Annotated in this window: 61 protein-coding genes and 1 tRNA gene (1 of these 62 cut by a window edge); 31 read left to right on the top strand and 31 right to left on the bottom strand. The window is 43.5% G+C overall.

Going from position 1 to position 57,127, the window contains the following annotated elements; translation table 11 throughout:
• The 4 genes in view from DW205_RS16145 to DW205_RS16130 are tightly spaced (at most 30 nt apart) and all read left to right on the top strand, a layout consistent with a single transcriptional unit that may run on beyond the window.
• Positions 1–664, top strand: the final stretch of a protein-coding gene (locus tag DW205_RS16145; protein ID WP_005865740.1) for a TolC family protein. It extends 722 nt beyond the left edge of the window; the window shows 664 of its 1,386 coding nt (coding positions 723–1,386); its start codon lies beyond the left edge, outside the window; its stop codon occupies positions 662–664.
• Positions 665–694: 30 nt separating this feature from the next.
• Positions 695–1,708: an HlyD family secretion protein gene (locus DW205_RS16140; protein ID WP_005865742.1), complete on the top strand. Its 1,014-nt coding sequence runs from the start codon at positions 695–697 to the stop codon at positions 1,706–1,708.
• Entirely contained in the window at positions 1,705–2,883 is a 1,179-nt protein-coding gene (locus DW205_RS16135) for an ABC transporter permease (RefSeq protein ID WP_005865745.1), read from the top strand. The genes DW205_RS16140 and DW205_RS16135 overlap by 4 nt, the downstream gene beginning before the upstream one ends.
• A gap of 12 nt (positions 2,884–2,895) precedes the next feature.
• Complete coding sequence (locus tag DW205_RS16130) at positions 2,896–4,152, top strand: ABC transporter permease (protein ID WP_005865747.1); 1,257 nt, start codon at positions 2,896–2,898, stop codon at positions 4,150–4,152.
• Positions 4,153–4,229: 77 nt separating this feature from the next.
• Here the strand turns inward: DW205_RS16130 and DW205_RS16125 are convergent, their stop codons facing one another.
• The gene (locus DW205_RS16125; protein ID WP_005865749.1) at positions 4,230–5,618 is read right to left on the bottom strand and encodes a DUF1080 domain-containing protein; all 1,389 of its coding nucleotides are present in this window, start codon (positions 5,616–5,618) and stop codon (positions 4,230–4,232) included.
• Positions 5,619–5,773: 155 nt separating this feature from the next.
• Here DW205_RS16125 and DW205_RS16120 point away from each other — a divergent pair, with 155 nt between their 5' ends.
• Positions 5,774–6,676, top strand: coding sequence for a sugar phosphate isomerase/epimerase (locus tag DW205_RS16120; protein WP_005865752.1), 903 nt, complete (start codon positions 5,774–5,776; stop codon positions 6,674–6,676).
• Positions 6,677–6,740: 64 nt separating this feature from the next.
• Here DW205_RS16120 and DW205_RS16115 read toward each other — a convergent pair whose 3' ends face one another.
• The gene (locus DW205_RS16115; RefSeq protein WP_005865754.1) at positions 6,741–7,496 is read right to left on the bottom strand and encodes an HAD family phosphatase; all 756 of its coding nucleotides are present in this window, start codon (positions 7,494–7,496) and stop codon (positions 6,741–6,743) included.
• Between the two features lie 586 nt (positions 7,497–8,082).
• Here DW205_RS16115 and DW205_RS16110 point away from each other — a divergent pair.
• Positions 8,083–8,358 (top strand): HU family DNA-binding protein, encoded by a 276-nt coding sequence (locus DW205_RS16110; RefSeq protein ID WP_005865756.1) that lies wholly within the window; start codon positions 8,083–8,085, stop codon positions 8,356–8,358.
• Between the two features lie 70 nt (positions 8,359–8,428).
• Here the strand turns inward: DW205_RS16110 and DW205_RS16105 are convergent, their stop codons facing one another.
• From DW205_RS16105 to DW205_RS16050, 13 genes are all read right to left on the bottom strand, one after another.
• Positions 8,429–9,772, bottom strand: a complete 1,344-nt coding sequence (locus DW205_RS16105) for a glucose-6-phosphate isomerase (RefSeq protein WP_005865760.1) — start codon at positions 9,770–9,772, stop codon at positions 8,429–8,431.
• Positions 9,773–9,780: 8 nt separating this feature from the next.
• Positions 9,781–10,776, bottom strand: coding sequence for an NAD(P)H-dependent glycerol-3-phosphate dehydrogenase (locus tag DW205_RS16100; protein WP_005861487.1), 996 nt, complete (start codon positions 10,774–10,776; stop codon positions 9,781–9,783).
• A 12-nt stretch (positions 10,777–10,788) separates the two neighbouring features.
• Positions 10,789–12,519 carry a lysine--tRNA ligase gene (lysS, locus tag DW205_RS16095; RefSeq protein ID WP_008778031.1) on the bottom strand — a complete coding sequence of 577 codons (1,731 nt, stop codon included), beginning with the start codon at positions 12,517–12,519 and terminating at the stop codon, positions 10,789–10,791.
• A 209-nt stretch (positions 12,520–12,728) separates the two neighbouring features.
• Positions 12,729–13,073, bottom strand: coding sequence for a galactosyltransferase-related protein (locus DW205_RS22580; protein WP_005865765.1), 345 nt, complete (start codon positions 13,071–13,073; stop codon positions 12,729–12,731).
• Positions 13,070–13,534 carry a hypothetical protein gene (locus DW205_RS22575; RefSeq protein ID WP_005865767.1) on the bottom strand — a complete coding sequence of 155 codons (465 nt, stop codon included), beginning with the start codon at positions 13,532–13,534 and terminating at the stop codon, positions 13,070–13,072. The genes DW205_RS22580 and DW205_RS22575 overlap by 4 nt, the downstream gene beginning before the upstream one ends.
• Positions 13,525–14,568: a hypothetical protein gene (locus DW205_RS16085; protein WP_005865769.1), complete on the bottom strand. Its 1,044-nt coding sequence runs from the start codon at positions 14,566–14,568 to the stop codon at positions 13,525–13,527. Before DW205_RS16085 ends, DW205_RS22575 begins: the two co-directional genes overlap by 10 nt.
• A 5-nt stretch (positions 14,569–14,573) precedes the next feature.
• A complete protein-coding gene (locus DW205_RS16080) occupies positions 14,574–16,121 on the bottom strand; it encodes a thioredoxin domain-containing protein (RefSeq protein ID WP_005865771.1) in 1,548 nt (515 codons plus the stop codon).
• Between the two features lie 19 nt (positions 16,122–16,140).
• Positions 16,141–17,133 (bottom strand): 6-bladed beta-propeller, encoded by a 993-nt coding sequence (locus DW205_RS16075; RefSeq protein WP_232299927.1) that lies wholly within the window; start codon positions 17,131–17,133, stop codon positions 16,141–16,143.
• 203 nt (positions 17,134–17,336) lie between these two features.
• Entirely contained in the window at positions 17,337–17,549 is a 213-nt protein-coding gene (locus DW205_RS16070) for a hypothetical protein (RefSeq protein WP_005865774.1), read from the bottom strand.
• Between the two features lie 632 nt (positions 17,550–18,181).
• Positions 18,182–18,757 (bottom strand): nicotinate (nicotinamide) nucleotide adenylyltransferase, encoded by a 576-nt coding sequence (gene nadD, locus DW205_RS16065; protein WP_005865778.1) that lies wholly within the window; start codon positions 18,755–18,757, stop codon positions 18,182–18,184.
• Positions 18,758–18,768: 11 nt separating this feature from the next.
• Positions 18,769–18,948, bottom strand: coding sequence for a hypothetical protein (locus tag DW205_RS16060; protein WP_005861506.1), 180 nt, complete (start codon positions 18,946–18,948; stop codon positions 18,769–18,771).
• A 3-nt stretch (positions 18,949–18,951) separates the two neighbouring features.
• On the bottom strand, positions 18,952–19,518 hold the full coding sequence (gmk, locus tag DW205_RS16055; protein ID WP_005861508.1) for a guanylate kinase: 567 nt from the start codon (positions 19,516–19,518) through the stop codon (positions 18,952–18,954).
• A 14-nt stretch (positions 19,519–19,532) separates the two neighbouring features.
• Positions 19,533–20,405: a YicC/YloC family endoribonuclease gene (locus DW205_RS16050; RefSeq protein WP_008774137.1), complete on the bottom strand. Its 873-nt coding sequence runs from the start codon at positions 20,403–20,405 to the stop codon at positions 19,533–19,535.
• A gap of 189 nt (positions 20,406–20,594) precedes the next feature.
• Here DW205_RS16050 and tsaB point away from each other — a divergent pair, with 189 nt between their 5' ends.
• Together tsaB and DW205_RS22315 are read left to right on the top strand one after the other, a co-directional pair.
• Positions 20,595–21,311, top strand: coding sequence for a tRNA (adenosine(37)-N6)-threonylcarbamoyltransferase complex dimerization subunit type 1 TsaB (gene tsaB / locus DW205_RS16045; protein ID WP_005865782.1), 717 nt, complete (start codon positions 20,595–20,597; stop codon positions 21,309–21,311).
• Positions 21,312–21,379: 68 nt separating this feature from the next.
• Positions 21,380–21,526 (top strand): hypothetical protein, encoded by a 147-nt coding sequence (locus DW205_RS22315; RefSeq protein ID WP_005865784.1) that lies wholly within the window; start codon positions 21,380–21,382, stop codon positions 21,524–21,526.
• 66 nt (positions 21,527–21,592) lie between these two features.
• Here DW205_RS22315 and DW205_RS16035 read toward each other — a convergent pair whose 3' ends face one another.
• The 6 genes from DW205_RS16035 to DW205_RS16010 all read right to left on the bottom strand — a co-directional run bounded on the left by DW205_RS16035 (position 21,593) and on the right by DW205_RS16010 (position 28,660).
• Complete coding sequence (locus DW205_RS16035) at positions 21,593–22,753, bottom strand: sodium ion-translocating decarboxylase subunit beta (protein WP_005861516.1); 1,161 nt, start codon at positions 22,751–22,753, stop codon at positions 21,593–21,595.
• A 4-nt stretch (positions 22,754–22,757) separates the two neighbouring features.
• A complete protein-coding gene (locus DW205_RS16030) occupies positions 22,758–23,189 on the bottom strand; it encodes a biotin/lipoyl-containing protein (RefSeq protein ID WP_005865787.1) in 432 nt (143 codons plus the stop codon).
• Positions 23,190–23,210: 21 nt separating this feature from the next.
• The gene (locus DW205_RS16025; RefSeq protein WP_005865789.1) at positions 23,211–24,098 is read right to left on the bottom strand and encodes an OadG family transporter subunit; all 888 of its coding nucleotides are present in this window, start codon (positions 24,096–24,098) and stop codon (positions 23,211–23,213) included.
• A 21-nt stretch (positions 24,099–24,119) separates the two neighbouring features.
• On the bottom strand, positions 24,120–25,673 hold the full coding sequence (locus DW205_RS16020) for an acyl-CoA carboxylase subunit beta (RefSeq protein ID WP_005861522.1): 1,554 nt from the start codon (positions 25,671–25,673) through the stop codon (positions 24,120–24,122).
• Between the two features lie 36 nt (positions 25,674–25,709).
• Complete coding sequence (gene mce, locus DW205_RS16015; protein WP_005861524.1) at positions 25,710–26,120, bottom strand: methylmalonyl-CoA epimerase; 411 nt, start codon at positions 26,118–26,120, stop codon at positions 25,710–25,712.
• Positions 26,121–26,248: 128 nt separating this feature from the next.
• Positions 26,249–28,660, bottom strand: a complete 2,412-nt coding sequence (locus DW205_RS16010; RefSeq protein WP_005861526.1) for a TonB-dependent receptor — start codon at positions 28,658–28,660, stop codon at positions 26,249–26,251.
• Between the two features lie 121 nt (positions 28,661–28,781).
• Between DW205_RS16010 and DW205_RS16005 the strand changes: the two genes are divergently transcribed.
• Genes DW205_RS16005 through DW205_RS15990 form a run of 4 tightly spaced genes read left to right on the top strand, consistent with a single transcriptional unit; the run spans position 28,782 to position 31,239 of the window.
• Positions 28,782–29,342: a nitroreductase family protein gene (locus DW205_RS16005; RefSeq protein ID WP_005861528.1), complete on the top strand. Its 561-nt coding sequence runs from the start codon at positions 28,782–28,784 to the stop codon at positions 29,340–29,342.
• Positions 29,339–30,106 carry a Rossmann-like and DUF2520 domain-containing protein gene (locus DW205_RS16000; RefSeq protein ID WP_005865792.1) on the top strand — a complete coding sequence of 256 codons (768 nt, stop codon included), beginning with the start codon at positions 29,339–29,341 and terminating at the stop codon, positions 30,104–30,106. Before DW205_RS16005 ends, DW205_RS16000 begins: the two co-directional genes overlap by 4 nt.
• The gene (locus tag DW205_RS15995) at positions 30,099–30,620 is read left to right on the top strand and encodes an HAD family hydrolase (RefSeq protein ID WP_005865795.1); all 522 of its coding nucleotides are present in this window, start codon (positions 30,099–30,101) and stop codon (positions 30,618–30,620) included. Before DW205_RS16000 ends, DW205_RS15995 begins: the two co-directional genes overlap by 8 nt.
• 37 nt (positions 30,621–30,657) lie before the next feature.
• Entirely contained in the window at positions 30,658–31,239 is a 582-nt protein-coding gene (locus tag DW205_RS15990; protein WP_005865796.1) for a Maf-like protein, read from the top strand.
• Positions 31,240–31,241: 2 nt separating this feature from the next.
• Here the strand turns inward: DW205_RS15990 and DW205_RS15985 are convergent, their stop codons facing one another.
• The 9 genes from DW205_RS15985 to DW205_RS15940 all read right to left on the bottom strand — a co-directional run bounded on the left by DW205_RS15985 (position 31,242) and on the right by DW205_RS15940 (position 38,629).
• Complete coding sequence (locus DW205_RS15985) at positions 31,242–31,619, bottom strand: hypothetical protein (RefSeq protein WP_005865798.1); 378 nt, start codon at positions 31,617–31,619, stop codon at positions 31,242–31,244.
• Positions 31,620–31,627: 8 nt separating this feature from the next.
• Positions 31,628–32,659, bottom strand: coding sequence for an FAD:protein FMN transferase (locus tag DW205_RS15980; RefSeq protein WP_008778034.1), 1,032 nt, complete (start codon positions 32,657–32,659; stop codon positions 31,628–31,630).
• Between the two features lie 22 nt (positions 32,660–32,681).
• On the bottom strand, positions 32,682–34,406 hold the full coding sequence (gene ilvD / locus DW205_RS15975; protein WP_005865802.1) for a dihydroxy-acid dehydratase: 1,725 nt from the start codon (positions 34,404–34,406) through the stop codon (positions 32,682–32,684).
• A gap of 44 nt (positions 34,407–34,450) precedes the next feature.
• Positions 34,451–35,017 carry a manganese efflux pump MntP family protein gene (locus DW205_RS15970; protein ID WP_005865804.1) on the bottom strand — a complete coding sequence of 189 codons (567 nt, stop codon included), beginning with the start codon at positions 35,015–35,017 and terminating at the stop codon, positions 34,451–34,453.
• A gap of 1 nt (position 35,018) precedes the next feature.
• Positions 35,019–35,540, bottom strand: a complete 522-nt coding sequence (locus tag DW205_RS15965; protein WP_005865806.1) for a nitroreductase family protein — start codon at positions 35,538–35,540, stop codon at positions 35,019–35,021.
• Entirely contained in the window at positions 35,537–36,487 is a 951-nt protein-coding gene (locus DW205_RS15960) for a glycosyltransferase family 2 protein (protein ID WP_005865808.1), read from the bottom strand. Before DW205_RS15960 ends, DW205_RS15965 begins: the two co-directional genes overlap by 4 nt.
• A 21-nt stretch (positions 36,488–36,508) precedes the next feature.
• Entirely contained in the window at positions 36,509–37,039 is a 531-nt protein-coding gene (locus tag DW205_RS15955; protein ID WP_005865810.1) for a DUF4199 domain-containing protein, read from the bottom strand.
• A gap of 126 nt (positions 37,040–37,165) precedes the next feature.
• Positions 37,166–37,239, bottom strand: a tRNA-Thr gene (locus DW205_RS15950).
• Between the two features lie 343 nt (positions 37,240–37,582).
• Entirely contained in the window at positions 37,583–38,629 is a 1,047-nt protein-coding gene (locus tag DW205_RS15940; RefSeq protein ID WP_005861552.1) for a DUF2776 domain-containing protein, read from the bottom strand.
• Between the two features lie 36 nt (positions 38,630–38,665).
• Here DW205_RS15940 and DW205_RS15935 point away from each other — a divergent pair, with 36 nt between their 5' ends.
• The 19 genes from DW205_RS15935 (at position 38,666) to DW205_RS15845 (ending at position 56,674) form a co-directional block, all read left to right on the top strand.
• The gene (locus tag DW205_RS15935) at positions 38,666–39,493 is read left to right on the top strand and encodes a type III pantothenate kinase (RefSeq protein ID WP_005865812.1); all 828 of its coding nucleotides are present in this window, start codon (positions 38,666–38,668) and stop codon (positions 39,491–39,493) included.
• Positions 39,480–40,760: a membrane protein gene (locus tag DW205_RS15930; RefSeq protein ID WP_005865814.1), complete on the top strand. Its 1,281-nt coding sequence runs from the start codon at positions 39,480–39,482 to the stop codon at positions 40,758–40,760. The genes DW205_RS15935 and DW205_RS15930 overlap by 14 nt, the downstream gene beginning before the upstream one ends.
• A gap of 85 nt (positions 40,761–40,845) precedes the next feature.
• Entirely contained in the window at positions 40,846–42,210 is a 1,365-nt protein-coding gene (locus DW205_RS15925) for a lipopolysaccharide assembly protein LapB (protein ID WP_005865816.1), read from the top strand.
• 2 nt (positions 42,211–42,212) lie between these two features.
• Positions 42,213–42,878 carry an LPS export ABC transporter periplasmic protein LptC gene (lptC, locus tag DW205_RS15920; RefSeq protein ID WP_008774124.1) on the top strand — a complete coding sequence of 222 codons (666 nt, stop codon included), beginning with the start codon at positions 42,213–42,215 and terminating at the stop codon, positions 42,876–42,878.
• Position 42,879: 1 nt separating this feature from the next.
• Entirely contained in the window at positions 42,880–44,133 is a 1,254-nt protein-coding gene (locus tag DW205_RS15915) for a hemolysin family protein (RefSeq protein ID WP_005865821.1), read from the top strand.
• A gap of 96 nt (positions 44,134–44,229) precedes the next feature.
• Positions 44,230–46,365 (top strand): SurA N-terminal domain-containing protein, encoded by a 2,136-nt coding sequence (locus tag DW205_RS15910; RefSeq protein WP_005861564.1) that lies wholly within the window; start codon positions 44,230–44,232, stop codon positions 46,363–46,365.
• 136 nt (positions 46,366–46,501) lie between these two features.
• A complete protein-coding gene (gene rlmN / locus DW205_RS15905) occupies positions 46,502–47,533 on the top strand; it encodes a 23S rRNA (adenine(2503)-C(2))-methyltransferase RlmN (protein WP_005865823.1) in 1,032 nt (343 codons plus the stop codon).
• A gap of 16 nt (positions 47,534–47,549) precedes the next feature.
• Positions 47,550–48,587 carry a DUF4837 family protein gene (locus DW205_RS15900; protein WP_005865825.1) on the top strand — a complete coding sequence of 346 codons (1,038 nt, stop codon included), beginning with the start codon at positions 47,550–47,552 and terminating at the stop codon, positions 48,585–48,587.
• Positions 48,588–48,603: 16 nt separating this feature from the next.
• Positions 48,604–49,713 carry a 4-hydroxythreonine-4-phosphate dehydrogenase PdxA gene (gene pdxA / locus DW205_RS15895; RefSeq protein WP_005865827.1) on the top strand — a complete coding sequence of 370 codons (1,110 nt, stop codon included), beginning with the start codon at positions 48,604–48,606 and terminating at the stop codon, positions 49,711–49,713.
• 168 nt (positions 49,714–49,881) lie between these two features.
• Entirely contained in the window at positions 49,882–50,349 is a 468-nt protein-coding gene (locus DW205_RS15890; RefSeq protein ID WP_005861572.1) for an adenylyltransferase/cytidyltransferase family protein, read from the top strand.
• An 11-nt stretch (positions 50,350–50,360) separates the two neighbouring features.
• Entirely contained in the window at positions 50,361–51,089 is a 729-nt protein-coding gene (locus tag DW205_RS15885; protein ID WP_005865829.1) for an SDR family NAD(P)-dependent oxidoreductase, read from the top strand.
• Positions 51,090–51,096: 7 nt separating this feature from the next.
• Entirely contained in the window at positions 51,097–51,984 is an 888-nt protein-coding gene (locus tag DW205_RS15880) for a CDP-alcohol phosphatidyltransferase family protein (RefSeq protein ID WP_005861576.1), read from the top strand.
• A 3-nt stretch (positions 51,985–51,987) separates the two neighbouring features.
• Positions 51,988–52,815, top strand: coding sequence for a lysophospholipid acyltransferase family protein (locus DW205_RS15875; protein ID WP_005865831.1), 828 nt, complete (start codon positions 51,988–51,990; stop codon positions 52,813–52,815).
• Between the two features lie 104 nt (positions 52,816–52,919).
• Positions 52,920–54,110, top strand: coding sequence for a sigma-54-dependent Fis family transcriptional regulator (locus tag DW205_RS15870; RefSeq protein WP_005865833.1), 1,191 nt, complete (start codon positions 52,920–52,922; stop codon positions 54,108–54,110).
• Between the two features lie 4 nt (positions 54,111–54,114).
• Positions 54,115–54,651, top strand: coding sequence for an LptE family protein (locus tag DW205_RS15865; RefSeq protein ID WP_005861582.1), 537 nt, complete (start codon positions 54,115–54,117; stop codon positions 54,649–54,651).
• Between the two features lies 1 nt (position 54,652).
• Entirely contained in the window at positions 54,653–55,420 is a 768-nt protein-coding gene (locus DW205_RS15860) for a hypothetical protein (RefSeq protein ID WP_005865835.1), read from the top strand.
• 7 nt (positions 55,421–55,427) lie between these two features.
• Entirely contained in the window at positions 55,428–55,808 is a 381-nt protein-coding gene (secG, locus tag DW205_RS15855) for a preprotein translocase subunit SecG (protein ID WP_005865837.1), read from the top strand.
• 293 nt (positions 55,809–56,101) lie between these two features.
• A complete protein-coding gene (locus DW205_RS15850; RefSeq protein WP_008774116.1) occupies positions 56,102–56,422 on the top strand; it encodes a DUF4491 family protein in 321 nt (106 codons plus the stop codon).
• Positions 56,423–56,473: 51 nt separating this feature from the next.
• On the top strand, positions 56,474–56,674 hold the full coding sequence (locus DW205_RS15845; RefSeq protein ID WP_005861590.1) for a hypothetical protein: 201 nt from the start codon (positions 56,474–56,476) through the stop codon (positions 56,672–56,674).
• 9 nt (positions 56,675–56,683) lie between these two features.
• Here the strand turns inward: DW205_RS15845 and DW205_RS15840 are convergent, their stop codons facing one another.
• On the bottom strand, positions 56,684–57,016 hold the full coding sequence (locus DW205_RS15840; protein WP_005861592.1) for a hypothetical protein: 333 nt from the start codon (positions 57,014–57,016) through the stop codon (positions 56,684–56,686).
• Positions 57,017–57,127: the final 111 nt, after the last annotated feature.

Raw genomic sequence — 57,127 nt, 5'->3', positions numbered from 1 at the left:
AATTTGTGGTCTGTCTTTAGAGGAGGATTTATCGCTTGCAGACGAGAAGCTGGATAATTTTCCGGTAGAGACAACACAAGCCTCGGCCGATCTGAATGAGGCTTTCATGAATCGTAATGAACTGAGAAGTTTGGATCTGACAACGAAAATCTATAAGCGAAAAGAACGTATTGCTTTGGCAGAGATGTTGCCTAATGTCGCTTTAGCGGCGAATTACTTCGTCACGAATCCGAATGTTTTTAATGGTTTTAAAAATGATTTCGCCGGTATGTTTAATGTCGGAGTTATGGTAAAGGTACCCTTGTCCGGTTGGTGGGAAGGCACTTATAGGCGTAACTCGGCGAAAGCGGAAACGCGCATAAAAACACTGGAATGGCAGGATGCTCGTGAAAAGATCGAGTTGCAGGTAAATCAATCCGTTTATAAAGTGAATGAAGCGGGCAAAAAGTTGATCGCTTCTTCCCGTAATATGGAAAATGCGGAAGAGAATTTGCGGCGTGCGAATTTCGGTTTTGAGGAAGGGGTTATCCCGGCTTTGAACTTAATGGAGGCGCAGACAGCATGGGTTTCTGCTCGCTCTAGTTTGATTGATGCTCAAATCGAGGTGAAATTAACAGAAGTTTATCTAAGCAAGGCTTTGGGTAAACTGTCCGCAAATGAATAAGAGTAATAACAAATAAAAATATACACAGAGATGAATGAGAACAAGAAGTTTTCTATCAGTAACATGATGTTAGCTTTTATCACGGTATTGGTCGTGATCGGATTGGTAGCCTTGGCGGGTTTCTTCCTGCTTACACCGCCTGACGATATTATAATGGGGCAGGCCGAGGCCACCCAAGTTCGTATCTCCGGTAAGGTTCCCGGACGTATCGCTTCTTATCGTTTTGGCGAAGGCGATCAGGTAAAAGCCGGAGATACTTTGGTCTTTTTAGATACGCCCGAGGTTATGGCGAAGCTGAAACAAGCGGAGGCGGCTCGTGCGGCAGCGGAGGCGCAGAACGCTAAAGCGATTAAAGGAGCCCGTGAACAGGAAATCACGGCCGCTTATGAGATGTGGCAAAAGGCGCAAGCTGGATTAACTATCGCTAAGAAATCTTTCGATCGTATTCAGAATTTATACGAGAAAGGGGTGATGTCCGCTCAAAAAAGAGACGAGGTGGAGGCTAATTATAACGCTATGGTAGCGACAGAGAAGGCTGCCCGTTCTCAATATGAGATGGCAAAAGAAGGTGCCCGTAAGGAAGATAAGGCTGCCGCTGCCGCTATGGTCCAACGTGCGGAAGGTGCTATCGCCGAAGTGGAGTCGTATGTGGGCGAGAGCGCTTTGGTGGCTCCGATTGACGGGGAGGTTTCAGAACGGTTCCCGGAAGTCGGTGAGTTGGTTGGTACAGGCGCTCCGATCATGAATATCTCTGATTTAAATGATGTATGGGTAACTTTCAGTATTCGTGAGGATCTGTTGAAAGATATCAAGATTGGCTCGGAAGTAAATGCTTTTATACCGGCGTTGGGGGACCTACCGGTGAAGTTGAAAGTCTATTATATGAAGGATATGGGCTCGTATGCCGCATGGAAAGCGACAAAGACGAATGGACAATATGACTCGAAGACTTTCGAAGTGCGTGCCCGTCCGTTGGAGAAAGTCGCTGATCTTCGTCCGGGAATGTCCGTGATCTTAAAGAAAAAAGGGAAAGAGATCGTATGACCTATAAAGAAAGTTTGCATAGAATCTGGCTTATCGCGAAGCGTGAGGTGCATCGGCTGGTGGCTCAACCGATTTACTTCTTTTGTATGCTGATCGCTCCGGCTATCTGTGTCATTTTCTTTGTATCGTTGATGCATGAGGGATTGCCGACCGATCTGCCGATAGCAGTGGTGGATATGGATAACTCTGCTACCTCGCGCAATTTGATTCGCCAGTTGGATGCCTTTGAGCAGACAGAGGTGTATATGAAAACCATGTCGTTTACCGAGGCTCGTCAGGAAATGCAGAAAGGGAATGTATATGGAATTTTTTACATTCCATCCGGTTTCGCCGTGGACGCCACATCTGGAAAGCAGCCCCGGTTGTCTTTCTATACGAATGGTACCTATTTGATCGCCGCTTCCTTGCTGTTTCGGGATATGAAAACGATGTCGGTATTGGCGGGGGCCGCTGTGGGTTTACAGACCGGACAAGCTAAAGGGTATACCGAAGCGCAGATCATGGGACAGCTACAACCGATCGTGATCGATACGCATCCGATCGGCAATCCGTGGTTGAATTATTCGGTATATTTGAATAATACGGTTTTGCCGGGTATCATTCAGTTGATGGTATTTCTAGTGACAGTATTCAGTATCGGTACGGAAATTAAATATTCCACATCCCGTAAATGGTTGGATATGGGAGGGAGTTCTATCGCAGTTAGTTTGTTGGGAAAGTTATTGCCGCAGACGGCTATTTTTACGGTCGTAGGCTTTATGTATTGTGCGGTGTTATATGGATTTAATTCTTTCCCGTTAAATAGCGGTTGGTTTCCGATGCTTTTGGCGATGTTTTTGCTGATTATATCCTCTCAGGCGGTAGGCGTATTTATGATCGGCGTATTACCGACTCCCCGTTTAGGGCTTAGCTTCGCCAGCCTGTTCGGAATGATCTCGTTCTCCATTGTCGGATTCTCGTTTCCGGTACAAGGTATGGACCCTACGTTGCAAGCGTTGGCTCGTTTGTTTCCTCTACGGCATTATTTCTTGATTTATGTCGATCAAGCCTTGAACGGGCGGGCACTATTCTATACGTTGGGCGAGTACGCTTGGTTGTTGGGATTTCTGATCTTGCCGTTCCTTATCGGGCGGAACTTGAAGAGGGCGTTGTTGGATTTCAAATATCTACCGTAAAAACAGTATGTGATGAAAAGAGAACATCGTTTACGATATATCATAAAGGAAGGTCTTCTGGATACGTTTTATATTTGGAAGGATGAATTGAGAAACGTGTTTAAAGATGCGGGGGTCATGATTTTCTTTTTCTTGGTGCCTTTCGTATATCCGCTGCTTTATTCATTTATATATAATAACGAGGTAGTACACGAGGCGAAGATGGTGGTGGTAGACCAAAGTGATTCCTATTTGAGTCGTGAGTTTACCAGACGGGTTAACGCCACGCCGGATGTGGAAGTAGTGGGTGTTTGTCCGGATATGGCGGAAGCCAAGAAGATGTTGGATGAGAAGAAGGCCTATGGAATTTTGCTCTTTCCCCCGGATTATAGTAAGGACCTGCATGAAGGGCGACAGACAACCGTCTCGTTGTATTGCGATATGAGCGCCTTATTGTTTTATAAGGCTTTCCTTTTGGCGACGACAGAGGTGTCATTGGATATGGGTAAGGAACTTCGGATGCATAATAATCCGTCGTCTACGGATAAGATGGACCAGATCACGGTAGACCCGATCCCGTATGAATCGGTAGCGTTGTTTAATTCCCAGAATGGCTTTGCCAGTTTCTTGGTACCGGCTATCTTGATCTTGGTGTTGCAACAGACTTTGATATTGGGTATCGGAATGTTGGGAGGAACGGCCCGGGAAAAGAACCGCTTTCATAGTCTGGTGCCTATTTGCCGGCATTTTAATGGGACTTTGCGTATCGTGTTCGGCAAGTCGCTGACTTATCTTTTGCTGTATGTGGTGGTTTGCATCTGGGTATTGGCTATTGTCCCTAAGTTATTCTCCTTACCTCAGGTTGGTGAGCCACTGACTATTTTGTTGTTTTTACTGCCTTACCTGTTTGCCTGTATTTTTATGTCTATGACGCTATCTGGATTTATGACGAGTCGTGAGTCACCTATGTTGGTATTCGTTTTCACGTCTGTCATCTTGTTATTTATCTCGGGTGTCTCTTGGCCGGAGGCGGCTATTCCTTCGTTTTGGAAAGTGGTGGGTTATTTGTTTCCTTCTACTCCGGGTATCCAGGGATTTATTCGTATCAATACGGCTGGCGCTTCCTTGCATGAGGTGGCGCATGAATATCGGGTATTATGGATTCAAGCGGGCGTATATTTCATCTTGTCTTGTATCATTTACCGTTATCAGATCATACGTAGCCGCAAGATGATTATTAAGCAATATCGGTATATGAAGATGCGACGGATGTTGCGAGAGAGAGAATAATCCCTCGTTTAGGTCTACCCTAATCGCTCATTTAGGGTGTCCCTAAACGGGGGATTAGGGTGAGGGTAAATGTGTGATTAGATTTTAACTTTCGGTTTATACATATCCTCAGCCGTCAGGCCACATTCTTTCATCATGCGGATACTGTAAGACAGATCGCTGACGTTTGGTGTCACGTTGTTACTTCCAAACGTGAATTTAACGCCGGCGGCTTTCGCCTTCATAATGATCGCTTTATTTGGAATGTTGTATAGTTCGTTGATCTCTAAAGCTTTTCCGCTTTTTGCCAATGCCTCGACGAAACGGTTCATGCGGGCCTCCGTCCAGAATTCGTCAAAACGCTTATCCATCGGAGATGGCAAGAAACAAGGATTTACATAGATATCTACCGGCTCTTCCAATACGGAGCAGATACGATCTACGATCATGTCCATATATTGCTCCTCATTCTCGATCCAAGTCTCTTCCGGAATCCATAGGCGGGTACGGCGACCTTTATTGTCCTTGAACGTCAAAGCGTCCGTAAACACATAGTCGAATTCTTTAAGAGTCTCGGGAGAGAATGTGGTTATCCATTCGCGTCCTTCCGCTTGCATACCAAGGATGAAAGGCTGTGAGCGCATCTCATTTAGGTAATCCATGACTTGTTGGTCGTTCGTGATCGGGAAACCGATGCCGCAGTTCGGTGCGATCGTATAATTGATACCGGTCTTGCGGGATTGCTTAGCGGCAACTTCCTTGGTTAATCCTCCTTTTAAATGCACGTGATAATCCAATACAGGGAAATCCGATTGATGTAATTTTATGATCTCGTCATTTTGCTCATCGTTAGCTTCCGCCAATTGTGCGTTGATATCGATCGTGGATTCATCAATTACGTTCACGGTGATGTTCTTGATCTGGATCTCACCGCTACCATCACTCTCTATGCCAAATGTCCCTTCCGATAATAAGGCATAGGTGTTAGCGTCCGTACGATACGGTGCGGTCGGTTGGATATACTCTACAACCGGTTCGCCGTTTATATTTACATCGATCTCTTGTCCGGCTACCCGGATATCCATCTTGAACCATTGATCTTCTTTTACGAAGCTTTTGGTCAAATTCCTCACGGAAACAAGACTTCCTGTCATTTTCCACCAAACCTTATCAGCCCGGTCATTATTGATAGCGATACGATATCCTTTCTTCAAGTTCGGGTCCGTATGGAACCAGACGGCGCCTTTGCCTCCCGGGGTAGTACGTAAATCAAGGGTCAGATCGAAGTTTTTGTATTTGCCGTTTTTCAGTACGACCAGCGCATCCGTACCTTTCAAGGTCATTATGTCGTCTTGAACGGAGACATCGCCTGTCATTTTCCATTTGTTACTATCTTTGCCATCGAATAAGGTGCCACTGCCAGAAACACTACAGGCTGTGGTCAGGACAAAGAGAAGGCCCATCGCTAGAATTGATAATTTTTTCATGATATAAATGATTTAAGTAATAATATATCCTCCAAAGATAACGAAAATTAAAATACAATGTCCTTTTTGAAGATTTTAACTTCCATAAAGATATAAACCTAAGAATATAGTCTTACTTTTGTAAAAATTCTCAATCAAACTTAATTAATAGTACTATGCAGAACAGACGTAATTTTTTGAAGCAAGCCTCTTTGATGCTTGCGGGTGGGTTGGTAGCCCCGCAGTTATTATCTTCTTGTGGCGGTAAATCAGGACAAGCTGCCGCTACAGCATCGGAGTCTTCTAAATATATAGGGCTTCAATTGTATTCTTTAAGAGACCTTGTAAAAGAAGAAGGTATCCAGAAAGTATTGGAAACCGCCGCTAAGATGGGTTATAAGAATCTGGAGACAGCAAGCTATGATAACGGTAAGATTTACGGTTTAGCTCCCGCTGAATTTAAGAAAATGGTGAATGACCTAGGTATGAAGTGCACGAGCGCTCACCTTGGACAGGCCTTTACGAAAGAAAAAGAAGCCGAGGTTATGAGTTGGTGGGATCAAGCGATCGATGCTCATAATGAGTTAGGCGTTAAATATATGGTTCAACCGTGGATGCCGGTTAACGATAAGACTACATTGGATGACTTGAAGATGTACTGTGATTATTTCAACACGGTTGGTTATAAGACCGCTGCCGCTAGTATCGCATTCGGTTATCATAACCATGACTTCGAGTTCCGTAAGATTGACGATCAGTTGATCTATGATTATCTGTTGGATAACGTAAGCCCGAACCACGTATTCTTCGAGATGGATGTATACTGGGTAATGATGGGTGGCGGTGATCCTGTCGCTTACTTGAAGAACCGTCCGAGCCAGTTCAAGGCTATCCATATCAAGGATGAGAAAGAGATCGGCGCAAGCGGTAAGATGGATTTCAAGCCTATCTTCGATCAAATGTACGCTAATAACGTAAAGGATTGGTATGTTGAAGTGGAACAATATACTAACAATGATCCGGTTGCCAGCGTTCAGCAAAGCTATGATTTCTTGAATAAGGCTGATTATGTGAAATAATCCGTTCGATGATAAAAAAGAAGAGGCTACTTCATTATCGGGTAGCCTCTTTTTTTATGTTCGCTTATTTGGAATACTCGTTCAATCGGGTGGATTTCGCAAGCTCGATGATTTGTTTCCAATCTTTAGCTAAGTTTTCCATATCCGGATATAGTAAATCCGCTCCGGCATCTAATAAAACTTGATCGGGGAGAGGTCCGGTGTTTACGGCTATCGTAAAGATATTGGCTGCCACGGCAGCTTCTACTCCCATGGGAGCGTTCTCTACCACAAAAGTTTCATTAGGCTTCGCATGCGCTTTTTGAAGTCCCATTAAATAAGGTTCGGGGTGTGGCTTGCCATATTTCACGTCGAAAGCCGTAACCATTTTCTCTCGGTTGAAATGTCCCGGATAGGTATGGTTTAGCTTATCGATCAAGCTATGTTGGCCGGAACCGGTGACAACCAATCGTTGCAGTCCGGATGCTTCCACTTCTTTTAGAACCTCTGCGGCGCCGGTCATGGGGGCACCGTCATTATAGGTATTGAATAGATCCGCTTTCTCTTTATAGATCGTTTGCTTCTCCTCGGCGGTAGCGTCTCGTTGGAAAGTGCGTTGGTATAGCTCGTTGATCGTGCTTTCCCCAGTACGTCCTTCGAACATATAAAAGTCTTCCGGCCGAGAAGTTAGCTGATGGAGGGTCGCTACCTCATGCCATGCCCGTGCATGAAAACGCATAGAGTCATATAATACACCATCCATATCGAAAAGAACAGCTTTGGGAGAAAGGGATTCCTGCCTGTGTTTACGCAGATATCGGATAATCGCTTCTTGAATCATGTTATTACCTTCTTAAAAACCAATACAAAGGTACGTAATAAATCGGAATTAACAGAAATGGGAGGAAAGCTTCTTGAAATTAAATAAATATGATATATAATGGAATTTCATTTTATGAAACAAAAATGGTTTAAATGGGTGCTCACTTTTGATCCACCTACATGTATACCCTAACCGGATTGATTAATTCTATAATTATCTGGATGAGTTGATAGATGTATTGAAAAATAAGGGATATAAATTTATTTCGTTGAGATAATCAATCAATAAATTATGACGTAGTTCGATGAGAACTCTAGTAAGCGCATTAATAACGAATTTTCAAAGGCTATAACTTGCTATGAATAAGTAATATCATAATACTGTATACTATTTCTTATTAATTATATTTCTACCAAAGTCTCACTAGTCTATCTGAAAGGGGTTCAATTATACCTACATTTAGGTATATGATATTTCTGTATGCATTGATTTTTAATATATGATATTTTGATATTCCCCAAATATTCATATATTTGCAATGATTAAACAACTAAGTTCTCATCGGACTCTTTTCTGGTGAAGAATGGTATATTTATTATCTAGTATGAATAGAGGAGAATTAGTACAATCTCTTGTGGAAGAAACAGGATTGCCGAAAAATGTTGTTAGAACCGTAGTGAATGCGTTACCGACTGTTGTGGCGAAAGGAATGCGGGAAGGAGAATCTATTTCCATGAAAGGATTTGGATCTTTTGTACCTTGGCAACAATCCGAGCGATTGGCACGTAATCCGAAAACAGGGGAGGAAGTAATGATTACTCCACGTGTCTCGGTCAAATTCAAGGCCGGGAGCGATTTACTTAAAGAATTAAATGAGTAATAAAAACTATTCAAACGAAAAAACGGTTTCCTCGTGATGAGAAAACCGTTTTTTTATGGGGTAAATCGTATTATAAACGTGCTTTGATAGCTTCGCTTTCTTTCTCGTATCCCGGCTTATTCAACAGGGCGAACATATTCTTCTTATAAGCCTCGACACCCGGTTGATTGAATGGGTTAACGCCCAACATATAACCACTGATGCCACAAGCTTTCTCGAAGAAATAGAACAACTGACCAATATAGAACGCACTTACTTCCGGCATAGTTACCTTGATATTAGGAACGCCACCATCTACGTGAGCTAACTGAGTACCTAACTCAGCCATCTTGTTTACCTCGTCTACATGCTTGCCTGCCAAGAAGTTCAATCCATCCAAATCAGCCTCGTCTGTAGGAACCAATACGCTATGATCTGTAGCTTCCACGGAGATAACCGTTTCGAAAATCGTACGCTCACCGTCTTGAATCCATTGACCCATGGAATGCAAATCGGTTGTCAAATCTACAGATGCGGGGAAAATACCTTTACCGTCTTTACCTTCGCTCTCTCCATAAAGTTGTTTCCACCATTCTGCGATATAATGCAATTTCGGATGGAAGTTAGCCAAGATCTCAATCTTTTTACCGCTCTTATACAACTCGTTACGAGTAGCGGCATAGATAGCGGCCATATTATCAGCGAAAGGAACGCTCGCGTCTGTAGCTTTTTCCATGGAAACAGCTCCAGCAACCAAGTCGCGGATGCTGATACCTGCCACGGCGATCGGAAGCAAACCTACCGGAGTTAAAACAGAGAAACGTCCACCTACGTTATCAGGGATGACGAAAGTCTTGTAACCTTCTTGATCCGCCAAGGTACGTAAAGCGCCTCTCTTAGCGTCCGTGATAGCTACGATACGATGTTTAGCCTCTTCCTTGCCAACAGCATCTTCCAATTGTTTCTTCAAGATACGGAAAGCCAAAGCCGGCTCTGTAGTCGTACCAGACTTGGAGATATTGATAATACCGAATTGCTTACCTTTCAAAACTTCGCTTAATTCATAAAGATAATCCTCTCCGATATTGTGTCCGGCGTATAACATAACCGGGTTTTTACGGTCGTTTTGCAACCAGTCGAAGCTGTTGTTTAACGCTTCTACTACCGCTTTGGTACCCAAATAGCTACCACCGATACCAATGGCTACGACCACTTCACATTTAGAACGAAGCACGTTCGCCGTATTCTCGATGTCGGCCAACTCTGTGTCCGTGATAGAAGAGGGGAGATGCAACCAACCCAAAAAGTCGTTACCTGCTCCGTTACCGTTATGTAATGTGGCAATACATTCCATTGCCTTGGCCTCTTGAGCGTAAACCTGTTCCTTGGAGACAGTGCCCAGAGCCTTGTCGATGTTTAAACTGATGTTTTTCATATGCTATTTTATTTAAACGTTTCCGTTAATTGACGAATGACCGTTGTTGGCGATTTCTTCTCGTACAATATATCATAAACAGCGTCCAGTATCGGCATGTTCACTTTATATTTCTCATTGATCTCACGCATACACTTGGTTCCATAATATCCCTCGGCGATCATTTCCATCTCCAGCTGCGCTGTCTTCACGGAATATCCTTTACCGATCATGGTTCCGAAAGTACGGTTACGGCTGAACCGGGAATAAGCGGTAACCAGCAAATCGCCAAGGTAGACGGAGTCGGTGATATCCCGCTCCAGCCCGTGTACGGCGTCCACGAAATTACGCATCTCCTCAATAGCGTTCGAGATAAATACGGCTTGGAAGTTATCGCCATATTTCATCCCATGGCAAATACCGGCGGCGATAGCGTACACGTTCTTCAGTACGGCGGCGTATTCGATACCGGTCACATCCTTACAGAAGGAATTCTTTAAGTATTGATTCTTGAAAACGGGGGATATCGTACGGACCTTCTCGATGTCGGAACAAGCCAACGTAATGTACGAGAGCCGCTCCAGAGCGATCTCTTCCGCATGACAGGGACCACCGATAACTGCTATATTTTCTGTCGGAACCTTGTAATACTCCGCGAAGTAATCCGTAATCAACATATTCTCATCCGGTACGATACCCTTGATCGCCGAGATGATAAACTTATCTTTCAAAGAGGTCTTCACCTTCTTCAAATGTTGTTTCAAGAAAGGGGAAGGCGTAGCGAAGATCAAGGTATCCGAGTCCTTGATCGCTTGGTTGATATTGGAATAGAAGTTTATCTTGTTCGTGTCGAATTTCACGGCGGTGAGGTAACACGGGTTGTGTCCCAACTGCTTGAACTCCTCGATACGATCGGGCCTACGCATGTACCAGTTGATACTATCTTGAGTTGAAAGTACGATCTTGGCTAAGGCGGTAGCCCAGCTACCACCTCCCATTATCGCGATTTTTCCGGGCAAATCCATCGTATCACGCTTTTATTCTCCTACATTGGCTATCCAAGCTTCTATTTCTTGGATCGTAGGATTTTGCAGTTCTAACTTATATTTTTTATTAAGCTCACAAAGCTCTTGTCTTAATTTGTTGGCGTTCGCTTCTTTCAGCGTGTCAACCGTCAGGTAGCCGGCTTTCTGCAAAGCGGGAACCCACTCCTCGGAAATACCCAAGGCTACGTATTTGTCGGCGTTATCTTTCTTTGCGGTTTTCTCCGGACGCATTTGCGGGAAAAGCAATACCTCTTGGATCGTTGTCTGTCCGGTCATCAACATAACCAGACGGTCGATACCGATACCGATACCCGACGTAGGAGGCATACCGAATTGAAGGGCGCGTAAGAAATCTTGATCGATGAACATCGCCTCGTCGTCCCCTTTCTCGCTCAAGCGTAATTGCTCCTTGAAACGTTCTTCTTGGTCGATCGGATCGTTCAGCTCGCTATAAGCGTTCGCCAATTCCTTCCCGTTTACCATCAACTCGAAGCGTTCGGTCAATCCCGGTTTGCTACGGTGCATCTTAGTCAGCGGGCTCATCTCAACCGGATAGTCGATGATGAAGGTCGGCTGGATAAACGTACCCTCGCAGAACTCCCCGAAGATCTCGTCGATCAATTTACCTTTACCCATCGTATCGTCGATCTCCATCTTCAATTCCTTGCAGATCGTACGGATCTCGTCCTCGCTCTTACCTTCCAAGTCGTAACCCGTCTTTTCCTTGATCGCCTCCAAGATCGGCAAACGGCGGAAAGGAGCCTTGAAGCTGATTGTCTTACCGTCGATCGTGCTCTCGCTCGTACCGTTCACGGCGATACAGATACGCTCCAACAGCTTCTCAGTGAAGCTCATCATCCAGTTATAGTCTTTGTATTGGACATAAAGTTCCATACAAGTGAACTCCGGGTTGTGCGTACGGTCCATACCCTCGTTACGGAAATTCTTACCGATCTCGTATACACCCTCGAATCCACCGACGATCAATCGTTTCAAATACAACTCGGTAGCGATACGTAAATATAAATCGATATCCAAGGAATTATGATGTGTCGTAAACGGACGTGCGCTAGCTCCTCCGGCGATAGATTGCAGGATCGGAGTCTCTACCTCCGTATATCCGGCCTCATCCAAGGCGGTACGCATGGTCTTGATGATAGCCGCACGTTTCATGAAAATATCTTTTACACCCTCGTTTACTACCAAATCCACGTAACGCTGGCGATAACGAAGCTCCGGGTCATTAAAACCGTCGTAAGCGACACCGTCCTTATATTTAACGACCGGTAGCGGACGAAGTGATTTAGACAGAACTGTCAATTCTTGCGCATGAACGGAAATCTCTCCCATCTGAGTACGGAAAACGAATCCCTTGATCCCGACGAAATCACCGATATCCAGTAATTTCTTGAAAACGACATTGTAGGTGTCCTTATTCTCATCCGGACAAATATCGTCACGGGAGATATAGACCTGTATTCTGCCTTCGGAATCCTGTAATTCCATGAAGGAAGCCTTACCCATGATACGACGGCTCATGATACGGCCGGCGATACTTACCGGGCGTGGCTCAGCGTCGTCTTTGAATGTCTCTTTTATTTCTTTGGAAAATGCGTTCGTTACATACTCAGCTGCGGGATAAGGCTCTATCCCCATCTGACGCAACTGCTCCATGCTATTACGTCTTATTATTTCCTGTTCACTCAGTTCTAATAGATTCATTATGCTATTATTTTGTATAATACGGCGCAAAAGTACAAAATATTTCTGATTTATGCTGACTTATGTGGTAAAAGGTTGAGGTCCCCGATCTTGTTTGTTCATGGATAAAGTATCTTAGGTTCATCGGTAAAGTATCTTAGGATCCTTGGTGAAGTATCTTAGGTTTGTAGGCCAATGAACTTAAGACCCAATAATTTTATCTTTCATCACTAAATACAATTCTCTATTTTGAATCCAAGGTTGAACTTTTCTCGAAGTTCCTCTTTGGAATAGTTTACTACTTCATTCATATCATGCATCGCTTTTTCGCTATGTATCCTTGAACGGAACATCCCATTTTGATCCCGGGGATGAGACAAATGGAATAAACAGCCCTCACTCCGATAAATCCGGTAGCCAAAACTCAACCAACGGTAATGTCTTTCTCCGTCCTCCAAGCCCCAGCCATAGAAATCCTCATTCTCCATACCCGCTTGCAGGTATTTTTCCGTTTGGGCGAAGACCGCTCCCCCGACTGCGCCTATCACTCCCTCTACTGTGTACAAAGAGTTCATCTTTGCTTGATTTTTTTTAGGAAATCTAAGTCACGATGGAGCCAATAATGTTCCCTCAATATATCTGACGTATCTAAAAAATTACCATCATATGGATAAGCGACATCAGAAGTCCTAGTTCTAAGCTGTTTCACCGCATCCAATATTTGAAGGTGGTCCAGTATCACATCTGCGTCCCAAATACAAACAAGTGGAGTATCAACCTGCTTTGCGAGGATATTCAAGTATTTGGTCTTGTAGAATACAGGATCTTTATCCACGAGGAAAGTGTACTTCACCGTATCATCTTTTATTAACGAGGGGATAATCTCATTTTGGTATGATGAGGCCTCCAGAATTAAGATGCGTGTCCGGAAATAACGTACTATTGAGTCCACGGACATCAACAGGTTCTCCAAACGGATCATGGAATCGATCCGTACGGGAATAATAAATGTTGTATCTGTCAAGTCTATTCGCATAAATATCTTTGCTTAATGTTTAACAATGTCAACACCGTACCGGGGAAACCATTCAGCAATCCTCGGTGTATATTATAGTAGTATTCGTTCTCCATTAGGGCATCCCAAGCGTCAGACGAGATGATCCGATCGTAAATTAAGTGCGGATTGAAAGGAATAGTGTATTTAGGAAAGTCCTTGTTTAATCCCTCCAACAAGAAATATAGAGAAGCGTATCCATTGCTGATATAGATATCCCTGCCTTTGATCTCTCTATTATATATTATGTCTAGGTTGATTGATTTTCTTAGTTCGTCCACATATCTTTGCCAATCCGGCGAACAATCCCGTAAAGGTAGCATGCCCCATAACAGATATAGTCGGTTTAAATGCAGATGAGGCAAATGGGAGAACATATACAGAGATAGTTGTTCCAGAACCTTTTGTATCCGATCCTTGTAAAAATCATATTGTATAAGACAGGACAGGGTTTTCATCAATATCGGTACGTGATATTGGTAAATGGAAAACGTATAGGATTCCTCGAAAAAGGAGGCGTCTATCAAATCGGCCAATTGATTAACTAACTTGATTGCTAAGCCCTCGAAAGGGAAACGCTCATTATCGTTTGTCTGGATTTCCAGCCTTTTATAAATGTAATATAAGAAATGGATGAGTTGAGACAGGGAATACCTAGATTCCATATTTCCGAAAACCAGCTTCTTGAATAGCAAATCATCGATACCACTTAGCAAATCATTAATATCACCGTCTACAAATTGCTTTTTTACAATATAATCCAATCCTAACGCAACTCCGCATAAACCTTCCTCCACGGTAAGTTCTGCGTTTTTAGAGAGAGCGTTTTCCAAGAGATCGTCCAGCAATCTCTCAGCCTTCTCTTTATAAATAGCTTCTTGCGTATAATCATACAAATGGTATAAATAGATGAGTAATCCCATTTTGCCATGAGCCAATCCGAAAGGGTAGCTTGTATGTAATGAGCCTATCAAATGCTTATTTAGCGAATCTATTTGTGATGCTAATTTATTCATAGTACTTAATTTATTAAATACGACATATCCTTTAACTCATATTCTTCCGGCAATAAATAACCATTTATCAGAATTGTAGGAGTGGAACTTATCGTATTGCGTTTAACCCATTCGTTTTGTGCTTGTATGTTGGCTAACATTTCTTTGTCATTTAGATTTAACTTGTATCTCTTATAGCAACCTTCTCTTTTATGACGCTCTTTTGTATACCAGTCGGACAGGAATCGTAAATAATCTGATTCCTTATTTAGTAGATACATGGAGGTTAGTAGCATAGCGCTAGGTTCTAATTCCTTGCTAAAAGAGGTCAAGACGATTTGTATGCAAATCTCCTCTTTATATTCTTTGAGTAACTCTTCTATTTGGGGATGTAACCTTGCGCAAGGGGCACAATGTGGATTCGAGATAATGGTAATCCATTCCTTGGCATCCGTATTTCCCAATAATATTCCTATATTTTTATCAATGTCATATTGAGGCTGTTCGTTTAATAATGTCCTAAATACAGAGGCATTCAGTTTTATGCAGCTAAGTTTATTGTTGCTTTGTTGGGTTTGCTTTTCTTTTACATATAATGCGACAATAAAATGGATCAGTAGAATGACGAGTCCATACATGCATCCAATGGAAATAGAATCAAATAAATTCCATTGATTGAAATCTATGCCTATCGCAAATAGAGAGATAAGAAAGGTGATCCATACGGTAGCTTGTACAGATAAACATAAAGCGCACCATTGTTTTACCCTAAATTTTTGGTACCATACGCTCCACGCTGTATAAGGTAATGCGATTATATTCAGAGTCTCTGCATATATAACATATTGGGGCAACAAGGCGATAAACAATATTGCGGAAAGAAAATATCCTAAGCCGAAGACACTCCAACTGATCCCCAAGAAATGAGATGCTTGGGAATCCAATGTCCCGTTGCAATCACTGGATTTCAAAAACAGGGAACAAATTTTGTTGACATATTTATCCGAGCCTAAGATCTCTCGAGAAAGCAGGATACCGCAGAAAGATGCTCCGATCACATTAACACCCCATAACCCCCAGATTCCTATCTCCATTCCTCTGTTGGTGATAAGGGCACACCCTATTAATGATAGAAGTAATGAAACGAAACATGCGATTACTATCCGCTGTCGTAAGTATTCCTTTCTATGCTCTTTATAATCCGGTTCAATAGATTCATCGGTGGATTCGAAAAGAAGGACGATTCCTGACCATCGTTCCAAGAATACCGGGATAGATAATGTGATGTTTTTACCTCGCCATGAATAGATGATTGCCTCGGTAGAAACATGTCGCACCAATACAAACTCATGATCTACGTAAGCCACAAAGGGTACATCCAATGAGGATAAGTTTTCTTGTGTTTTTTGAATTTCGGCCGCTACATTCTCTATATTATAATAACGTAGCATCTCGGACAGTCCAAACAGATTGTTTTTGTGTGGATGGCTCTCGTAGAATCTTATGGTAAAATCTTCCGTGTGCTTTATCGATAAGATTTCTAAAATTTGGATGAATAGATTGTCATGTTCCATTGCTTTAGGTCTTTAATGATTACCTTAGTTTACCAATGAACAACACCGGGTTACTCTCCTCGTCCAGTCCGGGGAAACGCCTTGCGAACTCTTCCTTCTTCAAAACGTCTTCCGGATACATCAGCATGGCGCACCAGCCCTCATCTAACGAGAAGAACTGTTTGGGCAACCACCGGAAGTTGTCATCGAACTTGATGTTCTCTAAAACTCTTGCGTTCCCGTCTTTTTTGTCGATTAAGGCTATTCCGTTCAGGTCATCCCTTTTTCCCTTGAAGGAGAGTAATATTGTTTCCTTTGATTCCACGTAATCCGGGATATGCCCGATGTATCCTTTCTCTGTCTCCTCCATTACTATTTGCACATAATCCTTTCCGTCTTGTGCCCAAAATCCCGCTGGAGGAATTTTATTGTCGATATTTATTCGATATCGAATTTTAGTGCTATCCATTGTACACTCAAGTATCTCATTGCCTTGATAGCCATGAGAGAGGATATGCCCCTCTAAACGTTCGAACGAATTTGTGTATGAGCTGATATATTTGTTCGCTTTTTCTATGGAATCATACGAGTTGATAAGATTTCCGCTCTTTGGGTTGATTATCCTGTAACGCGACTGCCCCTGTATAGGCATGTTTTTTATAATGTATGAGCTGTCATTAAATTGGGTGATAGCCTCTATATATCCTATATTTTCATGATCTGCCCATTTGCGAATAAATTTGAACGAATTAGAATAAGTCGTAATATCGTTCGCAGAAGAAATCAAAATATCTCCATTAGGCCATATTGTAAAATTTCCTAAGAAGAAGTACGATTGAGGATCTTCTCCCTTTTTATATAAATAGCGTTTGATTTTTCCATATTTATCCCATATGATTAATTGATTTCCCGAGCCTATGTAGATATCTTCTTGATAGATAACAATGTTCTTGATATTGTAAAGTTCTTCTATCAATGCGTCATCCCTTGTTTCCAAGGGGACATACCAATATTCCTCAAATACTTCATTCACATCTTTTTCTACCCGATGTGAGAGTGGAATGAAGTACTCGATTATTTCGTTCTTACTATTATCTTTCACTCGATCCTGGTTACAACTGATAAGTAAAAGGGGGATTAAAAAGAAAAGATAGATCATGGTTGTATATTGTTTTAAGAAACAAGGGGTTGGCGGTAGGAGGTGACCTCTGCTAAAGCCAACCCTTTCTTTTGTTGTTAACCTCCTACGGTATTGCAGTTTTGTACTCCTCCAAGACCATTGCATTTATCTTGACATTGAGAACAGTTAGAGGCATCAATGGCATTAGAACTGTTCCAGCAGTGGCAATACGCACTTCCTCCCCCTAAGATTTTCATCATTTGCTCTTTTGGAAGAACTTTACCTTGTTGGTTTAGTACGACTTTTGTCAGTTTTTTGAGTTTGTCCATAATTTGAAAGATTTAAAAAGTTAATAGATGTGTAATGCTTTGATATTTACAAAGAAAATTAAAAAATATCAAACATGGGGTATATTATGTCTTTTTTATTGTTGTTTAATGTATATTGTCTTTCTATTGGTACAGTAGAAAATTAGTGGAGATATGTATATAAGTTAGCTATGCGAACTCGATTGTTCTGTCCCATGTTTAATTTGTTCGAGAAATGACTTGTTGTATTGATGTAATTTGTTATGTAATAGTATTTTATGTAATAGCGTAAGCCATAGGCACAAAGCCTCCCAAATGAATAACTAATCACTTCCCAAGTGAATAACTAACGGCTACCCCTAACCGTTAGTTATTCACTTGACAAGCCATTAGTTATTCACTTGACAAGGCTCAAATTATATATTTGGATACTCCAAAAAGATTATCGGGTGAGCCTGTTTTGATGTTACGGGGATCATCTTTAACGGCTGTGCTGTAAAACATGTTTTAATGGGAATTTTGGCAGATTGCCCTAAGATGGCAAAGCTGTAAATAATCACGGTATAACTTCCCTTCTTGAAGAATATATACTTCAAGTGGCATAGGATATATACTTCATAGCCCAAGTAAGTATATCTTCTATCGCAGGTATGTCACTGATTTGCTACTGACCCGAAATAAGGCCGCACTCCTTCCGGCAGGAAGAAACGGATATCCTTGCCGGTTTGGTAAGCGTTACGGATAAATGTGGAGGAGATTTCCATCAAGGGAGCGTCTACCTTTTTCACGTTCGGATAAATGGTTGGGATCGAGATATCGAATCCTAGGCGGGGATAAATCAGCAGTTTGTAGTTTTGGAGTATTTTTTCATATTCTTTCCATCGGGGAAAAAGCAGCCAGTTATCGGCTCCCATGATAAAATAAAAGTCCCTATCCGGATAGTTGCTGGATAAGGCTCGCAAGGTATCAATGGAATAAGAAGGTTTCGGCAGGTGGAACTCAATATCGCAGACCTTGAATTTCGGGTATCCGTCAATGGCGGCTTGGGCCATTTCCAACCGTAGTGAGTCATCTAGCAAGTCATCCTTTTTCTTCAGCGGATTATGAGGCGTGACCACGAACCACACCTCATCCAGTCCCTCGAACTCACATAGCCAGTTCGCCAAGGCGAGATGGCCTATGTGAATGGGATTGAACGATCCACTGTAGATGCCGGTCTTGAGTCTCATCCGATTTATACTTACCCCTTCTTTTGCCAACCCTTATAGTTGATAAAACAAATGAATATATTAAATATCAGGGCACCCCCGATGATATACTCCTTATAATACAGGCTGATACCACCTAATACGAGGCTCGCTATCCCACAAACGATAGAAAGCCCCATCATAAAACGGGTATTCTTGAATATATTAGACATAGACTATTTGTTTAAGAACTCACGAATGATCTTCAACGCGTCTTTTTGGGCAGTCTCCAGATCATCGTTTACGACAACCTTATCAAACTGTCCCGTGAACCCTAATTCATACTCAGCCTTGGCGATACGGCTTTCGATAACTTCCGGGCTGTCTGTTCCCCGTCCTTCCAATCGCTTCCGTAGGTCATCGATGCAAGGAGGTTGGATAAAGACAGACAGGGCACGGTCTCCATAGAATTTCTTGATATTGCATCCGCCTACCACATCCACATCGAAAATCACGTTGTCCCCTTCATTCAAGATACGCTCTACCTCGCTCTTTAACGTACCGTAATATTTATCGGTATACACCTCCTCATATTCCAAGAAGTCTCCATTAGCGATACGACTGCGGAACTCTTCCGGCGTAAGGAAATAATATTCCACACCATTCTTCTCGGTTCCCCGCGGAGCCCGGCTGGTAGCCGAGATGGAGAAACGAAGGTGTAAATCTTGTTTCAAAAGATAATTAATAATGGTTGATTTTCCGGAACCCGAGGGTGCGGAGAAGATAATTAATTTGCCAGCCATTCTCGTTAATCTTATTATAATACGTTTAGTACCTGTTCCTTGATTTGTTCCAACTCGTCTTTCATCTGGACCACGATCTTCTGCATCTCGGCGTGGTTGCTCTTTGATCCGAGCGTATTGATCTCACGCCCCATTTCCTGAGCGATAAAACCGAGCTTCTTGCCTTGGCCGTGACCGGATTCCATGGTTGAGATAAAATATTTCAAGTGGTTGTCCAGACGGTTCTTTTCCTCGTTGACATCCAGCTTCTCTATGTAATAGATCATCTCCTGCTCGAAACGATTCTTGTCGTAGTCCTTCTCGGCTATCTTTTGCAGGTTATCCATGATACGAGCCTTGATCTTCTCGATACGTTCCCCCTCGTATTTCTCCACTTCTTTCAACAGAGTGGCGATATTGGCTATCTTTTGCTCGAAAAGCTTTTGAAGCATGGCTCCTTCTTGGATACGGAAATCACACAGGTGCTTGATAGCGTCCTTTACCGTTTCTAAAACCACCTCCCATTCGGATTCGTCCGGTTCTACGGTCTCAGACTTGATTGCGTCCGGCATCCGGAGCAAGGTCTGGAACCAATCGTTCGGAACGCTGATATTCAGTTTCTCTGCGATCTCCTTGATTTGGTTGTAATAATTCTCTACGGCGGCAAGATTGATCTGTGTAGGAGTATCTTTGCCTATATATTCTATAAAGATATTGAACTCAACTTTTCCCCGCTCCAAAGATTGAAGTAACAGGCTCCGAAGCTCCATTTCCTTATCCTTGTATATGGAAGGGATACGGGTGGACAAATCCAATTGCTTACTGTTTAAAGCCTTTATCTCTACGGTTACTTTTTTTGAAGGGAGCTCGGCAGTAACCTTACCGAACCCAGTCATTGATTGTATCATTTTTCTCAAAAGTTTGCGCAAAGATAGTGGTTTCCTTTTAGATTTGATGTTTATTTTCTCATAAATAGATGTTTCTCATAGGGCTGCCTTGATAGTATAATGAATTTTTGTATACCTTCGTAGCCTAATCAGATTGAAGGTTTGAGATTGTTTGTTCGTTCAATTATCAATTGTTAATAGTTAATTATTATGTCATTGATCTTAAATATCGAGACATCCACTTCCGTATGTTCAGTAGCCCTGTCGGAAGGGGAGGAGGTGGTCTTTGAGAAGGCTTCCTTCGAGGGGCCGTCTCATGCGGCGTTATTGGGCGTTTATATGGAAGAGGCATTAGAAGCCGCGAAGTCGAAAGGGATAAAACTGGATGCCGTGGCGGTAAGTAGCGGACCCGGATCTTATACGGGGTTACGCATCGGGGTGTCTGTGGCTAAAGGATTATGCTTTGGGTATGGTATTCCTTTGATCGGTATTCATACGCTGGATATTTTAGCGTCTGCCGCTATCCGGAAAAATAAGGAGGAGGCCGATTGCTTGTATTGCGCTATGTTGGATGCCCGTCGTATGGAAGTCTACTCTTCGATTTATGATTCCCATCTCAACACGATACGTGCCACGACTGCTGATATCGTAGATGCTGATTCGTATGCTTCTTTTTTAGAGAACGGTAAGGTTTGTTTCTTTGGAGACGGTGCCGCTAAATGTGAGACGGCAATCACTTCTCCGAACGCCTGTTTTATAGATGGTATCTATCCATTAGCTGTAAATATGGCATCCTTGTCGCAGAAAGCATATGATGATGGCCGTTTTGAGAATGTGGCTTATTTTGAGCCTTTCTATTTGAAAGAATTCCAAGCAACGATCGCTAAGAACAAAGTGCTGAACGAGGCGTTAGGGAAAAACAAATAAGAGTAAGGGTACACAACCAAATTCATGTTCCGGCTGTTTATTCTAAAATGAATAAATCAGTTAAAGACATGAGAAAGAAAAGTGTGAATACGCTATTGGTATTTGGTGTGGTTGTCGCTATAATCCTTTTGATGATCTGGTTGTTCCTCGGGACAACGTTGGTGGAGGATACGAGTACGGAGATTACTCCGGTTCCTATAGAGCAAACTAACTGAGAACAATAACATAAAAAGGCGGGATCCTTTCGGACCTCGCCTTTTTTAATATAGATAGTTGTTTTATTAACCAAGGAATCCTAGCAAGATACCGGCAGCTACAGCGGAACCGATTACACCTGCTACGTTCGGACCCATAGCGTGCATCAACAAGTAGTTGGTCGGGTCATATTCCAAACCTACAACTTGTGAGATACGAGCTGAGTCAGGAACGGCGGATACACCGGCGTTACCGATAAGCGGATTGATCTTATTGCCGTCTTTCAATATTAAATTGAATAACTTAACGAACAATACACCGGCGCAAGTAGCGATCACGAATGATAACGCACCTAGACCGAAGATCTTGATAGAGTTCAATGTCAAGAACTGTGTAGCTTGGGTAGAAGCACCTACCGTGATACCCAATAAGATCGTGATTGTATCGATCAGCGGACCACGAGCAGTCTCTGCCAAACGACGAGTCACGCCACTTTCTTTCAATAAGTTTCCGAAGAATAGCATACCTAACAATGGTAAACCGGACGGAACCAAGAAGCAAGTAAGCAACAAACCAACGATCGGGAAGATAATTTTTTCCGTGGAAGAAACGGCTCTCGGCGGTTTCATACGGATCAAACGCTCTTTCTTAGTCGTAAGCAATCTCATGAACGGCGGTTGGATAATAGGAACCAACGCCATGTATGAGTAAGCGGATACCGCGATCGCACCCATTAAGTTTGGCGCTAACTTAGAAGACAGGAAGATAGCCGTCGGACCGTCAGCACCACCGATAATACCGATAGCACCTGCTTGGTTCGGCTCAAATCCCATTTGAAGAGCAATCGTATAAGCACCAAAGATACCGAACTGAGCCGCTGCACCGATCAACATCAACTTAGGATTGGAGATCAATGCGGAGAAGTCGGTCATGGCCCCGATACCGAGGAAGATCAATGGCGGATACCATCCAGAAGTCACACCCTGATAGAGGATGTTCAGTACAGACCCTTGCTCATAAATACCTACCTGAAGACCTGCGTCCTTGAAAGGGATATTACCGATCAAGATACCAAATCCGATAGGGATCAAAAGCATCGGTTCAAACTCATATTTAATCGCCAGGAATATAAACAACAGACCTACCAGAATCATGATGAGATGTCCCGGAGTAGCGTTGTATACACCTGTATAGGTAAGGAACAGTTGTAAGTTCTCACCTAAGAATGTTAAAAAGCTCTCTTGCATAGTCTTATCCGATTACTACGAGATCAGCACCTTCTAGCACAGAGTCTCCCTTGTGTACTTTAATTTCTATAATCTTACCGTCACGGTCTGCGTTGATGTTGTTCTCCATCTTCATAGCCTCAAGGATAATCAATGTTTGACCTCTCTTCACGGTATCACCTACGTTGCACTTAACCTGCAAGATAACACCTGGCAGCGGAGTCTTAACAGCACCTTGTGTAGTAGAGGCTGCCGGACGAGTAACTACAGGGTCGCCACTTGCTGTTGTCGGTGCTTGAGCCGGACGTTTCAATGTAACCATTTGTTTCTTCGCCGGTTTCTCTAATTTTACTTGATAAGGTGTACCATTTACTTCAACATCTGCGATGTCATCCACTACAGAATTGATGTGTACTTTATATACGTTACCGTTAATGGTATATTTAAAACTTTTCATTCTTTGTTCGTTTTTAGATAATTACTTATGTGGGGTTTGACGCAAACCGTAGAGTTTTGAACTCCAAGGAGAATAAGTCCTTTGTACCTTGTGGATCGTAAGAACCGTGTGCTCGATGTCATGATTGTCATCACTCATCTCGTACAAAGCGGTAGCGATAGCGGCAAAGATCTCACCAGACTCTTGTCCGGCGTCAACCGATACACTTGTTGTTCCCGCAGCTTTTTGAGCGTTACGTTTGCTCGCGGATATAGACAATCTACCGATCTGCTTAAAGATGATGTATAACAAAAATAATCCCAAGAACACTACAGCCATAGCGGTAATGGTCATACCGATACCTAAAGAGTCATTCTGTTTGAAATTATCGATTTTCTCATTAGAATCCAATGTTAGGTTATTCGTACTGGGAGTAACTTTCTTCAGCTGTGCCCATTCATCTTTACCATCGATCACTCTACCGTAACTGATATCAGCCATTTGTCCGGCAGGGATCGTAACTTCGTCGATCAATGTTTTACCATCTGCATCATACAGAGCTATATAATTCTCCTTAGAGGGATCTAATACGAAGTTAACGTGGAATGTACCTCTGCCCGGCTGTCCGTCAGCCCAAAATAGTGTGTGCTGGCGGGGTTGGATCTGAGTCAATACGTCTCCCTTCGGGATCGGATATTTCATCGGATTGTTTTTGTCGTCTGTCAAATAACATCCCGCGATATTTACCGTTCCGGCCGAAGTGTTGAACAACTCAATCCAGCCATGACGTTTGCCATAGTCGTCAACGAAGTTATCCTCGTTGATAACCAATACTTCATTAATACGCATGGAGGTTGCGCGCTGTGCCTTTGCCCCGAATGAAATGAGCAAAGCGAACAGTAGCAATACCCCTATTTTCTTATTTATCATATTCATCTCCTGTTTTACGGATTATAGAGGCAGGTTATCATGTTTCTTAGCAGGATTGCTTAACTTCTTAGTCTGCAATTGCTGCAAAGCACGAATAATACGGAAACGAGTGTTACGCGGTTCGATAACATCGTCGATATAACCGTATTGAGCTGCGTTATAAGGATTAGCGAATGCTTTCTTATATTCAGCTTCTTTCTCTGCTGCGCATGCTTTCGGATCTTCAGCGGCTGCTACTTCCTTGGCGAAGATAACCTCTACGGCACCGCTCGGGCCCATAACGGCGATCTCGGCTGTCGGCCATGCGTAATTCATATCACCACGTAAATGTTTAGAACTCATCACGCAATAAGCTCCACCGTAAGACTTACGCAATGTAACGGTAATCTTAGGAACGGTAGCCTCACCATAAGCGTAAAGCAATTTAGCGCCGTGAAGGATTACACCGTTGTATTCCTGACCTGTGCCCGGAAGGAATCCCGGAACGTCAACCAATGTTACCAAAGGAATATTGAAAGCGTCGCAGAAACGAACGAAGCGACCTGCTTTACGAGATGCGTTGCTATCCAAGCATCCTGCCATAACCTTCGGCTGGTTAGCTACGATACCGACGGATTGTCCGTTGAAACGAGCGAAACCTACGATGATATTCTTAGCGTAGTCCGCATGGACCTCTAGGAACTCGTTGTTATCGACGATCGTACCGATAACCTCATACATATCGTAAGATTGGTTGGCGTTATCGGGAATGATATCGTTCAATACATCATCCAGACGATCGATCGGGTCTTTGCACTCAACTAACGGCGTTTCCTCTAAGTTGTTCTGAGGTAAGAAACTGAGCAATTTACGAATCAATTGCAAACCATCTTCTTCTGTATCGACAGCGAAATGGGCTACACCCGATTTGGTAGTGTGTACGCTGGCTCCACCCAACTGCTCTTGGGTTACATCCTCACCTGTTACGGTTTTTACGACTTTCGGACCAGTCAAGAACATATAGCTGGTACCACGTGTCATGATGTTGAAGTCTGTCAAAGCCGGAGAATAAACGGCTCCACCGGCGCAAGGGCCGAAGATACCGGAAATCTGAGGAACAACACCGGAAGCCAAGATGTTACGTTGGAAAATCTCAGCGTATCCTGCCAAGGCATTTACTCCTTCTTGGATACGAGCTCCACCGGAGTCGTTCAAACCGATAACGGGAGCGCCCATCTTCATGGCTTGATCCATTACTTTACAGATCTTCATAGCCAAAGCCTCAGACAAGGCTCCACCGAATACGGTGAAATCTTGAGCGAAGATATATACCAAACGTCCGTCGATCGTACCATAACCTGTTACGATACCATCGCCTAAATATTTAGTTTTCTCGATACCGAAGTTTGTACAACGGTGTTGAACAAACATGTCGAATTCCTCGAAACTACCTTCGTCAAGCAACATGGCGATACGCTCACGAGCGGTATATTTGCCTTTTTTGTGCTGTGATTCGATTCTTTTCTCTCCTCCACCTAAGCGAGCTTGCTCACGAAGTGCGATGAGCTCTTTTACTTTTTCAAGCTGGTTACTCATTGTATTTTGATTTGTTGTTAGAAATGAACGGATTAATTATTTGTTGCCCGGCATGCAAAGCTCTGTCAATACGCTGCAAGTTGATTTCGGGTGAAGGAAAGCGATGTTCAAGCCTTCCGCGCCACCACGGGGAGCTTTATCGATTAATTTAACGCCTTTTTCCTCAGCCTCGTTCAAAGCTGCCTGTACATCAGGTACCGCGAATGCGATATGGTGGATACCTTCACCTTTTTTCTCGATAAATTTTGCGATCGTGCTATCTTCGCTGGTCGGCTCTAGTAATTCAATCTTAGTCTGTCCTACCTTGAAAAATGCGGTTTTTACTTTTTGGTCTGCTACTACTTCGATATTGTAGCATTTTAATCCAAGAACGCCTTCATAATAGGGTAAACAAGCCTCGATACTCTTCACTGCGATACCTAAATGTTCGATATGTGTAAGTTCCATGTCAATAATAATTTAAAGATTTAGTAAATGTTTGTTTCTATTGTGTGCAAATGTACACTACTTTTTATGAATGAGGAAATAATTTTTTGTTTTTATCTCCCAGTAAATGTGTTTAAAGATACATTTTATTAAAAATCGACAATCAGACGAACGTTCAATTGACGTCCGGTCAGATAGTTTGGAACTGCGTATTGGACATTATATACATCTGTTATCCAATAGTAGGAACTAACGTTTTTGATGTCTAATATGTTAAATACATCCAGACCTAGCCAAATGTTTTTCAAATGGCGGAAGAAGCCCCTGTCCATGATAGCGTCCGTGCCTCCTGCCAATTGATAGGAGAGGCCGATATCTACACGTTTGTAGGCGGGCGTACGGAAATAGCCGGCTTCGTATCCTTTGCCCGGGATTGTCTGGGGAAGTCCTCCGGATAGAACTCCTTTCAGATTTAGCTTGACTCGTTTATAGCCCGGGAAATAATCTTGGAAGAAGAGTGAGATGTTGTAGCCTTGGCTATTGGCCATAGGAACGGTCGTTGTTTCCCGGATGGTTTGCTGGGCTTTCATCAAGGAGAAGCTGATCCATGAGTCGGTACCCGGTACGAATTCTCCGAAGAATTTGACATCGAGTCCCATGGCGTAACCTTTGGCGCAGTTCTCACCGTAATAGCGGATCTTGACGTTATCTACGGTGTAGGGATTCAGATTGTCCAGCTTTTTATAGTACATCTCGGCGGTCACCTTGAAATTCCGGTCTACGGCACGGAACGTATAATCTCCTCCCAATATGAAATGGATGGAGCGTTGTGACTTTAGATCTTTGTTCAATACCGTGATATTATTGCCGTTCTTATCTTTGTCTACTCTACGTAATTCCTTGTAGAAGGGCGATTGATAATACAGTCCGGTGGCGAAACGGAGCGTCAAGTCTTGGTCGAAGTTCGGGATAAAGCCCAATGAGGCACGGGGACTGAAAAGGAACTCCTTATTATAAGTCCAATAACTACCTCTAACCCCTGCGACTAACGTGAACAGACCTTGCTTGGTCCTGAATTTGAATGCGTCTTGCGCATAAGCGGAAAAGCGTGTGCTTTCTATCTGATTATCAGAAAAGAGGTTCGAATATACACTTACGTTATTACCGGTTTGGGGCAAAGAATAACCTGAGGAATCCCTTTTTTCCCATTCACTGATCTTATCATTGATTTTCTCCATTTGTACCGTGGCTCCCCATTTCAACGTATTGTTTAAAAGGCGGGCCATCCCATAGTGCCCGACATTCATGACGGTGGAGTTCAAACGGTTTCGTGCGTGCTCGTGATAACGGCCTACGGACATGGCGGCTGACGCGTCGTCATTCGGATTTTCCGCTCCGTTCTCGCTCAGCCAATATTCTCCGGCGATATCGTATCCCTCTTCTTCCTTGCTTTTGAAAGCGGAGGCTTGAAGTCCCAACTCTGTGTTCTCATTGGGGTTGTGTTTCAATGTAAGCGCACCGAATAAGGTTTGGAAACGGTCTCTTTCCCTTCCGTCGAAATAGACTTTGAAGTTCTTGGGATGCTCGGCTGTACCGAAAGAGGTTTCCCGGCTATAAGGGGTGAATTTATAATTATTGTTAGCGAGGTTTCCCAAGAAATTGATTTCCCATTTAGGGGCCAATTGGTACGTGATGTAAGTTTGCAGATCGATAAATTTAGGGTCGTATTCAGCGTCTGTATCCATGGTACCCAAAATAGACCGACCGCTTTTAAAGCGGAAACCCGTTACTTGGGTAAATTTACCAATAGAACTGCCTACATAAGCATTCGCACCCAACAAGCTCGCAGAAGCTGAGCCTTCGAATATCTTAGGCTTTTTATAGGTAATATCCAGCACGGAACTCATCTTGTCTCCGTAACGGGCCTCGAAGCCACCGGCGGCGAAATTGACCGCCTCCGTTAGGTCCGGATTGATAAAGCTAAGGCCCTCTTGTTGTCCCGAGCGAATCAGAAGTGGACGGAATACCTCGATCCCATTCACATAAACGATATTTTCATCATAACTACCTCCACGTACGGAATACTGGGAACTTAACTCGTTATTGGACGATACTCCGGCAAACGTAACGACCAAGCTCTCTATACTACCTCCGGAAGGATCGGGCAATAACTTGATTTTGTCCGCATTTAGGGACTCCATGGTCGTGGTCTGCTTGCGGATGGCAGTAACAGATACTTCCCCTAAATCAAATGAGGTATAGTTCATCTGTACGTTCAGGCGCATATCGGCTTGTGCCGAGGGAATGATACGTTCAGCCTTATTATATCCCAGACAAGAGTAAATAATGGAGATAGAATCCCCCGGCGATATGGAAAAGGAATAATATCCCTTCTCGTTGGTCATGGAGCCGATCAACGTGTTCTTAACCCGGACATTCACTAATTCCAGAGGGTTACCGTCGGCGTCACGGACATAACCAGTGATTTTTATGCGGCCTTCGCCAAAGGCACTCACGGAAATAAGTATAAATAGCAGCGCGGCTATCGCACGAATCTTCATAATCTATTGTTCAATTATAAAAATACTAACGAGAAAAAAGAACGATACGTATATATGGGTGCAAAAAATTATATTTATATTTGCGAATCTTAATATTAAAAGAGTACAAAGAACGAAAAAAATGGAGAGTTTTGCAACACTTATACAAAATAGAAGAAGTACACGTAAGTTTACCGAACAACTACTTTCACCCGAGCAGGTAGAACTGATCTTGAAAGCGGCGTTGATGGCTCCGGCCTCAAAACGTAGTAATCCTTGGCAGTTCGTGGTCGTGGAAGATAAGGAAATGTTGAAGAAACTTGCCGGGTGTAAGAAAAATGGTTCTGCTTTTCTGGAGGGTTGTGCCTTGGCCGTGGTTGTCTTGGCGAATGTGATGGAAAGCGATGTTTGGATCGAGGACGCTTCGGTCGCTTCTATTTATATGCAATTGCAGGCGGAGGATTTGGGATTGGGCAGTTGCTGGTGTCAGATCCGGAACCGGGTAACAGAGGACGAGGCGGATTCGAATAATTATGTTCGTTCGTTGCTGGATATCCCTTATCAATTGGATGTCTTGTCTATCATTGGTATCGGTTATAAGGATCAGGTTCGTAAGCCTTTTGATGAATCCCATTTACAATGGGAGAAGATACATATAGGAAAGTTCTCTCTTCCGGAAGAAAATAAAGAGGCGGAAGAATGAGAGTCGTATTTGTTGGTGCTGGAAACTTAGCTACCCGGCTTTCGTTGGAAATGCGTAAGTCCGGAATGAGTATCGGGCAAGTGTATAGTCACACAAGTGAGCATGCTAAGATTTTAGCCGATGAATTGGGATGTGGGTGGACTGTTGTCCCGGAAGATATTGTGGAAGATGCCGACTTGTATGTTTTCTCTTTGAAAGATGCCGTGCTCCAAGATGTTATCGCCCGTGTAAAACCGAATAACGGTTTGTGGGTGCATACGGCAGGGAGTATGCCAATCTCTGTATTTGAAGGTCTTACGGCTAGATATGGGGTGGTTTATGCGTTACAAACGTTTAGTAAGAGTAGGGAGGTGGATTTCAAGAAAATACCGTTCTTTTTAGAGGCGAACTCGTCTGAAGATGAGAAGGTGCTGGGAGAGGTGGCTAGGGCGCTCTCCAGTGATGTCCGTTTCCTCTCCTCCGAGAAGCGAAAGAACTTACATTTAGCGGCGGTTTTCGCTTGTAATTTTACGAATCATATGTATGCGCTAGCTGAAAAGATCTTGGAAGAACAGCAAATACCGGGAGAGGTCTTGCTACCTTTGATAGACGAGACAGCCGCTAAGGTACATGTAATGTCGCCGGCGCGAGCCCAAACGGGACCAGCTATACGATATGACGAGAATGTGATAAACAAACATATGGCTATGCTTAAAGATCCGGATATGCGAAATCTATATGAGCTGATTAGCCGAAGTATACATAAGGAGGCTCGACATGAGTAGTATAAACTATGATTTGAGAAAAATAAAGGCTTTTGTCTTTGATGTAGACGGGGTGCTATCCTGCGATGTGATTCCGCTTCACCCGAATGGCGATCCGATGCGTACGGTCAATATCAAGGATGGCTATGCCTTGCAATTGGCCGTGAAGAAAGGTTATGAGGTCGCTATAATTACGGGCGGATATACGGAAGCCGTACAGATTCGCTTTTCTCGTTTAGGAATACAACATATTTATATGCGTAGCGCTGTAAAGGTGCATGACTTTAAGGATTTTATGGAAAAAACGGGCTTGTCTCCTGAGCAAATCATGTATGCGGGTGATGATATTCCTGATTATGAGGTAATGACGCGAGTCGGATTGCCGGTGGCACCTGCGGATGCGGCTCCGGAGATCAAGGAGATAGCGAAATATATATCCTCCCGGCGAGGTGGCGAAGGCGTAGCTAGGGACGTGATCGAGCAAACGATGCGGGCGCAAGGACACTGGTTCGGCGAGGAGGCTTTTGGGTGGTAAAATTTTGGTGAATGTGTAACGCTTAATCGAATAGGTTATGTTAGAGAATTTAAAAAAGTACAAGATCGTCTTAGCCTCTAATTCTCCGAGACGACGGAATTTGTTATCTGGTCTGGATATCGACTTCGAGGTGAGGATAATTCCGGATATTGACGAGTCTTACCCGGATTCTATTGACTCCATGGAGATCCCTTTATATATTGCCCGTTCGAAAGCGGAGGCCTATAAATCGACTATGGCGGATGATGAATTGCTAATCACGGCAGATACGATCGTTTGGACGTTTGACGGGGTTATGGGGAAGCCTGCGAACCGGGAGGAAGCTTATGCTATGCTTCATGCTTTGTCGGATCATGTACATCAGGTAATAACCGGCGTTTGTATCATGACGAAGGACAAAAATGTAGGCTTTTCCGTCGAATCTGCGGTTTGTTTCGCAAAATTGGGTGATGAAGAGATTAATTATTATTTGGATAAATATAAACCTTATGATAAAGCGGGAGGGTATGGCATTCAGGAGTGGATCGGTTATATCGGGGTAGAGGCTATCAATGGTAGCTTTTATAACGTGATGGGATTACCTGTGCAAAAGCTTTATCAGGAATTGAAACATTTTTAATCTCAATTCAAGGTAAAGTATTTATCCTTCATATAATATTCTATCTGATTTAATGTGTGCGCTAAGGCTGGGGGAATCGGTAAGACGACCGGTTTCTCCACATTCCATTCCGGGTCATTTATGATCATGTCGGATAGGCTGCCCGCATGTATTAAGATAAGGCGGGTAGGGGCTGAGGCTATAACCTTATGATTGGTGTTTTGCGCAAGTAGCATGAAATGATCTTTTGCCACTTCCGCTATATGTGTCCCTTCTTGGCTGTAAATAATAAGTTTTCCCGAAAATACGAAGATTAATAGATTATCCGTGGTTGTGGTATTAAACAGGGAATCTCCGGCTCTCAGTATTTTGCATTCAAGTTGATTTAGATAACGCTTCATGTAGGAACTTAAGGATTTTCGAGGATAGCCAATGTTTTTCTGTTAGGAAGGTATTCCAACATACCTTTTGAGTAGGTGACTTTCTGTTGTCCGTTGTTGTCCGCATAAATAATAAAATACTCTATTTGGGGGATGGATTGTGCCAGTAGCTTCGCTTTCTCGACTCCCAAAACCATGAAAGTCGTAGCGTAAGCGTCTGCTGTCATACAATCTTCCGCCACGATGGTCGCGCTAAGAATATTTTGTCCAGCGGGATAACCGGTCGCCGGATTGATCGTATGGGCATATTTCTTACCATCCTTGATGTAGAAGTTTCGGTAGTCACCAGAAGTAGCCACACCCCCTTTTTGGCATAATTGTACGATCTCTTCAACATCATTTGTTACGCCACTTGTCCCTATTTCCGGCTTGTTGATGCCGACTCGCCAACAGTCACCTTGTTGATTTACGCCTTTCATGGTGACCTCACCACCTATTTCTACCATGTAGTTCTTTACGCCTTCCTTTTCCAGCAGGCGGGCGATGACATCGCAAGCATAACCTTTTGCGATGGACGAACAATTCAATAGAATCCGGGGATCTTCTTTGATGATTTTCTTTCCTTCCAATCTCACTTTTTGATAACCGACGAAAGCCTTTATGCTATCGATCATCTGCGGGGTTACGCTATCCATCTTACTGAATCCGAATCCCCATAGATTAATTAATGGAGCACAAGTAATATCAAAAGCTCCTCCTGATTTTTGGGAGATTTCTTCCGCCTTATTGAATACTTCGGTAAACCATTCGTCTACCTCCACATCCTCGTTATTATTGACTTTCGCGATCGTGGAGTTGGGGTTGAAAGGATTTAAGGAGAGGTTAAAACGTTGCAGCTCGCTGTCGATCTTATCGGTTAGGATTTGCTTGGCCTTGTATTTGATGTGGTAACTTGTATGAAAAACAGAACCACTCTCTTCGAAATATTGGCCCTTGTCCGAGCAAGCCGTATGCGATAAGATCAACAGGCTGACTAATATGGTAATATTCTTGCGCATCATTATGAAATTTTATGTCGCGAACTTACATAAAAAATTCCATATATGCCCCTTTCATGGGGGAGACGCTATTGTGTGTATAAATATCAAGGATTCCTTTTTTATATTGTGACTCTGGTTTTATCCAATGTGCACGCCTTTCGGATAGGATCTTTTCTATCTCTTCCACGCTTCTCTCAATACTGTCGGTACCGATTATATCCAATGTTCTCGCTGGAATATCGATACGGATCAAGTCATCGTTTTCAACCAAGGCGATTGGTCCCCCCTCGGAAGCCTCCGGGGATACATGTCCGATCGCCGGGCCTCGGGTCGCTCCGGAGAAACGACCGTCGGTGATCAATGCGATGGTCTCTACCAACTCAGGATCGGAGGCGATCGCTTCTGTCGTATAAAACATTTCTGGCATTCCACTTCCTTTCGGTCCTTCATAACGGATAAATACCGCTTCTCCCGGATGGATTTTCTTTTGTAATACCGCCTCAATAGCGTTCTCCTCACAATCGAATACCCTCGCTTTCAGGGTGACTTGCATCAAGCGGGGTGAAATCGCCGAATGTTTTACGACTGCCCCTTCGGGCGCTAAATTTCCTTTCAATATAGCGATGGCTCCTTGTGCCTTGATCGGTGTATGAAAAGGTTTGATAATATCGCCAACCTTTACTCCTAGGGCAGGAAGATATTTATGGCAATTCTCATAGAAGCCGTTGAGTTGTAAATCTTTTAAGTTTTCTTCCAATGTTTTGCCGGTAACAGTCATGACGTCGAGATGGAGGAATTCTTTGATTTCTTCCATGATCGCCGGTACGCCTCCCGCATACCAGAAATATTCGCCGGGCCAAAAACCGCTGGGACGTATATTTAAAAGGTAGGGGATCTTACGATGTATCTTGTCGAACAAATCCGGTGATAACTGGATTCCCAGTTCATGGGCGATAGCTGGAAGATGAAGCAGGCTGTTGCTGGAACCCGCTATGGCGGCATGTACCATGATCGCATTTTCAAACGCTTGTATCGTCATGATATCGGAGGGTTTTAACTCTTCTTTCGCCAGTCCGAGTGCATGTTCTCCGGCTTTACGGGCGGTTTCTTTTAACTCGGGTAAATGGGCGGGGATCAAGGCGGAGCCCGGTAAAGCGATGCCAAGCGCTTCTGCCATTACTTGCATTGTAGAGGCGGTACCCATGAAAGAGCAAGCTCCACAATCCGGACATGCGTCACGCTTATAAACCATGAATTGTTCTTCCGTTATTTCTTTTCGCTCGTACTGGGCGCTATAGGTACCGATTTGTTCTAACGTGAGTAGGTTGGGACCGGCTTTCATTATACCACCAGGCATGAATATAGCAGGCATATCTAGCCGGGCTATCGCCATCAAATGCGCAGGGACGGATTTGTCGCAACTGGCTATAAAGACACCAGCGTCGAAAGGAGTCGCTTTTACATGAATCTCCATCATGGCGGCCATGATATCACGGGAGACTAATGAGTAGTTCATACCATCGTGTCCCTGCGCCTCTCCATCACAAATATCAGTGACGAAGTAGTTTGCGGCACGTCCCCCCTTTTCCTTTATACCGATTCCGGCCTCGTCCACCAATTTATCCAGATGGGCGCTTCCCGGATGGCTATGTCCGTAACTGCTTTCTACAATGATTTGCGGTTTACTCAATTCGTCGATTTTCCAACCGCTGCCTAGCCGGAGTGAATCCAGCTCCGGCGCTAGTTTTCGTAATTGCTGGCTTTTCATGTCTATTAATTAATGTATAAGGTTATTTATTCAATAAGGTATCCCTAGCTAAAGAATACATGCTCTATCAAAATCTTTGTACCGATACCGATTAAGATTAAACCTCCGATGAGGTCCAGCTTCAAGTCGATTCTCTTGCCGAATCGGTTACCGAAATAGACGCCGAAGGCAGAGATAGCGAAGGTGACAACACCGATAGTCGAGGCTTGCAGCAAGAGCGGTGATTTTAAGATCGCCAGAGAGATTCCTACGGCGAGGGCATCGATACTTGTCGCTATTCCCAATCCGCATAATGTCCGGTTACATAGAGGATCGAATTTCCCGTCTTCCTCCTCTTCCTTCGCGCTATCGTATATCATTTTTCCACCTAAGTAAAGCAAGAGGGTAAATGCGATCCAATGATCGAAGGCGCAAATGTATTTTTCGAATCCTAATCCCATCGTATAACCAATCACGGTCATTCCGGCTTGGAATATACCGAGCACGCTCGCTATCTTAATAATATTACCGGCGGTGCAGTTGTTCTTAAGAACTGCGCCGCCGGTAACTGATACTGCTAGGCTATCCATGGATAAGCCGATCGCTAGTAGCAGAACTTCAATGTATAACATACTAGAATGATTCCCGTTTAATAATTTCTTCTATGGGCTTACGTTTCTTTGGAGTCTCATCGAATAATGCCGGGTCGGAAGGATAGCCGAACGGTATCAGTACAACAGGCTCGATCGTTTCCGGAATTTTAAAATGTTTACGGCAAAGCTCCGTGTCGAAATTGCAAACCCAACAAGTACCCAATCCTTGTTCGGCAGCGGCTAAACAAATGTGTTCCGTGGCGATAGCCGTATCGATATCCATATGATCCTTATGATCGCCCCGTTTCCAAGATTGCTGATGATCTCCGCAAACGATCAAGTAATAAGGCGCTTGCTTGAACCATTCCCGGGGATAGCATTCTTGTAATTTAGCTTTTCCTTCCGCACTTTGAACCCATACAAAATACCAAGGTTGATAATTTACCGCCGAAGGGGCCAAACGAGCTGCTTCTAGGATATAATCAATCTTTTCTTGCTCTACGTTTTTGGGGGCATACTTTCGGATAGAGCAACGTTTTCTCGCTAATTCTAGGAAACTCATATCTCATCCTCTATTTTATAGTTATTGCGATTCGGAGAATTGCGGGAAATCAACTCCCCGATAAAGCCCGCTAGGAACATCTGGGTTCCCAGAATCATCGCTGTCAATGAAATATAGAAATAAGGGGAACTTGTAACCAAAGGTCTTAGATCTCCAGAGTACATCGAGATCAATTTCATGCTGAGTACGATTACTAGAGCGATAAAACCAATGAAGAACATAGCGCTTCCCCATAAACCGAAGAAGTGCATCGGTTTCTTTCCGAATTTGGAAGTAAACCAAAGCGTGATCAAATCAAGATAACCGTTCACGAAGCGATCCAACCCGAATTTAGTAGTTCCGTACTTGCGGGCTTGATGTTTCACTACTTTCTCGCCAATCTTGTGAAATCCGGCAATCTTAGCTAAATAAGGTATGTAACGGTGCATATCGTTATACACCTCTATATTTTTAATGACAACATTCTTATACGCTTTCAATCCGCAATTGAAATCGTGTAAGTTCTTTATTCCCGAGAATTTACGAGCTGTCGCGTTGAATAATTTCGTGGGGATCGTCTTAGACAACGGGTCATATCTTTTCTTTTTCCAACCGGATACCAGATCGTACCCGTCTTCGGTGATCATCCGGTAAAGTTCGGGTATCTCATCCGGGCTGTCCTGTAGATCGGCGTCCATGGTAATGACTACGTCACCTTTAGCCCGCTGGAATCCGCAGTGCAATCCCGGCGACTTGCCGTAGTTGCGACGGAACTTGATTCCCCGGATATGTGGAGAACGTTGTTTCAACTCCTCGATCACTTCCCAAGAATTATCCGTACTACCGTCATTCACGAAAATGACTTCGTAGGTATAATTATGTTCTTTCATCACCCGCTCTATCCACGAGAATAACTCGGGTAAAGACTCGGCTTCGTTATACAACGGGATAACAACTGATATGTCCATTATTTGTCTGTAATTAACTTTTTAGCGGTTTTCAGTGATGGAACCAGTCGAATTGTTCCTGCACAAGAGAGCCGCTACCGGTATAGAAAGTATGATGCCGTAAAATACGTTATTAAATATTCCTTGTATGGCCATATGGATTGGCGAGATGCGAATATTGCTGAGCGAGTCGAGCATATCCGAGTTAACTTGGCTATCTTTTAATGCAGTCGTTAATTGCCCGATCGCATTTGCCACGAAATCAGGTGGGGCGATGAACTGATAAAAGACAAAGTATTCAAGCGAGACGATCAATGCGGCGAAAAAATACAACATCGTGCCGAATCTCCATGCATGAAAGAAACTGATCCTTCCACCGATGTCGTGCCGATATCTTTTCGTCATGTAGTAGGCGATGAAAGGGACGGCGAGCGTCAATAGCCAATAGACAAGACTCAAGGAGGGGACTGAAACGCTGAAGATGAAAAAGATGTATTTCACTACCCAATATATACCCATGGCCAAACCATAAGTCATAGCGCCTTTTAAAAGTAAATTCTTATTCTCTTCCATGATGTTGCTGTTTTGAATTCTTATCAGCAAAGTTAATATATTAATGCAAATGCGCAACTATATTATGTCTAAAATAGAAAAAAGGAAGCCTACGTATAAGCTTCCTTTTAAGTTGTGTTTTATCTGAGCCTCTTGTCGGATTCGAACCAACGACCCCGAGATTACAAATCACGTGCTCTGGCCAACTGAGCTAAAGAGGCAGGTGGGTAAGCTTACTACATCGCGCCGCTACAACCAAGTACCCTTGCTGCGGTCAAGCCCTGGGGGATTCCGAGGGAGCATGCCGTGTAGGACTTACCCGGGTGCAAAAGTAGATATTATTTTTTACTTTGCAAGCGTTTTCTTACTCTTGGGATGATAATTGTTTATAAAGAATTGAAAACCTTATGCTTTTGGTAATGTTAAAAAATGTTTCATGTATTGTGGCCGATGGTTTATCAAAGAATGTTGATTTTTTCATTGTGAGGAAAAAACATTTTCATCATGAAGAAAAAGTATTTTCACCGTGAAGAAAAAGTATTTTCATCACGATGAAAAAACAGTTTATTTGGAAGAGGTTCCGCTTTCCAATATGCTGACGATGGAGAACAACGTAAAGCAGATCGCTCCCAGTCCGGCCAATACCCGTGCGGGAATGGCATAATAACTATGCTCGGCCGCCATCTCGAAAAGGAAAGCGGAGAGGAAAAGGCAGAATAAAGCCGTGAATATAGGAATCAATGGAATCCGGTTGGCAAGCTTGAATTCTTCCCTCCATATTTTAGACAGCAAGATCACCTTGCTGGAGATACTATAGCAAACTAATCCAAGGCCGATCATGATATATCCGGTTGAGGCATTAGCCGGGTCGCTATCTCCTAATACGAAGAGACCCCATATCAGACTGATAGATCCCATCAGGATGACAAAACGGTGCCATAACCTTTTTTCCAATCGGGAATATGTGTTTCTTATTTGTCGGGCGATCGTGGCGACTAAAGCGATTAAGCTGCTGCAAATACATGCTAGTCCGGCCATCACGTGCCCGGCGACAAAGTATTGGGAATGCTCGTCGCTATGCGCTAGCAACCGGTAAGCCCAAATCCATGCGACTATGGATATAAATGATGCTACAAGGATCAAGAATACCCCCTGCCAAAAGTTGAACGCTTTGTCTGGTATTCTGGGATCGTCGCTTTTGGCGTTCATTTGTATTAAGGTGAATCGGGTAGAGGCGGTAGCCGTTGTCGCTACGCATGCGGTTATAAGGCCCACCCCGCAAATGACATGGCCCGCGACAAAGTCTGCTGGCGCCGGTGAGGACATGAGTAAGATAAAGCCCGCCAGAAAAGTGATGGTTGCCGAGAGATATCCAAGGATAGGCAAAGCGAATCTGGCTACATTATTATATGTATGGATAATTTGACGAATAATGGTCGCTGCCGTAGCGAACAAAGCTATACAAATAAAGCCAAGAGAGAATACGACAGGTCCGGCGACGAATCTGCTGGAGTCCACTCCATAGTTAAAGACAAAAAATCCATAACCGAAACAAAAGAGGGCCATTAGCAATGGAATCGCCCTGAATAAGACACTAATCCCGTAATTCATAACTTGTTTTTTATTTAGATTTTTCTTCAAACAGAGATGCGATCCTTTTTGTTCAAGAAGAATTTTAGAGGTTATGCGATGTTTTTGCGTGTTATTTCATCATTTTTGTTTTTCTTTGCGGAAAATATCAGAGAAGTGAATCTTATTATAGAACAAGGTAACACGTCATCAAAGGTCGCTGTGTATAAAAATGGGCATATAGAGGCTTCTTTTGTATACAAGCAATTCGGTGTATCTGTGGTCGCTGCTCTTTTTGAGAAGTACGCTTTTACGCAAGGCATTTTATCGACGGTGATAGATACGGACGATGAGTTGATCGCTTATCTAAAAAATAAGCTTCAGCGTTTTGTCTTTCTGGATGAACATGTAGCTTTACCGATCAAGGTGGAATATGGGACGCCGAAAACGCTAGGCAAGGACCGTTTGGCCGCTGTCGTGGGGGCGAATTATTTGCGGCCGGGAAAAAATCTGCTGGTTATCGATGCCGGTACCGCTATCACGTATGAGGTGATAGAAGCGCCGGGTATCTTTCTGGGGGGGAATATCTCTCCGGGGATGACAACCCGTTTTCGAGCGTTGAACCATTTTACGAAGAAACTGCCTTTGGTAACGGAAGAGGATGATATACCGCTTATCGGGAGAAGTACGGAAACGGCTATCCAAGCGGGTGTGGTGAATGGGATTGTTTACGAGATGGACGGATATATTGACGAGCTGAAAGTAAAATATCCGGATCTTTTGGTTTTTTTAACAGGCGGTCATTCGTTTTATTTTGAAAGACGGCTAAAAAACTCCATCTTTGCAGACATTAATTTAGTGTTGACAGGATTAAACAGAATCTTAGAGTATAATGTTGAAAATTAATAAGGTAGTAATAATAAGTTTTCTTATCTTTACACAATTGCCATTGTGGGCTCAAAATAACACGAACTCGCCTTATACGCGATTTGGATATGGAGAGTTGGCGGATCGATCTTTTGGTGCCGGAAGGGCGATGGGTGGAGTCGGTTATGGATTAAGGTCCTCTAAACAGATAAATCCATTAAATCCAGCATCTTATAGTTGCATGGATTCGTTGACATTCCTTTTTGATTTTGGTGCGTCCGGTCAGGTGTCTTGGTTCTATGACGGTACGAACAAGCAACGACAGATGAATGGAAACGTGGAGTATATCGCCATGCAATTTCCGATCACCCGGCGTTTAGCGATGAGTATCGGTTTATTACCTTATTCATATGTAGGATATGATTTCGGCGAGAGCCGTACCGAGGGCGGTTTAAGTTGGGGAGAAAGCTTTAGTGGCGAAGGTGGCTTAAGCGATGCCTATTTAGGGCTCTCCTATGATATTTGGAAGAAGCGTCTTTCCATTGGTGTGAACGCCGGATTTTTATTTGGAAATATAACACATTCCCGCAACTTGATTTTCCCGAGCTCGACAGGGGCGGACGATGTGTATAGAAACCAACGTTATGAGATTCGTGATTTAAAGTTAGATTTTGGTATTCAATATACGCATCCTTTGAGTAAGACGGAGCATGTCACGGTAGGTTTCGTTTATTCTCCCGGGAAAAAGCTGAATACGACTGTGTATGATACTCAGCTTGTCGGTTCTTCGGCTACATCCGGATATACAAGGAACGATACAATTAAGAATTATCGGTTTGATATGCCGAACTCTTACGGAGCGGGTATTTCCTATGTGAAAGAGAATCGGTTGACATTAGCTGCGGACTTCTTATATGAGGACTGGGCGAACGCTTATTTTGATAACGAGAAAGGCCAATTCAAGAACCGTACACGTGTAGCGGCTGGTGCCGAGTTTATTCCTCGTTATGATAATCGTAATTATTTGGGGCGTATCAGATACCGTGCCGGTTTTCATTATAGCAATTCGTACTTAAGAGTCAGTCGCTCCGAGGAGAATGGTTATAAAGGACATGGTTATAATGAATATGGGGCGAGTGTCGGTTTTGGGCTTCCATTGATCGATAACCGTTCATTAGTGAACCTGTCATTTGAATACGTGAAGATCCGTCCGGAATTACGTACAATGATTGATGAGCAGTATTTCCGGTTTACGGTGAACTATACATTTAACGAATTATGGTTTTTTAAACGAAAAGTGGATTAAACCGGGAATGGCCGAAAGGGTCTAATGAGTATGATACTTTTTTGAAGGAATATAAATATTATAGCTAACTTTAATAGAAAGAGATATGAAGATCAAAGTTTTATTACTAGCGCTTGGATGTACTATGGGTACATTGGGCGCTTATGCGCAGAAAGGAGTAGATAATGGTACACAGTTCGGTTCCGGTGAGGATAGTGTGCGTTGTATTACCAATATCAGCTTGTTCGTTCCTTACGCGAAAGCCGGAAACTTCAAAGACGCCTTTGATTTCTGGAAGATCGTGTACGATGAGTGTCCTGCCGCTACAAAAGATATCTATTTGTACGGTGTGAAAATCATGGGCTGGAAGATTGCCCAAGAGAAAGATCCCGCTAAGAAGAAAGCTCTTATTGATGATTTGATGGGAGTTTACGACAAGCGTGTGAAATATTTTGGAAATGATCGCCGGTATGGAAAAGACTGGATCGTTGCTCGAAAAGTGCAAGATTATTTAGCGCAAACTGGCGATAATGCCGACTATAATCAGGCCTATACTTGGTTGAAGGAGATCGTTGATGAGAAAGGTGCTGATACGGAGGCTCTAGGTCTCTCCTTGTTTAGTTTCTCTTCTATGAAGAAAATGGTTAACGATCCGAATTTCAAAGAACAGTATATTCAAGATTATTTGAAGGTTTCTGGTGGCTTGGATGCTCAGTTAAAAGCTGCGCAGGCTGCAAACAATCAAAAAGAAGTGAATGCCTTGACCGCATATAAGAGTGGTGTTGATAATGCCTTTGCGAATAGTGGTGCTGCCGATTGCGAGACTTTGCAGAATTTGTATGCTGCTAAGATCGAGGAGAATAAGGACAACTTACCTTATTTGAAAGAGACTATATCCTTGTTGAGAAGAACAGGTTGCCAAGAAATCGAGGCTTACTTTTTGGCATCAGACTATGCTTATCGTCAAGAACCTAGTGCCGAGGCTGCTGTTGGGCTAGGAAAGAAAGCCGTTAAGATAAAGGATTATGATACGGCTATTAAATACTTTGATGAGGCCGCGAATTTAGAAACGGACGCGACTTCAAAAGCTGATGATTATTATATGATCGCATTGTTGCTGTTTGAGCAAAATGCTTATTCAAAGGCTAGACAATATTGCCAGAAAGCTTTGGAGGTAAATCCTAACTATGGCAATGCTTATTTATTGATCGGCAAGATGTATGCCGCTACTTCTAAATCTGTCTTCCCGAATGATGGAGTATTGGCAAGAGCTGCTTATAATGCCGCTATCGATAAATTTGAGAAAGCGAAACAGGTAGATCCGAGTGTTGCTGAAGAGGCTAATACTTTGATATCATCTTATCGTGCTCACCTTCCTTCTACGGAGGAGATCTTCATGCACCCGGATTTGGAGAAGGGCAAACCTTTCACTGTCGGTGGTTGGATCGGAGAGCGTACAACGATTCGGTAATTATGATAGGAAATCGTTTTCATTGTAAAACGGAAAATATGGGCATAACAACTACCTTCGTGGTGGTTGTTATGCTTCTTTTGTTTTCTGCCTCTTGCAGTAAGGAGCATAAGGAGGTGGTTGATGTTGAGTTTGACCCGGACAAGACTTATACGATGAAGGCTACGGATGTGTCATCCTTGATCTCCGATTCTGGTATCACGAGATATCGCTTGAAAGCGAAAGAGTGGCAGATTTATGGGAAGGCGGCGGAACCCCATTGGTATTTCCCCGAGGGGATCTACGTGGAGAAGTTCGATACCTTATTCCAGACAGAAGCGAGTATTAAGGCGGATACAGCCTATTATTATGATAAAAAAGGGCTTTGGGAGCTGATCGGTAATGTAGAGGTGGAAAGTCTGCAAGGGGAGCATTTTGAGACTTCCCAATTGTTCTGGGACCAGAAGCAAGAGAAGGTTTATTCTGATAAGTTTATGCGTATCGAGCAAGAAGATAAGATCATAACAGGTATAGGTTTTGAGTCGAACCAAGATATGACTCAGTATAAGATATTTAACTCACAAGGTATTTTCCCGGTGAGCGATGCTCCGGCCGATACGACACGGACAGCTCAGGGGGATAGTGCCCGGGTAGATGTGTCACAAATAGATTCAATAAAAAGTAATTAAGGTGGGGACGCTGACTTATATTTTAATTTCCCTCGCATTTTCCGCATTCTTTTCCGGGATGGAGATCGCTTTTATCTCCTCCAATAAGCTTCGTTTCGAGCTGGATAAGAAGGAACGTAGTCTATCCAGTAAGATACTGGGTATTTTCTATCGTAATCCAAATTTGTTTATCTCTACCATGTTGGTAGGAAATAATATTGCGTTGGTCGTTTATGGTCTTCAGATGGCAATCGTATTGGAGCCGTTTATAGCCAAGGTGGTTGCGAATGAGGCATTGATCGTTTTTATCCAATCCGTGATATCTACGATCTTGATCTTGTTTGCCGGGGAGTTTATTCCCAAGACCATATTTAAGTTGAATCCTAATTTATCACTCAATATATTTGCGATACCATTATTTATCATATATATCATCCTGTATCCGGTCTCCAAGTTCTCATCCCTGCTATCTTTTTTGATTTTGAAGTTAGGGGGCGTGAAGAACTTGAAAAGTTCACCTCAGGCATTAGGCAAGGTAGACTTGGATTATTTTATACAGCAAAGTCTGGAAGATGCTCCGCAAAATTCGGATATGGATACGGAGGTTAAGATTTTCCAAAACGCCTTAGACTTCTCGAATGTCCGTTTGAGGGATTGTATCGTGCCCCGGACGGAGATTGTAGCCTGTGATACGTCTGCTACGATAGAGGAATTGCGTTCTAAGTTTATCGAGACAGGACTTTCGAAGATATTGGTGTATAACGAGAATATTGACGATATTATCGGGTATATCCATTCTTCCGAGCTTTTCAAGAATCCGGAGGATTGGACCCAGCATATCCGTAGCGTATCGATCGTTCCGGAGACGATGGCGGCGAATAAACTGATGAAACTGCTGATGCAAGAGAAGAAGAGCTTGGCTGTTGTCGTGGATGAGTTTGGCGGTACGTCGGGTATCGTGACACTTGAGGATTTGGTGGAGGAGATTTTCGGAGAGATTGAGGACGAGCACGATATGAAGTCGCATGTGGCTAAAAAAGTATCGGACAATGAGTATTTGCTGTCGGGTAGAATGGAGATTGATACCTTGAACGAAATGTTCGGGTTGGATCTTCCGGAGTCGGATGATTATGTCACCATCGCCGGTTTTATCTTGCACTTCTATCAAAAATTCCCGAAATTGAACGAGACTGTCCAGATCGATAAATATTCGTTTAAGATAATCAAAGTAACGGCTACGAAGATCGAACTTGTACGTATGAAAGTAGGGATTTGATAAAAAAAAGGATTATATGCTGTGGAATTTCCTTTTTTTCATATCTTTGTGCCCTTAAAATGTGAAATAATAAACTTTAAAAAATAATAAAGATAAATGGCTACGCTGGAAAAAATTAGAAGCAAAGCAGGACTGCTGGTACTCGTGGTGGGTTTGGCATTGTTCGCTTTTATCATTGGAGACTTTTTAAACTCTGGTTCTACTTATTTTAGGCAATCACAGGAACGGATCGCCGAGATTGATGGAGAGGTTGTAAAAATTCAAGATTATCAAGGTCGCGTTGATGAGATGGCCGAGATGTATAAGATGCAATCCGGTTCAGCCAGCCTGCCCGAGGAATATATGACACAGATTCGCCAGTCCGTATTCGATGCGATGGTACAAGAGGTCGTGTTGGACGAGGCTACTGCTAAATTAGGTATGGGAGTAAGTCCGGAAGAATTGTTCGATATGGTTCAAGGTGAGAATATCTCTCCGTTGATCCAACAAATGCAAATGTTTACGAATCCTCAGACTGGTGCTTTTGATAAGGCCGCTTTGTTGAATTTCTTGAAACAAATCGATTCCGATAATATCGCTAGCTATCCGGCAGATCAACAGGCACAGCTGATTCAAGCTAAGAACTTCTGGTTGTTCTGGGAGAAGAACATCAAACGTCAACGTTTGGAGCAAAAATATACGACATTATTGAGCAAGGCTATTTCCGCGAATTCATTGGACGCTAAGGAAGCTTATAATGATAATGCCGAGAATTCGGATATCATTTACGCTATGCAATCATATGCTACGATTCCGGATTCAACGATTGAGGTAAGCAAGAGCGAGATCGAGAAATTGTATAACCAACGCAAGGAGCTTTATAAACAAAAAGAATCTAAGGTAATTAAATATATCGCCGTAGATATCCGTCCGAGTAAAGAGGATTATGATAAGGCACAGGCCGAGATCGAGAGCTTGAAAGAGGAGCTGGCTACGTCTGAAAGAGTGGCTGATGTAGTAAACGAGAACTCTGAGGTTCCTTATGTTGACGCTTTCTTCACGGAGAAGGCTTTGGATCCGGAGATGAAACAATTCGCTACGACTTCTGAGGTTGGCGCTGTTTATGGTCCTGTATTCGAGAATGACAAATACAGAATGTTTAAGCTAGTCGATAAGACGGTTGCTCCGGACTCAGTAAAAGTTAGCCACATCATGTTGGCCGGTAAATCTGAGGCTGAGACAACAGCTTTGGCTGATAGCTTGATGGGGGCGTTGAAAGGTGGCGCTAATTTCGCTGAATTAGCTAAGAAATACTCAGCAGACCAAGCCGCCGAGAATGGTGGTGAACTAGGTTGGTTTACAGAGGTTACCGCTTTGAGAGGTGTGAATGATGATTTTAAGAAGGCTGTCTTCTCAACTCCATTGAATGAGGTAGCGGTTGTGAAATCTTTATATGGTACTCACCTTGTAAAAGTAACAGAGAAAACAGGAAATGTTGAAAAATATAAGATCGCAGATATCGACATGACTGTATCTCCTAGCTCTAAGACCTATAGCAACATCTACAATGAGTTGAATCAGTTCGTATCGAAGAACAACTCTATGGCTAAATTGGAGGAGAATGCGAAGGAAGCCGGTTATAACTTGATTTCAGGTGCAACGGTTACTACGGATGATCAGTTGTTAGGTTCTATCAAGAATTCACGTCCGGTAATTCGTTGGGCGTTCCAGAACGATAAAGGTTCTATCTCTGAGATCTTCGAGTGTAGTGATAAATTTGTCGTGGCTGCTGTAGAAGGAAGTATTTCCGAGGGGTATCGTCCGGTTGATATGGTCGCTCCGGCTTTGAGAGCTGAATTGGCTGCCCAGAAAAAAGGCGATAAGATCGCTCAGGAATTGGCTGCTAAGAATTTAACTTCAGTTGAGGCATATGCTGAAACGATGGGTTCTTCTGTAGACTCTGTAAAGTTCGTGAACTTTGGTACTCGCCGTATCGCTGGTATCGGTATCGAACCGAACTTGAACGCTATGGTTTCTATGGCTCAAGTTGACCAAGTAAGTGCTCCGGTTAAAGGTAACAACGGTGTATATGTGTTCAAGGTATACGCAAGAAATAAAGATGGTAAGGAGTTCAACGAGGCTGAGGAAATCCGTGCGTTGGATGCTTCGAACGCGTATCGTGTAGGATTCCAAGCTATCCAATCTATGGTCAACAACGCTAAGGTGGAAGACAACCGTATCCGTTTCTATTAATAAAGAGTATTTATACTTAAGATAAAAAAGATCCCCTGTTTTGTCGTCAAGATATATTTATTTTGACGGCAAAATAGGGGATCTTTATTTTGTGGAATATTTCTCGTACTTTCGCGAATAAGAAAATATCGATAGCATGGTTGACAAAAGACAATTATTAGGGATGACCTTGGAGGAACTGAAAGGTGTGGCGTCTGAGGTGGGTCTTCCCGCATATGCGGCTAAGCAAATGGCCGATTGGATTTATAAGAAGAAAATAACCCGGATTTCGGAGATGACAAATATAGCGGTAGCCAAACGTGCTTTATTAGAGGATTCATTCGAGATCGGGGCTTATCCGCCATCTGAGTATCAAAAGTCGAAAGACGGTACGATCAAATATCTATATGCTGCCGGACCGGGGCGTTTTGTTGAGTCTGTTTATATTCCTACGGATGATCGGGCGACTCTTTGCGTCTCTTCTCAAGTCGGATGCAAAATGAATTGCTTGTTTTGTATGACGGGAAAACAAGGTTTCACGGCAAACCTGACAGCGAACCAAATATTGAACCAGATCCAGTCCTTGCCGGAAAACGATTCATTGACGAATATCGTTTTCATGGGAATGGGGGAGCCACTGGATAACGTAGACGAGCTTTTCAAGGTTTTGGAAATACTCACGGCCCCGTATGGATATGCGTGGAGCCCGAAGCGTATCACGGTTTCAACCATTGGTGTGACGAAAGGCTTGAAACGCTTTTTAGAGGAGAGCGAATGTCATCTGGCCGTAAGTCTGCACTCGCCCTATCCTATGGAACGTCTTTCCTTGATGCCGGTTGAAAAGGCATTCCCAGCGAGGGAGGTGATCGATTTAATCAAACAATATGATTTTTCGCATCAACGACGTGTCTCTTTTGAGTACATTGTTTTTAAAAATTTGAACGATAGCTTGAAACATGCCGAAGCTTTGAGTTGTTTATTAGGTGGAATTCCTTGTCGGGTAAACTTGATCCGTTTTCATGCGATACCGAATGTGTCTTTAGAGACTTCCGATATCGTTAAAATGGAGGCGTTTCGGGATTTCTTAAACGCCAAAGGAGTTGTATGTACGATAAGGGCATCACGTGGGGAGGATATTTTCGCCGCTTGTGGAATGCTTTCTACCGCGAAAAATGTTACATTTGTATAATATAAAACACACGGGTATGAAAACACGTTCTTTATTCATCGGTATGTTGCTGCTTCTTGTTTTGATGGGAGCATGTAATTCAGGTTCTGTGATGACTCAAGCTACGGGCTTCGCATATGAGGTTGTCGTGGTTATGGATCAAAAGGATTGGAAAGGCCCTGCGGGAGAAGCCATAAAGTCTGAGTTGGCCTCTTCGGTGCCCGGACTTCCGCAAGCCGAGCCTTCTTTGAAGATTACCTACGTACAACCAAAGGATTTTACAGGTCTGTTACGGTATGTAAGGAATATATTAGTGGTTACGATAGACCCCACCGCTTATACGAAAGTTTCTGTAGGCTACGAGAATAATGTCTGGGCTAGAGGGCAGGTGGTTGTTTCGCTGAAAGCTCCTAATACGGAGTCGATCGTCGAGTATTCAAAGACCCATGAGAAGGCGTTGGTCGATTTCTTCGTAAAGGTGGAGATGAATCGTGCGATAGAGCAATTACAAAAGGAATATAGTATGGTGGTTATGGATAACCTGAAAAGCGACCTGAACGTGATGTTAAACGCTCCGGCAAACTTCACGTACTATAAGGATACGACAGATTTCTTCTGGTCTTCCAATAACGCTAACACAGGCCGTATGGACTTAATCGTATATACTTTCCCTTATACTGATCCGAATACGTTTACGGAGGAATATCTGGTCGCTAAACGAGATTCTGTATTGAAGGCGAACCTGCCGGGTTCGTTCCCGGGTTCCTATATGCAAACAGAAACGCGTGCGGGAGTGGAGTATACGCCAATAACCTTAAATGGTAAATATTGCGGCGTGATGCGCGGTTTGTGGAGAATGCAAGGCGATATGATGGGAGGCCCGTTCGTAAGCCACACCCGCTTGGATGAAAAGAATCATCGTGTGGTTGTAGCCGAGGGATTTGTGTATGCTCCGGAGACAGACAAGCGTAATTTCATGCGTAGAATAGAAGCTGCCTTATTTACGTTACGTTTGCCGGGTGAATTTGAAGAACCGGTAACTGAGACATTGGATATCCCAAAAGAGAAAAAGTAATAAACAAACAAAATATATGGAAGAACGACTGATTAAAGTGGGGATCACCCACGGAGATATAAATGGTATCGGCTATGAGGTAATATTAAAGACCTTTTCCGATACCCGCATGGCGGAGCTTTGCACGCCGATTATCTATGGCTCGTCCAAGATAGCCGCTTATCACCGGAAGGCATTGGAGCTTCCTCCTATCAATATGAATATTATTTCACATGCGGAGGATGCAGGAGTAAACCGGGTGAACATTATTAACTGCGTGGAGGACGAGACCAAGGTGGAGTTGTCGAAATCTACGCCGGTTGCCGGTGAGTCGGCTTTCAAGGCGTTGGAAGCAGCAGTTACGGATATGAAGCGGGGAGTAGTGGATGTACTGCTTACCGCCCCGATCAATAAACATAATATCCAGAACGAGGATTTTCATTTTCCCGGGCATACTGAGTATTTGGAGAAATGCTTCGGTGGCTTGGATAAAAAAGCCTTGATGATCTTGATGAAAGATGATCTTCGTGTCGCTTTGGTGACGGGGCATATTCCATTGTCGCAAGTTGCGTCTTCCATCAACGTGGGCGATATCGTGAATAAGCTGCGTATTTTCAATCAGTCGTTAAAGCAAGACTTCGGTATTGTGAAGCCACGTATCGCGGTTCTTTCCTTAAACCCTCATGCCGGTGATGCCGGATTGCTGGGTACGGAAGAGGAGACGATTATCATACCGGCAATGCAAGAGGCGGAGAAAAAAGGCGTAATGTCATTTGGCCCTTATGCGGCTGACGGTTTCTTTGGTTCGCAGATGTATGATAAATTTGATGGTGTCTTAGCGATGTATCATGATCAAGGGCTCGCTCCTTTCAAGACGTTGGCGATGGATGACGGGGTGAACTATACGGCAGGATTGCCGATCGTACGGACTTCTCCGGCACACGGAACAGCTTATGACATAGCCGGGCAGAACGTGGCTTCGGAAGAGTCGTTCCGCCAAGCCTTATATGCGGCGTTGGATATCTTCCGGAACCGGTTGCGTTATCAAGAGGCTACCGCCAATCCGTTGCGTAAGCAATATTTCGATAGGGGGGGGGATAATGAGAAACTGGACTTGACGAAAGAGGACGATACGGACGGATTATAGTAGATCTTTCCTGACAAGTTTCAATAAATACATAAAATGTCATGTTAATAACGAATGGATGTTATTGACATGACATTTTTGTATGGGGCGTGGGACGCTTTTTGGTTTTAAACTTTTAAGATAGGAAAAGTTTGCGTAAGTTTGCGGTTTAAAACGAAAATTACGATTATGTTTAAAGACAAAACGATAGTATATACATCCGGGACGTTTGATATGTTCCATTATAATCATCTTAGGATGATCAATTACGCCCGTAGTTTGGCGGATATATTGATCGTCGGGGTTAGTACAGATGAGTTGGTCTCTTCTTATAAAGCGAAGCCGATCATTCCGTTCCATGAACGTTTGCAGATCATCGAGGCGTTGAAGACCCCCGATATCGTTATTCCACAACATTCCTTGGATCATACGGAAATCGTGAAGAAGCTGAATATCGACGCTTTCGTGGTAGGTGATGACTGGTTCGGAAAGTACGACTATCTGAAGGATTTAGGCGTTCAGGTATTTTATTTCCCTTACGGAACGGGGGTTTCCTCCTCGAATCTGAAAAAAACGATACATGATTCTTATGAGGCGAATCTGACAACCCAACGTCAGGCGAAGCCGGAAACAGTGAAAGGATCTGCCGCTAAATAACGATCAGTTTCATGGATAAATTTATTTTAATTACCGGTGGGACAAAAGGGATAGGAAAGGCGGTAGCGTCCTGTTTAGGAAAGGCCGGATATAACCTTATACTGACTTATGCTTCCGACCAAGCGGCCGCAGAGGAGGTACGTAGCGAGTTGGTGGGGCGTTTCGATATACAGGTTTCTATTCTGCGGGCCGATATCTCGGATCGGAATACGATCGGGGTTATCGATTCTTTCTTGGAGGAGAATAGGCTACGTTTGGACGGCCTTGTGTTCAATGCGGGAATGACCTGTCGGGATCCTTTTGAGGAACTTTCATTCGAGGATTGGGAACGGGTTTTCTTTGCTAATATCCATTTCCCGGTCTTCCTCTTACAGAAGATTGTTGGACGGATTAATAAGGGGGGAAGTATCGTGTTTACGGGTTCCTTGATGGGAATACAGCCTCATTCGGTATCCTTGGCATATGGGGTGACGAAAAGTGCTGTTCATGCGCTGGTCAAAAATATGGTGAAGTTCTTAGTTCCCTATGAACTGCGTGTGAATGCCGTGGCTCCCGGTTTTGTCGATACGGAATGGCAGAAAACAAAGCCTGCCGAGATCCGTCGGAATATAGAGAACAAGGTCTCTTTGGGACGGTTCTGCGACCCGGATGAATTGGCGGAAGTTTATAAAATGTTGATAGAGAATAGTTATTTTAATGGCGAGGTAGTCGTTGTGGATGGCGGTTACTCGTATAAATAAGAAACAAATGAGCGAGTTGGATAAGGAATACGAAGCATCGTTAAAGTCGATAGAAACAGAAAATAAGATAGACCGAATTTTTTATCGTCCGATAGGATTTCGTATTGCTCGTATGTTGCGAGGCACGGGGATTACCCCGAATATGATTACGGTTATCTCGATCTTCGTGGGTGCGGCGGTCGGATTTATGTTTTATCACGATAATTTGACATATAATATCTGTGGTATATTATTGTTGGTATTTGCCAATATCCTCGACTGCGTGGATGGGCAGCTGGCACGTCTTACAGGGATCAAGTCCGCTATCGGGCGTATCTTGGACGGATTCGCCGGGGATATCTGGTTCGCTTCGATCTATATCGGATTCGCTCTTCGTCTGTCTCATGATTACGGTACGGATTGGTTCTTTGCCTTGGCGGTCTTATCCGGTCTGTCTCATTTAGTCCAAGCGAATATCACGGATTATTATAAGACGCTTCACCTTTATTTTATCAGTAAGGATAAAGGATCGGAGTTTCAGTCTTTGGAACAGGTGGAGGCGAAACATAAGGAGATGAAGTATGGCATTAACAAGTTTTTCTACTTCTTATATCGTTGGTATACGATGTTGCAAGTGAAGGCTACGCCTACCTTACAGAGTATGTTACAAAATTTGCATGCGAAGTATGGGGATAATATTCCGGAGAATATCCGTGTGGACTTTCGTAAACAGAGTCGTCATTTAATGCGTTACATAGACTTGTTGACCTTTAATGGCCGGACGATGGTTATGTTTGTGATCGTACTAACGGGACAGGTCTGGGCTTATTACCTATACGAGATCATCGTGTTGAACATCGTACTAGCGATAGTGATGAGGAAACACGAGAAGATGTGTGCCTCGTTTTTAGGATAAAGTATGAAGAAGAGTGTTGTTGACATTTACGATTTGCAAGAGATGGTCCCGTTCTTCAAGGGGCGAGTGGGGACATGGTTGGGTAAGTTGCTGATAAAGTGCTTACGTGTGGATCTGGTTAATAAGGTACATGCCCGGAATTGTCATTTACGGGGCGCTGAGTTTACTTCCGCTTTATTGCATGACCCCATTATCGATCTCAGCTATGAGGTTCATAATAAAGAGATTTTAGATCATCTGCCGGAAGGGGCTTTTGTTACCGTTTCCAACCATCCGATCGGGTCGTTGGATGGAATCATGCTGATTGATATTTTCGCTTCCCGCCGTCCGGACTTTAAGGTGATGGTGAACGGCATCTTGACGAAGATCGGGGCGATGGAGGATAATTTCATATCCGTGGTGCCCGATTCCCACAAGCGAGGGGCGAATCCGGCGAATGTCAATGGCGTGCGACTATCCCTGCAACGCCTGAAAGAAGGTCATCCGATGGGTTTCTTCCCTGCTGGAGCGATCTCATTTTATAATAAAAAAGAGAAACAGGTACGGGATTTATCGTGGGCGCATAGCGTGATCCGCTTAGTTCGTAAGGCGAAAGCACCGGTATACCCTGTTTATTTTGATTTCCAAAATACCCATTTTTTCTATTGGCTAGGGAATATCAGCTGGCAAATACGTACCTTGCGTATTCCTACAGAGGCTTTCAATAAGCGTGGAAAGAAAGCGGATGTATATATCGGTGAGCCTATCTTGCCGGAAGAGATCGCCGCCATCCCGGAAGACAAGGATCTTGCCGAGTTCTTGTATAAACGTACATATGGTGCTAAAAAATAAGAAACGATCGATAGAATCTGTTATCAATAGTGGTAGTTTGAATTAAGATTTGTAATTTTGGCAGAGTAACTGAAATAATTACAGATTTTAAAAGTGAAAGAGTGATGAAGGTTGATGTACAACAGATAAAACAGCGTTTTGGGATTATTGGTAATAACCCCGGATTAAATCGTGCGATCGATGTTGCGCTCCAGGTAGCGCCAACCGACTTATCTGTTCTTATTACAGGAGAAAGTGGTGTCGGAAAGGAGACTTTCCCTCAAATTATTCATCAGAACAGTCAGCGTAAGCATGGACAATATATAGCCGTAAACTGTGGCGCCATTCCGGAAGGGACGATAGACTCGGAGCTTTTCGGGCACGAGAAAGGTTCTTTTACCGGGGCGTTGGCCGACCGTAAAGGGTATTTCGAGGTAGCGGACGGTGGAACGATCTTCTTGGATGAGGTAGGAGAGCTGCCAACTCCTACGCAAGCACGCTTGCTTCGTGTGTTGGAGACGGGTGAGTTTATCAAGGTCGGTTCCTCTAAGGTACAGAAGACGAACGTTCGTATCGTTGCCGCTACGAACGTGAATTTAGTGCAGGCGGTTTCGGAAGGTAAATTCCGGGAGGATTTGTACTATCGTTTGAATACGGTGCCTATTCAAGTGCCTCCCTTGCGGGAGCGTCCGGAAGATATCGTCTTATTATTTCGTAAGTTCGCCAGTGATTGCGCCGAGAAATACCGGATGCCGCCGATCCGCTTGGATGATGAGGCCCGTCAATTATTGGTTTCTTACCGTTGGCCGGGTAACGTGCGTGAGTTGAAAAACATCACGGAACGTATCTCCGTGATCGAGGAGACACGGGATATAACGGCGGATGTCCTGCGCCTTTATCTGCCGAACGTGAACGTAGAGAAATATCCGGTATTGGTGAAGCAAGATCCGGATCAAAAGATATTTAACAGCGAGCGGGAGATCCTTTATCAAGTCTTGTTCGATATGAAAAAGGACGTGAACGAGCTAAAGAAATTAGTGCATGATATCATGGGAGGGAATATCCCGATGCCAACGGTGGCAGACGATACCCCTTATGCGCATCCGATCCATCCGGCGGCAGTTCATGCCATGCACCCGACGATCCAAGATGCCGAGGATGTGGAAGAGGAGACTTTATCCTTGGAAGAGGTGGAGAAGGAGATGATCCGTAAGGCTTTGGAGAAGCATAACGGGCGACGGAAGAACGCGGCAGCCGACTTGAAGATATCGGAGCGTACGTTATATCGAAAAATCAAGGAATACAATTTGGAATAAAAATATGCTAAAGAAGATTGTCAACATACGTTTGTCGGCAGCCAATTGGCTTATACTCTCATTTTTGACGGTATTGGCTACGGCTTGCTCTATTTCCTATAAGTTTAATGGAGCCTCTATCGATTATACGAAGGTGAAGACCATTACGATTCGTGACTTCACGAACCAAGCTCCCTACGTGAATCCGACCCTTGCGCCGCAGTTTACGGAGGATTTGAAGGATATTTACATCCGTCAGACTCGTCTGCAACTGGTTCCGAGCAATGGCGACCTTGAGTTGGAGGGTGAGATCACTGGTTACGATTTCGCTCCAATGGCCGTGAAGGAGGATGCTATCGCCTCGCAGACGAGGTTGACGATCACGGTGCGGGTTCGTTACTCCAACCGGGTTAACCCGGATGAGGATTTTGAGCAGTCGTTCTCCGCTTACCGCGAGTTCGACAGTAACTTGATGCCGCAGCAGGTAGAGGGAACATTATGCGAGGAAATCATAGAGGAAATAGTAGACCAAATCTATAACGCTACGGTTGCCAATTGGTAGAATGAGGGCGGAGGATTTATATCGTTTGATGGAGGAGCCTTCGGAATTGACCGAGGGGACTCTTCTTGAGTTGCGACGAATCGTGGAGGATTACCCGTATTTTCAAGTGGCACGGATGTTGTATCTAAAGAATCTGGCCGTATTAAATGATATGAGTTTTACCTTGGAGCTGGAGAAGATGGCGATATTCTTGCCGGACCGGAAAAAGCTGTTCCAACTGATAGAGGGAGATAAATATGGCTTGAACTCCCGTGTGGAGCATGAGCCGGATATGCGAAAAGAGGATACTTTCTCCTTGATAGACGCATTCCTCTCTAACCGTAACGAGGAACCGGAGCCTAAGAAAGAAGCCTCGTTCCTGTTCCAGCCATCGGTATCGTCAGATTATATGTTTTGGTCATTATCGAAAGAGGAAGAAGAGAAGCCATCTGGAGAGGATGCGGAGAATAGGCTTCGACATCACGACTTGATCGATTCGTTCATTAAAAATGACCAACAGCGTATGCCGGGTAGTGGGCTGGAAATCCGTGAGGAAACCAGCCGTGCGGAGACTCCAGAGTCGGTGAAAGATTTGGATGATGAGCAGTCCAAATCGCTGGAAGACTCGTGCCTTACGGAAACTTTAGCCCGGATTTATATAAAACAGAAGCGATATGATAAGGCTTTGCAAATTATTAAAAACTTAAGCTTGAAATATCCAGAAAAAAATGTTTACTTTGCAGACCAAATCAGATTTTTGGAAAAGTTGATTATTAACACTAAAAAATAAAACTAAGATGTACGTATTTATTTCTATCTTAATCCTGATCGCCTCTATACTATTAATCTTGATCGTGTTGATCCAGAACTCGAAAGGTGGAGGTTTGGCTTCAGGGTTCTCTTCTTCTAACCAAATCATGGGTGTACGTAAGACCACGGACTTTTTGGAGAAAGCTACTTGGAGTTTGGCGGGTGCCGTAATCGTACTGAGTATCGTGATTACCGCATTTATCCCCAGAACTGAGCATGCCGCTCAATCAGAGATCAAGCAACAAGTGAACGACGCTGTCTCTATCGATCCTAACACGATCGCTCCGGACTTTGGTACAGCGCAACAACCGGCAGTTCCGGCAGAGGAAACTCCCGCTACTACACCAGCGGAGGAAAGCAACAGATAAGAATCTTATTTGAAAACAATATAGAAGTCATGTCCACTAACAATGGATGTGACTTTTTTTTGTGTTACTTTAAGTGTAAGCTTCTTTAGGTCTTGATCTTTTCACCTATGTGAAAAGATCGTATCACAAGGGTGAAAAGATCGTATCACGTATATGAAAAGATCGTTTCATCTTTGTGAGACGATTATTGCGAATAGGGGCTTCTATCTCTTCATAGAAAGAAATGATCAGTTAAGTGGAATATTGTTCGTATATTTGTTACATATAATAGTAATAAGTATAAATACTCAGATATGGATATGATAAATTTTGATGGGTTGTTGATCGGTATCGTTACATTTTTGATTATCGGTCTGTTTCATCCGGTAGTCGTGAAGGCCGAGTATTATTGGGGGACGAAATGCTGGTGGATATTCCTTGTCTTGGGGATTTTAGGAGTGATAGCCTCCCTGTTTATAGACAGCGTGTTTGTGTCCGCTATTTGCGGCGTATTCGCCTTCTCATCGTTCTGGACGATCAAGGAGATTTTCGAGCAGGAGGAGCGTGTGCAGAAAGGTTGGTTCCCTAGAAATCCGAAAAGAAAATACCCTTGGGACGATAGTGAGGTGAAATGAATTCTTTTCGTATCTTTGCGCTCGTGAAAGCGATATAAAAGCAATAAAGCTATGAAGACAAAGAGAAAAAAGCAAGATCCGTTAGTCGAGTACATAAAGGCTAACCGGAAAGGCAGTCGTGAGGCCGAGTTAGAAAACCACGGCAGGCCGGTCAGTCATAACCGGATTCATGTATCGAAGAAAGTTTATAATCGTAAAAGAATGAAGGCAGATGCCCAGAGGCATCTGCCTTATTTGTTTTTAGTGGCCTAAAAGGAGACCTTAGTTCGCTGTATTGTTATTGATCGGTGTCTTTTCCTTGAACCACTCCACTAGTATCCCATTCTTGAAGCTTAGGATGTAGTAGCCTTCAGAGTAGTCGGCTATCGTCATGGTTACCGTCTTATAACTGATACTCTCTATCGGGCCGTCGGGGGTTATCCGTGCGCCAGCCGACTCAAAATCCTTTCCTAGTATCGATATAACCTTTTGCTTGGTCATCCCTAGCTCTATCTTATGCATCCGGTTGTCCATTTTATAAGGATTCATTACCGTAGCGCATCCTATCAATAAGAACATTGTCAGCAACACGTATATCCCTTTCACCATCTTCATCTCTCTTTTTGTTATTTGTTGTATTGGGGGCTAAAGTAGACATTATCCCGGATATATAGTAATACGAGGATATAAAAAAAGAGGAAAACCTTTCGATTTTCCTCTTTTCCT

The sequence above is a fragment of the Parabacteroides sp. AM17-47 genome, from assembly GCF_003434625.1.
Taxonomy (GTDB): Bacteria; Bacteroidota; Bacteroidia; order Bacteroidales; family Tannerellaceae; genus Parabacteroides; species Parabacteroides distasonis.
This window is presented reverse-complemented; position numbering and strand designations above follow the sequence as displayed.

What these genes read in the sequence shown, in the direction of transcription:
- DW205_RS16140 (WP_005865742.1), top strand. Translation starts at nt 695, where the DNA reads ATGAATGAGAACAAGAAGTTTTCTATCAGTAACATGATGTTAGCTTTT.
- DW205_RS16135 (WP_005865745.1), top strand. Translation starts at nt 1,705, where the DNA reads ATGACCTATAAAGAAAGTTTGCATAGAATCTGGCTTATCGCGAAGCGT.
- DW205_RS16130 (WP_005865747.1), top strand. Translation starts at nt 2,896, where the DNA reads ATGAAAAGAGAACATCGTTTACGATATATCATAAAGGAAGGTCTTCTG.
- DW205_RS16125 (WP_005865749.1), bottom strand. Translation starts at nt 5,618, where the DNA reads ATGAAAAAATTATCAATTCTAGCGATGGGCCTTCTCTTTGTCCTGACC.
- DW205_RS16120 (WP_005865752.1), top strand. Translation starts at nt 5,774, where the DNA reads ATGCAGAACAGACGTAATTTTTTGAAGCAAGCCTCTTTGATGCTTGCG.
- DW205_RS16115 (WP_005865754.1), bottom strand. Translation starts at nt 7,496, where the DNA reads ATGATTCAAGAAGCGATTATCCGATATCTGCGTAAACACAGGCAGGAA.
- DW205_RS16110 (WP_005865756.1), top strand. Translation starts at nt 8,083, where the DNA reads ATGAATAGAGGAGAATTAGTACAATCTCTTGTGGAAGAAACAGGATTG.
- DW205_RS16105 (WP_005865760.1), bottom strand. Translation starts at nt 9,772, where the DNA reads ATGAAAAACATCAGTTTAAACATCGACAAGGCTCTGGGCACTGTCTCC.
- DW205_RS16100 (WP_005861487.1), bottom strand. Translation starts at nt 10,776, where the DNA reads ATGGATTTGCCCGGAAAAATCGCGATAATGGGAGGTGGTAGCTGGGCT.
- lysS (WP_008778031.1), bottom strand. Translation starts at nt 12,519, where the DNA reads ATGAATCTATTAGAACTGAGTGAACAGGAAATAATAAGACGTAATAGC.
- DW205_RS22580 (WP_005865765.1), bottom strand. Translation starts at nt 13,073, where the DNA reads ATGAACTCTTTGTACACAGTAGAGGGAGTGATAGGCGCAGTCGGGGGA.
- DW205_RS22575 (WP_005865767.1), bottom strand. Translation starts at nt 13,534, where the DNA reads ATGCGAATAGACTTGACAGATACAACATTTATTATTCCCGTACGGATC.
- DW205_RS16085 (WP_005865769.1), bottom strand. Translation starts at nt 14,568, where the DNA reads ATGAATAAATTAGCATCACAAATAGATTCGCTAAATAAGCATTTGATA.
- DW205_RS16080 (WP_005865771.1), bottom strand. Translation starts at nt 16,121, where the DNA reads ATGGAACATGACAATCTATTCATCCAAATTTTAGAAATCTTATCGATA.
- DW205_RS16070 (WP_005865774.1), bottom strand. Translation starts at nt 17,549, where the DNA reads ATGGACAAACTCAAAAAACTGACAAAAGTCGTACTAAACCAACAAGGT.
- nadD (WP_005865778.1), bottom strand. Translation starts at nt 18,757, where the DNA reads ATGAGACTCAAGACCGGCATCTACAGTGGATCGTTCAATCCCATTCAC.
- DW205_RS16060 (WP_005861506.1), bottom strand. Translation starts at nt 18,948, where the DNA reads ATGTCTAATATATTCAAGAATACCCGTTTTATGATGGGGCTTTCTATC.
- gmk (WP_005861508.1), bottom strand. Translation starts at nt 19,518, where the DNA reads ATGGCTGGCAAATTAATTATCTTCTCCGCACCCTCGGGTTCCGGAAAA.
- DW205_RS16050 (WP_008774137.1), bottom strand. Translation starts at nt 20,405, where the DNA reads ATGATACAATCAATGACTGGGTTCGGTAAGGTTACTGCCGAGCTCCCT.
- tsaB (WP_005865782.1), top strand. Translation starts at nt 20,595, where the DNA reads ATGTCATTGATCTTAAATATCGAGACATCCACTTCCGTATGTTCAGTA.
- DW205_RS22315 (WP_005865784.1), top strand. Translation starts at nt 21,380, where the DNA reads ATGAGAAAGAAAAGTGTGAATACGCTATTGGTATTTGGTGTGGTTGTC.
- DW205_RS16035 (WP_005861516.1), bottom strand. Translation starts at nt 22,753, where the DNA reads ATGCAAGAGAGCTTTTTAACATTCTTAGGTGAGAACTTACAACTGTTC.
- DW205_RS16030 (WP_005865787.1), bottom strand. Translation starts at nt 23,189, where the DNA reads ATGAAAAGTTTTAAATATACCATTAACGGTAACGTATATAAAGTACAC.
- DW205_RS16025 (WP_005865789.1), bottom strand. Translation starts at nt 24,098, where the DNA reads ATGATAAATAAGAAAATAGGGGTATTGCTACTGTTCGCTTTGCTCATT.
- DW205_RS16020 (WP_005861522.1), bottom strand. Translation starts at nt 25,673, where the DNA reads ATGAGTAACCAGCTTGAAAAAGTAAAAGAGCTCATCGCACTTCGTGAG.
- mce (WP_005861524.1), bottom strand. Translation starts at nt 26,120, where the DNA reads ATGGAACTTACACATATCGAACATTTAGGTATCGCAGTGAAGAGTATC.
- DW205_RS16010 (WP_005861526.1), bottom strand. Translation starts at nt 28,660, where the DNA reads ATGAAGATTCGTGCGATAGCCGCGCTGCTATTTATACTTATTTCCGTG.
- DW205_RS16005 (WP_005861528.1), top strand. Translation starts at nt 28,782, where the DNA reads ATGGAGAGTTTTGCAACACTTATACAAAATAGAAGAAGTACACGTAAG.
- DW205_RS16000 (WP_005865792.1), top strand. Translation starts at nt 29,339, where the DNA reads ATGAGAGTCGTATTTGTTGGTGCTGGAAACTTAGCTACCCGGCTTTCG.
- DW205_RS15995 (WP_005865795.1), top strand. Translation starts at nt 30,099, where the DNA reads ATGAGTAGTATAAACTATGATTTGAGAAAAATAAAGGCTTTTGTCTTT.
- DW205_RS15990 (WP_005865796.1), top strand. Translation starts at nt 30,658, where the DNA reads ATGTTAGAGAATTTAAAAAAGTACAAGATCGTCTTAGCCTCTAATTCT.
- DW205_RS15985 (WP_005865798.1), bottom strand. Translation starts at nt 31,619, where the DNA reads ATGAAGCGTTATCTAAATCAACTTGAATGCAAAATACTGAGAGCCGGA.
- DW205_RS15980 (WP_008778034.1), bottom strand. Translation starts at nt 32,659, where the DNA reads ATGATGCGCAAGAATATTACCATATTAGTCAGCCTGTTGATCTTATCG.
- ilvD (WP_005865802.1), bottom strand. Translation starts at nt 34,406, where the DNA reads ATGAAAAGCCAGCAATTACGAAAACTAGCGCCGGAGCTGGATTCACTC.
- DW205_RS15970 (WP_005865804.1), bottom strand. Translation starts at nt 35,017, where the DNA reads ATGTTATACATTGAAGTTCTGCTACTAGCGATCGGCTTATCCATGGAT.
- DW205_RS15965 (WP_005865806.1), bottom strand. Translation starts at nt 35,540, where the DNA reads ATGAGTTTCCTAGAATTAGCGAGAAAACGTTGCTCTATCCGAAAGTAT.
- DW205_RS15960 (WP_005865808.1), bottom strand. Translation starts at nt 36,487, where the DNA reads ATGGACATATCAGTTGTTATCCCGTTGTATAACGAAGCCGAGTCTTTA.
- DW205_RS15955 (WP_005865810.1), bottom strand. Translation starts at nt 37,039, where the DNA reads ATGGAAGAGAATAAGAATTTACTTTTAAAAGGCGCTATGACTTATGGT.
- DW205_RS15940 (WP_005861552.1), bottom strand. Translation starts at nt 38,629, where the DNA reads ATGAATTACGGGATTAGTGTCTTATTCAGGGCGATTCCATTGCTAATG.
- DW205_RS15935 (WP_005865812.1), top strand. Translation starts at nt 38,666, where the DNA reads ATGCGATCCTTTTTGTTCAAGAAGAATTTTAGAGGTTATGCGATGTTT.
- DW205_RS15930 (WP_005865814.1), top strand. Translation starts at nt 39,480, where the DNA reads ATGTTGAAAATTAATAAGGTAGTAATAATAAGTTTTCTTATCTTTACA.
- DW205_RS15925 (WP_005865816.1), top strand. Translation starts at nt 40,846, where the DNA reads ATGAAGATCAAAGTTTTATTACTAGCGCTTGGATGTACTATGGGTACA.
- lptC (WP_008774124.1), top strand. Translation starts at nt 42,213, where the DNA reads ATGATAGGAAATCGTTTTCATTGTAAAACGGAAAATATGGGCATAACA.
- DW205_RS15910 (WP_005861564.1), top strand. Translation starts at nt 44,230, where the DNA reads ATGGCTACGCTGGAAAAAATTAGAAGCAAAGCAGGACTGCTGGTACTC.
- rlmN (WP_005865823.1), top strand. Translation starts at nt 46,502, where the DNA reads ATGGTTGACAAAAGACAATTATTAGGGATGACCTTGGAGGAACTGAAA.
- DW205_RS15900 (WP_005865825.1), top strand. Translation starts at nt 47,550, where the DNA reads ATGAAAACACGTTCTTTATTCATCGGTATGTTGCTGCTTCTTGTTTTG.
- pdxA (WP_005865827.1), top strand. Translation starts at nt 48,604, where the DNA reads ATGGAAGAACGACTGATTAAAGTGGGGATCACCCACGGAGATATAAAT.
- DW205_RS15890 (WP_005861572.1), top strand. Translation starts at nt 49,882, where the DNA reads ATGTTTAAAGACAAAACGATAGTATATACATCCGGGACGTTTGATATG.
- DW205_RS15885 (WP_005865829.1), top strand. Translation starts at nt 50,361, where the DNA reads ATGGATAAATTTATTTTAATTACCGGTGGGACAAAAGGGATAGGAAAG.
- DW205_RS15880 (WP_005861576.1), top strand. Translation starts at nt 51,097, where the DNA reads ATGAGCGAGTTGGATAAGGAATACGAAGCATCGTTAAAGTCGATAGAA.
- DW205_RS15875 (WP_005865831.1), top strand. Translation starts at nt 51,988, where the DNA reads ATGAAGAAGAGTGTTGTTGACATTTACGATTTGCAAGAGATGGTCCCG.
- DW205_RS15870 (WP_005865833.1), top strand. Translation starts at nt 52,920, where the DNA reads ATGAAGGTTGATGTACAACAGATAAAACAGCGTTTTGGGATTATTGGT.
- DW205_RS15865 (WP_005861582.1), top strand. Translation starts at nt 54,115, where the DNA reads ATGCTAAAGAAGATTGTCAACATACGTTTGTCGGCAGCCAATTGGCTT.
- DW205_RS15860 (WP_005865835.1), top strand. Translation starts at nt 54,653, where the DNA reads ATGAGGGCGGAGGATTTATATCGTTTGATGGAGGAGCCTTCGGAATTG.
- secG (WP_005865837.1), top strand. Translation starts at nt 55,428, where the DNA reads ATGTACGTATTTATTTCTATCTTAATCCTGATCGCCTCTATACTATTA.
- DW205_RS15850 (WP_008774116.1), top strand. Translation starts at nt 56,102, where the DNA reads ATGGATATGATAAATTTTGATGGGTTGTTGATCGGTATCGTTACATTT.
- DW205_RS15845 (WP_005861590.1), top strand. Translation starts at nt 56,474, where the DNA reads ATGAAGACAAAGAGAAAAAAGCAAGATCCGTTAGTCGAGTACATAAAG.
- DW205_RS15840 (WP_005861592.1), bottom strand. Translation starts at nt 57,016, where the DNA reads ATGAAGATGGTGAAAGGGATATACGTGTTGCTGACAATGTTCTTATTG.